The following is a 57,671-nucleotide window of genomic DNA, read 5'->3' as shown; positions in this document are numbered from 1 at the left end:
GAGGAGTTGAGCGAGTTCGGCGAGATCGTCGCGCCCCCCATCGCCAGTCGTTCGGCGTTCGTCCGCTCCTTTACAAGCGGTCAATCGGTCGCGAGCTTCATGCCCGGGGACGCGGCGGATCTGGAAATCCGGCAGCTTGCAGATGCCGTAGAAAGGGCTGTCGGAGAGAACTAACGCGATATCCGTGCACTGCGGCCAAAGTCGACGGTCGTGCGTGACATCCACGGAGAGCGTCCGCGAGAATATGCCGATCGGGAGCGCATGTTCGCAGTCAATCGCGCGTTCGGATCATCGCAAACATCCGACGCCCTCCCGGCGCCGGGATCGCAACAACGTTCGGCCACGCCGGCAAGCGCCCTTGCCGGCAGAATCCCAGCTCTCAACTTTGCGATTCTCACCCCTGAGCATGATCTGGAAAAGCTGGAACCGGATTTCCGAAAGGTCATGCACAAACGTTTCGTCCAGTCGGCATGATCAGGCCGACGACGCAGCTGCCCGCAATCGCGAAGACTCAACAATATTTGATCAGGCCTTGCGCGCCTGGGTAACGGGAAAGGTCTCAGCCGATGCTTCTTCGAGCCGCATCTTCTCCAGCAGGAGATCCGTGACGATCTTCCGCAGCCGCTGGTTTTCAAGCGAGAGTTCCTCGAGCACACGACGCATCTCATCCATCGTACGCGCGCTGGTTGGCACCTTTCCGTCCGCCGCAGGATCGGACGGAATGACCGCATCAGTCTTGCGCAGAGGCAGTTTCCGCCAACGATGAAGCGTCATGACGCTTACCCCGAGCGCCTTGCAGATCTCCACTTGGGAATTACCCGCCCGGGCAAGCTCGTCTGCTCGAACGAGCTTCAACAGGATCTCCTCGTGAGAGTGCTTCTTCATCTTCCCGCCTAAACGCGCTTGGACCGGCAGCTAGCCGCCGGATCCGCCACCCGACGCAGCCGAAGACTCGACCCGAGCAGCATCACAATTATCATAAATAGCTACAGTCAGAAACGAGAGGTGTGACACCGGAGGCATCTGGTAACAACCACGCTACAAATTGAGTGTTAGTTATCATCCGTGCAAGCTAGCCGTTCGTGTTAGATGCGGTGCAACCTGATTTTTCGGCATCAACCGCATATCAATCCAATCTCGTTCGCCGATCGTGTCGCGTTAGACCAATTTACCGCTACCGCGATGATCGCGACCCGAGCCCCGCTTCCCGATCATTGTTGACACCCTCGGCGCACCACGGCGGAGCATCGCAACAACGTTATTTTCGAGCGTATCGTCACCCGAAACAGTCGAACCGCTCATATCCGATTGCGCTGCGAGGTCAATTGAGCGAAGCGCACATTCAGGCGGTTTCTTCCGAAGGCACCGAACAAATGGTTTCTTCCGAAGGCGCCGAAGACCAGGATACCACTGCGACCTAGAAACTATCTCGGCCTACGACCCTGCATTGAATTTTCGGCTCACTTAATTCGTGAAGTATGAACTGCTTTAACGATACGACAACCTAGTCAGGGCAGAACCGCGGGTCAACCTCGAATGGATTTTCAACTGAAAATAAAGACTACCCGCGAGCAGGCCTCCTCGCATTTTACCTCTAGCACTCCCCTATCGTCGGCCCGAACACCGCTACGTGATGGCCTCGTTAATAGAGATCCAAGCCTTCCTTGACTTGCTGGGCCGAGCGAGACGCAGGCCTGACGGCATTCACGTGCGCTTAAACCGGCCTTCTCTTGTTCCAATCTTAAGATCGACTCCCAGTGCACAGGTGATGCTTAGCCGGTGCTCTAACCGTCCGCATAGATTGCGCCCTCGCTCCACCATCACGGAAACGGAAAAACGATCGTCGCCCGTCGTGCCAGTCGCCGCGTAGCCTGCAGCAGATCGATCGGTGCGCTATCGCAAACATTGGCGCGCTCAACCGTCACCATGCAGTAAGCATCATCACAAACAATCTTGAGCGCTCGCACACAGCGCAACTTCGATCGCAAGCCCGCGGCGGGTGGCATGATAAATATTTAATTATCTTCTTTTAAATCACGGACGGGCTAAATATATTTAATTCACTTTAGCCCACGAGCAGGTCTGCCCGGGGCGCGGCTACTGAATTAAGGAGGTTCCGATCTGAAAGACAGTGCAACGCGGCTTGGTGTCGCAGGAGGTACAATAACTCAGCGTAGCATCTCCGGTCTGCGTAATGGCGTTAAAGCCTGGACGGAGATGATGCCGCCGAGTTCGATAGAACCTCCAAAGCTTCTGCGCGATCGCACGACGACCGGATCCGTCGGCGAAGGCGAGAAGATTCCACCTCTCTCTGGGCCAGATCCCGGCCCGTCCGGCTTCGACTGGCCGCATGACTAGGGCGGCAGAAACAACCGCTCCTCTGCCTCACCGGACGCGCGAGGCGGATTTACATATTGAATCCCTGCACTGCTTGAATCTCTGTACTGCGCGCCTGTCGATTTCAGCGCAACCGCGACACTGAGGAAATGGCTTTCAATTGGAAATCTCTTGCTCGAAGGGTCTCTGGACACATGCATCCGGCGTTTTTGGCCAAGCCCGTGTACCAGCGCCATCTCTATGAAATAAATGCTGAACCGCAAACGCAACTTGTGACGGCCGTATTGTCTGCCGAACAGATCATCGAAATCGCACGCCTCCGGGATTTTCTCTAAGAGCCAATGTCCCCCATGCCTCAGAAACTCGTCGCGGTCGCCGCTTGGGCGCTCCTGTGCTTTCTTGCCTATGCATCGGTGTCGCCAATCGGAGCGAGGCCAACACTCCCCACCTCAACCAGCCTGGAGCATATTGCCGCATTCGCGACGGTCGGCTTCCTCCTCCATTTGGCCTATCCGCGCCACGTCATGTATGTGTGGTTCGTCATCATAGGCAGCGCCGCACTCTTTGAGCTCATGCAACTCGTGACCATAGATCGCCACGCCCGATTGGTGGACGCCTTCGAAAAAATGGCCGGCGGCAGCTTGGGTATATTTGTTGCCCGCGCGGCGCTCTATTTCGAGCAAACGCTGCGTCGTCGCCAGATTTAGTCGGCTCCGCCGGCAGAAGCGCGAGGGGACGGCCCAATGTCGTGATCGCAGCCGGCGTCCCCGGAGCGCGCTTCCTCGGCCATGCGCGTACGTGCCGGGGTTCCGAATACTTTGGCACCCGCCGGAACGTCCCGATTGACCAGAGAATTCGCGCCAACGATTGCTTTGTCGCCAACCGTCACGCCCATCTGAACGATGGCATTCGGTCCGATATAGACGCCATTTCCAATCTTCGTTGGCGCGTAGTCGACCGGCTTCTCTCCGAGCGAGATGGAGCGATTGACGGTGTGATGCGTGTAGATCTGAACGCCTGCGGATATCGAGCACCAGTCGCCGATTTGCAGACCTCCCCCTGAACCGTCCAGAATGCAGCCGGGTCCGATCCATGTATGCCGGCCGACTCGGACGTCTCCGAGCACGAGCACGTTGTCGTACATCGTGGTGCCCTCGCCGAAGCCGTAGGCGGCCGCGTTATCCCCTCGCTCCGTGAGGAGATCACCGATCGACACCCTTCGATTGAACTGAAGTTTCTTGCGCGCAGCGAGAACCTGCAGGAAACGCCTGATAAGCCCGAGCCATTCGTCGACGCGCTGTTCGGACATTCCGGAGTTGAAGTCTGGCGACATCTGAAAGCCCCCCTTGCTCAGCTGAACCCTGGGCGGGCTACATTGTATCACCACCATGCGTCGAACGAGACGCAACGGGAACCGCCGCGCGAGGCCTGCTGCTGAGCTCGCGTTCTCCATCACCCGCAACCGCCGGAGAGGCGCAGGCAAACGGCTGGGTATCCCTACGACAGCAGCGGGATTTAATCAACCGTTTTAAATATTTAAATATGCGCGCCCGTTAACGCTCCTTGAATGCACGGCCGGCCTGGTCCCGCAACGGCTTGATCAGATACGACAGCGCGGTTCGCGACGGCGTCTTGATGAAGACATCGACCGGCATGCCCGGCACCACCTTGGCCGATCCAAGTTTTGCAAGCTCGTCCGCCTTGAGCAGGATGCGCGCCGTATAATAGCTCGTGCCGGTCCGCTGATCCTGCGTCAGGTCCGCCGATACCATGCTGACCTCTCCGTCGACCTCGGGCGTCGTCTTCTGATTGAACGCCGCGAATTGCATGGCCGCGGTCTGGCCGACATACACCTGATCGATATCTCGCGGCGTGATCTTGACTTCAACCGCAAGGGCGTCCGCATCCGGCACGATGAGCATGATCTGCTCGCCGGGGGCGATCACACCTCCCACGGTGTGGACGGAAAGCTGATGAACGCGGCCGGACTGCGGCGCACGAATATCGATGCGATTGAGCTGATCCACCGCCGCGGTCTTCCGCTCGGTGAGTTCGGAAAGCTTGGAGCGCGTTTCGATGAGATCCTTACCTACCTCGGTTCGCAGGTCCTGATCGATCTGGATGATCTGAAGCTCGATCTCAGCGATCTTTCCCTTTGACTGCGCCATCATGCCGCTCAACTGGCTGCGCTCACCTTCCAGCCGCGCGCTGTCGCGCTCGAGCGCGGTCAGGCGTGTGATCGGCACGAGGTTCTTTTGGAAGAGCGTCCGGACGCCTTCGAGCTCCTGGCGGATGTAGTCGACCTCCTTCTGCTTGGCTTCGGCCTGTCCGGCATAACCCTTGATTTCATCCTGAAGCTGAGCCTTGCGCTCCTTGAGCTGCGACTTCTGGCCGTTCCGGGACTGTCGGCGCAGATCGAACAAGGTGCGCTCCGCCGAGATCGCGCGCCCCGCCTCCAGATTGCTGTCTCTCGCCCGTTCGAGCAGAGCCAAGGGAAATACGATCTGATCGGCGCCGTCGCGTTCAGCCTCGAGGCGCGCCTGGCGCGCGAGCAGTTCGTCGAAGCTCTTGGTCACGATCGTCGCATTCGCAAGCGTCTGCGTCTCGTCGAGCCGGATCAGAATATCTCCCGCTTTCACGCGGTCACCGTCGCGGACGCGCAGTTCGCCGACAATGCCGCCGGTGGCGTGCTGAACCTTCTTCACGCTGGAATCCACCACGATGACACCCTGGCCGATCACGGCGCCCGACAATTGCGACGTTGCCGCCCAGCCGCCGATGCCGAAGGTGACGAAGCCGACCATGAACATGCCGACGATCATATAGCGCTGGATGGACTGCAGCGCCGGCGTTGCTGCTTGTTGGCGATCCGTCGCTATCTGGCGATCCATCGTCCGCCTCCCTGCCCGTCTGCCACCACCCTGAGCGGGGCTGCCGGTCGCAGCACCTTATTGAGCACCTCCTCTTTCGACCCGAAGGACTGAAGCCTCCCCTCGCCGATCACCAGGACATGGTCGACCGCTTCGAGCGCCTTCGGCCGGTGCGCAACCACGGCGACGATGCCGCCGCGGTTGCGGACATGCAGGATCGCTTCCGTGAGCGCGTCTTCGCCCTCTGAATCGACATTCGATGTCGGCTCGTCGAGCACCACCAGGAAAGGATTGCCGTAGAGCGCCCGGGCAAGCCCGATGCGTTGCCGCTGACCCGCGGACAGAGCCATTCCACCCTCGCCGACCTTGGTGGCATAGCCATCGGGGAGCGAAAGGATAAGGTCATGCGCGCCGGCTGCCTGTGCGGCCTGCAGCACCCCCTGGGACGTGGCTTGAGGATCGAACCGCGCGATGTTGACGGCAATGCTGCCCTCGAACAGTTCGACGTCCTGCGGCAGATAGCCGATATGCTTGCCAAGCGCGTCAGGTGGCCACTGTTCCAGCGTCGCGTTGTCAAGCTTGATCTTGCCGCGCAGCCGCGGCCAGACGCCGACCAACGCACGAACCAGCGTCGACTTACCGGATCCGCTGGGACCGATAATTCCGACCGCTTCGCCGCCTTTCAACTGAAACGAGACCTCGGAGAGGATCAGCTTCTCCGACTCCGGAGCCGCAACATAAAGCTGCTCCACCACGAGCGCGTCTTTGGGAGCGGGCAGTCCGAGACGCGTAGCCTCCTCGGGCAGGAGCTTCAGCAATCGATCCAGTCGATGTGCCGACTGTCGGGCGCCAATGAATCCCTTCCAGTTCGCGATCGCCACCTCCACTGGGGCGAGCGCCCTCGCCGTCAGGATCGATCCGGCGATGATGATGCCGGCGGTCGATTCCTGGTTGATGACAAGAGCTGCTCCGACCGCAAGAACAAGCGACTGCAGAAACGAACGAAAGAACTTCGAAAGCCCGCCGAGCCCGCTCGCAACGTCGCTCGCCTGCTCATGCGCCGAGAGGTACTTGCTGTTGACATCCTGCCAGCGTAGCGCGGCCTGCCGCCTCATCCCCATCGCCTGCAGGACCTCCGCGTTTCGCCGCCCCTCGGCGGCGAGTGCGCTGCGCGCGACGCCGAGGCGCGAGTAGGCCTTCGCCGGACCGCGCGTTTGAGTCTCGGTCAGGATTGTGATTCCGACCAGCGCCAGCGCTCCCAAGAGCGCGGTCATGCCGATCCAGAAATGAAACAGGAAGCAGATCCCGAGATAGATCGGCATCCAGGGCAGATCGAACAGCGCGGTCGGCCCGCCCCCGGACAGGAAGCTGCGGACCTGATCAAGATCGCGCAATGGCTGCAGGCCGTCGCCGTCGCCGCGCGTCTTCAACGGCAGGCGCACGACCGAATCGAACACACGAATCCCGAGCCTTTCGTCGAAGTATCGCCCGATCCGAACGCTGATCCGGCCTCGGACCAAGTCGAGGCCGCTCTGGAACAGATAAAGCACCATCGCCAGCACCAACAACGCAATTAGCGTCGGGATGCTGCGACCGGGCAGCACCCGGTCATAAACCTGAAGCATGAAGAACGAGCCGGTGAGCATCAGGAGATTGCTCAGGCCGCTGAAGGCCGCAAGGCTCCAGAATATCCGACGGCACGAACTCAGGAATGCCGATATCTCGGATTGCGGCTCATCATAGACGTCGTCGTGACGAGGCGGACGGGCAAACAGCCGTGCTCGCACGACCTCGACCGAACGCTCTGCTAACCTGGTCAGCTCTCGCGACGATGATCGCGCGCGCTCTGTCAGAAGGCCTAAGGCGGCAATTAAAATCGCCCATCTCGATACTTCTATCTCATCAATATTTACCGGCGGGGAGACATCCCCCCGCCGTCCCAGATTATTCATGGCACGCGTCCCCTAGCATGCGCCGTGGAGATTAAACTCCACGGCGCTGAATGTTCTTCGCCTTATTGCGCCCCTTCGCTTACGCGAAATGGAAGTCGTGACTCTGCAGTGCACTAATCTTGGTGTTCTTCAATGTGAGCGAGTCATCTCCTGTGGAAATGACGACGTCCTGTCCGACCTGCGAAGCGTGGTTGAGAACGCTGGCAAAGTCACTGAACGCACTCTTGCTGAACTGGATCGTATCGTGCGAGGGCCCGGAAGCAGCGAAGTCCTTGATGACGTCCTTACCGAAATTCGCAGCGAATACGAACGTGTCTGGATGACCCTTGCCGACGAACAAGTCGTTGCCCGATGTGCTCGTCAGCGTATTGCTGCCTGTCGAGCCAAGGATCGCGCTACCCGAACTGGCCGTTGTGTGACCGGCACTGTCGACCCCTACCGCTTTGAACGAGTGCACGGTGTTGGATACGGCAGACGAACTCGTAAAGCTCCAGGTACCGTCGGCATCCGCAGTCGTCGTCCCCATATACGCCTTGCCGTCGTACATTTTGACCTGGCTGAATGCGTCAGCAGTGCCTTTCATCGTAACTACATTGCTCGAGCTCGTGGTGAGCGAACTGAAATTCACCGCTGAAGCTGGAGTGGTTGGGGTTGTCGGGGTTGTGCCCGGAACGCCGATGGTGTGATCCCCGTTGAGATCCTGATGGAAAATGTTCTCATACGATTGGACCGTTGCGCCGTTGGCATCAAGAGCAACGCCGTGGGTCGGGTAGAACTTGAAGTTGCCCTGACTATCCGTAGTCCAGAAGGTGAACTGTCCGCTTGAGTCTTTCCACGCAACATCGTAGCCGCCGCCATCCAGCTTGACTGAGGCGATTGGAATCCAGTCCTCGAATTGGCCGGCTGTCACAGCGGCACCGTGATATTTCAGCTCGGGGCCGGTACCTCCGAGGAAATAATTGTCGCCGACCTGGACAAGGCCTGTCAATCCAGACGGTGGGGTCGATCCACCACCAATCACCGAATGGAAGGGCTGCGACGCAACACTGACATTGCCCGCAACGTCCGTTGCGTTCGCGGTGAGGTCGTGAGTCCCGTTCGACAGGCCGCCGGTGGTGATGCTCCAGCTGCCGTTCGCACCAGCCGTACCGGTGCCGACGACAGTCGACCCGTCATAGACCTTGACGGTGCTGCCTGCCTCGGCCGTCCCGGACACGAGCACGTGGTTGGTATCGACAACGGAGTTCGCCTTCAACGCAGGCGCGGTCGGCGCCTTGGTGTCGATGGTAACGGCAAGCGCTGTGGACGTCGTGCCGGCGGCTTTTACCGTCGTGCCGGTGCTCTCGACCGTGGCCGTGAAACTATGAGCACCATCCTGCAACGCCGAGGTGGTCAGGCTCCAGTTGCCATTGGCGTCGGCCTTGACGGATCCGAGCTGGGTGTTGCCATCGAGCACCTTCACGGTCGCGTTGGCCTGGGCCGTGCCCTTGAGCGTCAGCGTGTTGTCGTTGGTAATGTTGTCACCGGCCTTCCCGCTATCGTTCGAGAAGGAGACGATCTTCGGCGTCCCCGAAGGCTGCGTCGGCGGTGGCGTCGTCGGCCCACCGATCACCGGATCGACCGCCGGCGAGGCGGCACTGACATTGCCAGCAGCATCCGTGGCCGTAGTCGTCAGGTTATGAGATCCGGTCGACAGGGCATTGGTGGTGACGCTCCAGGTACCATTCGCCGCCACCGTGCCGGTACCGACCACGCTGGTCCCCTCATAAACCTTGATCGTGCTGCCCGCCTCGGCGGTGCCGGACAACAGCACCCTATTGGTATTGACGACCGAATCGCTCTGCACAACCGGGACGGTCGGCGCGACGGTATCGACTGTGACCGTAAGAAGCGCAGATGCGGCGCTGGTCTGACCGCTCGAGTTGGTTGCGGTTGCCTTCAGCACGTGCTGGGCGTTGGTCAGCACCGACGTGATGTATTCCCAGCTCCCGCTCGCATTTGCAGTTGCCGTGCCGATCTGGTTCGCGCCATCGTAGATCTTGATGGTGCTATTTGCCGCAGCCGTACCCTTCAGCTGAAGCGTGTTGTCGCTGGTGATGCCGTCGCCGGCGGTCCCGGTGTCGTTGGAGAATGACGCGATCACCGGCGCGCCAGGCGCAGTCGGCGTCGACGGCCCGGAAGGTGGGGTCGGCACCGAGCTCGGGTAAGGAATCGCCTGGGTCTTGTTGTCCCATTCGATGTTGCCCGAGATGGTCGGGCTCGCATTTTGCGTCGAGTAGTAGAACCAGTTGCCCTTTTCGACGTAGTTGTTCGTGATGGAAACGTTCGTCGTGTTCGGACCATACACGTAGATCGTGGCAGCCGGATCGCCGCGGTCCGCATCCCCGTACAGAAGGTTATTCCTGACTATGACGTCGTTGATCGGGCCGAAGTCGTTCTTGATAAAGATGCAGGAGGTGTCCCAGCTCTCGACGGTGTTGTGCTCGATCAGGACGTGATTCTGACCACCTTGAACGCTGATGCCGTCGACGTGCGCATCGCTAGAAATGCTTCGCAGATCGTGAATGTAATTGTCCCGCACCACACTCGCGCCGCCGGTGAGGACGATCCCGTTCGTGCTGTTGCTGATGTCATTGCCGATGAACGTGCCCGATCCCAGGATGGCGGCGTTGGTGTCCTGGGTGGAGCTCGCGGTGAAGTCGCAGTTCTGCACGGTTATGTTGGCCGCGCCCTCGGCGTCGATGCCCCACGCCCCGTAATTCTTAATGATGCAATTCTTGATCGTGACATTCGCGGCATCGATCTTCAGCGTCCCGTCGATGATCATGCCCTCGATCACCGTCCCATCCTTGGTGATCGTCGTCGGTCCCGTATAAGCGCTCAGGGTGGTGCCAGCCGGCACGCCCGCTGTCGTCGCGTCAGGCATACCGAAACGGGCAGGATCAATGCTTCCAGTCATATGATTTCTCGCGTGTTGATTGATACAAGTCGCGCCGCTGTGCTCGTGATGTATGCGTCACCCGGAAGGGCTTTTTTGGGACCACATGTGGGCGTGGCCGCGATCATTCGATGTTCGCGTTGAACCAGCCCACAAATTTCGATTCTGGTCCAGTGCCCCCAGACTACTATGGACGTCTTTAAATTTGATTGTCGCGACAACTCTTGTTTTATTGATTGCCTTTCACTCCGCGATTTAAACGCGGACATCACGCCGGCTTTTCCCTAATTGGTTTACACGACAACCTTTCGTCGATCGCAGGCGAAGTCTCGCGCTGGCCGGCAGCCTTGGTGAAGGAGGCCTCACCCGCCCCGCGATTTTAATAATTAAATATTTTGTCTGGATTTAATTGTTGCGCCTATTATTTTCTTCTGGTATTAAATAATTGAATTCAAAATTTGGCGTAATTGTTTTCTAGGCCGGCGCGGGAGCCATCGTGTCCAACAAAGTACTCGTTGTAGCGTCCGGAGGCGGGCACTGGATCCAAATGCGTCGCCTGCAGCCGGCATTCGATGGGTTGGACGTCGCGTTTGCAAGTGTTCATGCTGCGTATGCCGAAGAGGTCCCGCGTCATCGCTTCTATGCCATCCGCGACGTGACGCGCTGGGATCGAATTGGGTTGGCGATATTGGTCGCTCAACTGACGTTTATCCTGCTGCGCGAGCGTCCGCGTGTCGTCGTGACCACGGGATCGGCTCCTGGCATGATCGCCCTGGCACTTGCAAAATACCTGCTGCGAGCCAGAACGATGTGGATCGACAGCATCGCCAATTGTGAACAAATATCCGGATCAGGAGCGCGAGCGAGGCGTTTCAGCGATGTGTGGCTCACCCAGTGGCCGCACTTGCAGCGAACGGGCGGCCCCGATTGTTGGGGAGCGGTCCTATGATCTTTGTGACTGTTGGCTCGATGATGGCGTTCGATCGCCTGATCCTTTGCATGGACAAATGGGCGCTGGCGCACGCCGATTGTGAGGTTCTGGCCCAAATTGGCGGCGGCATCTATCAGCCAAGCCACATGCGCAGCACGCGGATGCTTTCGCCGAGCAAGTTTCAGGAAGCCGTCCGCGATGCGGCGGTTGTGGTCGCCCATGCCGGAATGGGGAGCTACTTCGTTGCCGCCGAACTGCAGAAGCCGATCGTGATGCTGCCGCGGCTCGCAGCCAATCGGGAGCACACGACTGACCATCAGCTCCACACCATCAAGTGGCTTCGCGACAGGCCAGGCGTTTTTGCTGCCATGTCGGATGACGAGCTCGACTCTGCGATCGACAAGGCGATGACAGGCGCAGCTGCTGCCGGCGCCAATTTCACGGATTTTGCACCGGAGCCGTTTCTGGCGCGGGTGCGACATTTTTTGGTTAATTGAGAGCCGCTCTCTGTATTGAGGAGACCTCCATGGTCAACGTTGGGCTGATCGGGCTGGGCAAAATGGGACTCTCCCATCTTGCGATTGTCAACACGCATCCTGCGGTTAAGCTGATCGGAGTTTGCGACACCGCCAGCTATCTGTGCAGCGTCCTGCACAAATATACAGGCATCGAGGTCTTTTCCGACTATCGGGAATTGCTCGACCAGAAGTCGCTCGATGCCGTTATTGTTGCGACGCCCTCCCGATTTCATGGCGAAATAGTCCGTGAGGCTCTCAGCAGAAATCTGCATGTGTTCTGCGAAAAGCCGTTCTGCCTCGATGCGGCCGAAGGACTCGAGCTGGCCGAACTGGCTGAGCGGAAAGGCGTCGTCAATCAAGTCGGATATCACTACAGGTTCGTCGGATCGTTCAACGAAGCCAAGCGTCTACTCGACGCGCAGGTGCTCGGCCGACTTCATCACGTCAGGGTCGAAGCCTATGGCCCGGTGGTGCTGCGGCCCAAAGGGGCGACGTGGCGGACGAAAGGCAACGAGGGCGGGGGCTGCCTCTATGACTACGCGTGCCACGCAATCGATATTGTGAATTATCTCGTTGGCACGCCCAACGCCGTGAGCGGAACTGTGCTCAACAGAGTCTTCTCCCGGGATGTGGACGACGAAGTCTACGCGACGATGCATTTTGCCGATGGCCTGACCGGCATGATTGCCGCCAACTGGAGCGATGACAGCCTTCGCAGAATGTCAACGCAGGTCACGCTCTGGGGCACGAATGGCCGTATGATCGTCGACCGTCAGGAAGTGAAGACATTTCTTCGAGCCACGGCTGGGAGCGCAGTTGTGGCAAAAGAGGGTTGGGACGTTCGTTACACAACCGATTTTAATAGTGATGTTTGGTATTACCTGCGGGGCGAGGAGTACTCTGCGCAGCTCGACTACTTCTTCCGATGCATCGTGGACGGTCGCCGGGAGAATATCTCGTCCTTCGCATCTGCGGCGCAAACGGACTGTGTCGTCTCAGCCATGCTGCAGAATGCCGGAGATGCGAAGCGGCGAGTGGATTCCGGGATCACGATCCCCGCTCAAAGCAGGAGCCGCCCCAGAGGCTTCCTTTCCTCAGTCAAGGGCGCACTGACGTAAAATTGCCTCCCGGCAAAAGGGACGGAGGACCCAATGGATCGAATACTATTTGGCGACAATCAGTTCTTCGGCATCAATCACATGTCCGAGGAAAAAGCGCGGGCGCAGGCCATGCGCTTTGCCGATATCCAGGAAATCATTGATTTGCTGGACGCCGCTTATGATAGCGGAATCCGCGTCTTCATGTGCACGACGCATGATCGCATCAGTGAGATCTGCGCGCACGTCCGTTTGCACCCGGAGCGATATTCTAATCTCGAGTTCTATCCGTGCATGCCGTACGCCCACAAGTACGCAAATGCCGTGACCGAGCACGGGACGATCGAGGCATTGAAGCGCTTTTTGCCCTCTGAGGGCACCTTTGCCGCACTGGTGAGGGGTGGCGTATCGGTGGCGACGCGAGACGTGGAGGGCATGGCGCGGCTCCTGATCGATGCCGAGATGAAAATGTTCAGCGGCCTGAAAACGCCGGTTATCTTCCTCCAGAACGTGGTCACCGACCTGTTGCTCGGGATGGGGATCAAGGACGCATTCCGCATCTTTGCCGACCACGTGCGCGAGCGCTACAACGCGGAGCCAGGCTTCATAACGATGAATTTGCCGCATCTCCTTGATGTTCTCGAGGAAGTCGGCATACCGAATCCAATTGTGTGCGCCAACATAAACAAGATCGGTTTTCGTATGTGCGGAGGCATCCAGCTTTACGAAGACGCAATCGCGTCGCGCAAATTCAGGCCAGTGGCAATGTCGGTTATGGCTTCCGGTGCGATCACGCCGCGCGAAGCCATCGAGTATGTTTGCCGACAGAGAAAAATCCAGTCCATTGTCTTCGGTGCTTCGAGCAAACAGCACATCAAGGAGATCAAGCAGCACATTGACGCCTTTGATAGCGAGGCTCAGAATCCGGTCATACCACTTCCATCGATCCACAAGACGCATCAAACAGCGTAGGCCGCCATCACTAACAGCGCGCAGACGCTGTTGGAATTCTTCGCGCTCGCGGATGGGCTTTCCGGCCCATCCTATCTAGGAACCAATTCTGCAGGGTGCCGCGCTTCACCATGCCCTATGTCCAACTGCCATGATTTCGATCGTCGTCCCAGCGCATAACGAGAGCGCCGTGATCGCACGGACCTTGCGACCGTGGGTCGAAGGCCCGGGCTCGGAGGACATCAGCGTCGTCGTTGTTTGCAACGGGTGTACCGACGACACGGCGGGCGTCGCGCGCCGCTTCGGCTCACCCGTCCGCGTGATCGAGTCCGAGATTGCAAGCAAAACCCACGCCTTGAACCTTGGCGATCAGAATTCCGACAGTTTCCCTCGCATCTACATTGACGCTGATATCCTCATTTCTCTCGACGCGATCCGCGCACTGGCACGCCGCCTTGAGCGGGGTGATGTACTGGCGGTGGCACCCACGCCTGAAATCGATTTGAGTGGCTGCTCCTGGATGGTACGCCAGTATTTTTCCGTGCGATCCCGCCTGCCCTCAGCCGGCCAGGGAATTGGCGGGTCAGGCGTGTACGCTTTGTCCGAGGCCGGGCGCAGACGTTTCACTCAGTTTCCCGACGTAATTGCCGATGACACCTATGTTCGCATTCAATTCAAGCCAGAAGAACGCGAGACGCTGACTTCCGTCAAATCGACAGTATTTCCTGCCCGCACGATCCGGCAGCTTATCGCTGTGAGAAGTCGCGCCCATGCCGGGACTTTCGAGCTCGCTCGCCGTTTTCCCGAACTCTCAGCGAACAAGGGTAAGACCAACAATCGGACGCTCATCGGACTGTTGAAGGACCCCCGCCTGTGGCCGGGACTAGCGATCTATTTCGGTGTCAATATTCTCGCACGATGGAGAGCCGCAGCCCGTTCTCGCGCTAAAGCTCCCAGGTGGCAACGGGATGATACTTCCCGTAGCGCGCTATCCCCCCATTCCCCCTCATGAACCCGCACCGTCCAGTCCCTGGTTGGATGGGTTCTTCGCAGCCGTTACAGGCTCGAAGGGCGCCCCGATCGAACCCTGCCGCCTCCCCGGCATGCTATTTATTTTATTTTCTATATTTACCGTTTTAATATTTACTTCGACACATTATTTGTATTTAAATGACGCTTGATTATAATAAGCACGCGCTCGTATCGCGGATAGAGATGTCGTAGGCGGAGGTGCGTGACGTGGAAGCGTTGAGTCATGGATGGTCCGCTCCGCTCGTGGAGCGCGACAAACGAAGCCAGCGACGAACCTTTCCGGCAGCGCGCACGAGCGAATTGGACGTCTCCATTGTCGTTGTGAGCTGGAATACTCGTGACATATTGCGAGGCTGCCTGCGGTCTGTCTTCGAACAGACGCGAAAGGTTTCCTTCGAGGTGATCGTTATCGACAACAACAGCCACGATGGCTCGGCGGAGATGGTCCGTGCCGAATTTCCGGTTGTGACGCTCATCGCGAACGCAGAAAATCGGGGCTTTGCCGCCGCCTGCAACCAGGGCATGCAGGTAGCCTCGGCCCGATACACCCTTCTGCTGAACCCGGATACTGTCGTACTCGACGACGCCATCTCCCGGTGCGTTGGTTACGCCGATGTCCGCCCCGACGTCGGCGTCGTCGGATGTCAGGTGCTCGAGGACGAAAGCCGAATCACGCCGACTGGCTTTTCATTCCCGAGTCCCTTGAACGTTTTCCTGGCTCTCTCGGGATTGTCACGAGCCTTCCCCCGCTCGCGGCTATTCGGCCGACCGGAGCTCAGTTGGTGGGACCGCCACAGCGAGCGAGACGTCGACGTCGTGACGGGCATGTTCATGCTGGTACGCCGCGAGGCGATCGCGCAGGTCGGACTGATGGACGAAGCCTACTTCGTCTATTCGGAAGAGGCCGACTGGTGCTACCGCTTTGCACAAGCGGGATGGCGACGCGTATTCACGCCATGCGCCCGCATTGTGCACCTGGACGGAGGTGCCAAGAGCACCAAGCAAGCCAGCAAGAAGATGTTCGTCCAGCTGCAGAAGAGCACCATGATTTATCACCGCAAGAACCGCGGGCTGGCGTCCTGGTGGCTGCTCAAGCTGATCTATATCGGATCGAATTTCGTTCGGATGATTGCATGGTTTGTGCTGTCCGTGGTCAAGCTGGATAGCCGAGATTGGCACAGGTCGGCGGCGGCGAGAGCCGCCCTCGTCTATCACTTTACCGGAAGCGAGCCGAAATGATTGCAGAGGTTGAGCCGGACAGGCCGGAAACTCCGCGCGTTAATGTGTTTCAACTCAATAGATAGTATGGGGTTTGAGATGATTGGAATCGGCATTGTCGGATATGGATACTGGGGTCCGAACCTCGTCAGGAATTTTGCGAGCAGCGAGTCGTCGCGGGTTGTCAGCGTGAGCGATCTGGATGCGGCCAAGCTGGCCACCTGCGCGCGCCGTCATCCGGAAATTACAACGACATCGGATTTCAGGGAGCTTCTGCGCAACCCGCAGGTCGACGCCATTGCAATCGCAACGCCTGTCCATACTCACTATGAGCTGGCTCTTGCGGCACTCAATGCCGGAAAGCATGTGCTGGTAGAGAAGCCGCTTGCCCAGACGTCCGATCAGGTGCGTCACCTGGTTGAGGAAGCCGACCGACGCCGGCTGACGCTGATGGTGGATCACACCTTCCTCTATACGCCCGCGGTGCAGAAGATCCGCGAACTTATGCTGCAGGACCAACTCGGAGAGGTCTACTATTACGACAGCACGCGCTCGAGCCTCGGTCTGTTCCAGAGCGACGTAAACGTGATCTGGGATCTGGCGGTCCACGACCTCTCGATCATCCAGTATCTCCTTGACGAGGATCCGATTGCGGTTTCGGCGACGGGCTCGTGCCATGTGGCCGGCTCGCCGGAGAACATGGCGCACATCACGCTGTTCTTCGAAAGCAAATGCGTCGCGCATGTCAGCGTCAATTGGCTCTCCCCGATCAAGGTGCGCCAGACCTTCGTCGGCGGCAGCAAGAAGATGATCGTCTATGACGACCTCGAGCCGACCGAAAAGATCAAGGTCTACGACAAGGGCATCACCCTGAATGCGCAAGCCGAAAACGCCCATCAGTTCCGGATCGGATATCGGGCCGGCGACATGTGGGCACCCAATATCTCCACGAAGGAGGCATTGCTCACTGAGGTCGAGCACTTCGTCGAATGCGTGACCACCGGCGCATCGCCGGTCTCCAATGGCTTGTCCGGCCTGCGGGTTATCGAGGTGCTGGAGGCGGCATCGCGTTCGATTGCCGATCACGGCAAGCCGGTTCGGCTGAAGCAGCCGCGCAGGGTTACGGAGCGCGTCAGGGCGATTGCCTGAGCCGTTTGCGGCCTCGGAATGTAATGATCTAGCAAGAGCTGCGACGGGCTCGCGATGAACTCTGTGCAACGTTCGATCTTCTTTTCAGCACTCGAGCGCTACGCGAGCCTGCTGCTGTTCTTTGTCTCGATCGGTATCCTGTCGAGATTGCTGACCCCGAACGAGTTCGGCGTCTATGCCGTCGTCCTCGCGATCACATCGGTGTTTTCGGCTTCGTCTCAGGAATTCGGTGGCGCCAATTATCTCATTCAGAAGGCGTCGCTTTCGGAGGGCAACGTCAGGACCGCCTTCACCATTACATTCGGCTTGTCCATCGCGATCGGGTTTCTCCTCTATCTGCTAGGAGGTGTTCTCGGATCGACGCTCGGCGCGGACGGACTCGAGACAGGTATCGCCGTCGCCGTTCTCAATTTCGCCGTCGCACCGTTCTCGGTAACGATTATCGCACTGTATCGACGCGACATGCAGTTCGGTGTCGTCGCGGCCAGCAATCTTGCCTGTAATTTCACGATGGTCGCCGTGTCGATCGTGCTTGCAAAAATGGGCTATAGCTACCTTGCGCCGATCTGGGGAATGCTCGCCGGGAGCATCGTCCAAACAGCCTATCTGGTGGCAACGCGACGGGATTTGCGGATCTTCCGGCCGTCGCTCGAGGGCTACTCAGAGATCGTCAGGTTTGGCCTCTATTCAAGCGGCGTAGTCCTCATCAACGCGTTCTATACTTCAGCACCCCAGTTGTTCCTCGCGCGCATGCTGGATTTCACGGCTGTTGGCCTTTACAGTCGCGCCGGTACCCTCACCCAGGTCTTCGACAGGCTCGTGATCCAAGTCATCAGCCCGGTGATCATGCCGGCCATCTTTGCCCAGAGGAGCGCCGGCGCGGACCTCAAGCGCATATATCTCCACGCGATCTCGCTCCTTACAGTTCTGCATTGGCCGTTCCTGATCTTCATGGCGGTGATGGCGAAGCCGATCATTCTGGTCTGGCTCGGTCCATCCTGGCTCGAGGTGGTTCCGTTGATCCGCCTGCTATGCATCGCGCAACTCTCGCTGTTCGCGGCCTGCCTCACCTACCCGGTCCTGGTTGCCGCAGGCAGCGTGCGCGACACGCTGTTTTCGTCGCTGATCTCGCTGCCGCCGTCGCTGCTGATCATCTTTGCCGCATCTTTCTTCGGCGTCGAAGCCGTGGCGGCATCCGCATTGCTGACGTTGCCATTCCAGGCCGCCGTGGCGATCTACTACGTCAGCCGACATCTCGATCTCCGGTTCGCCGACTTCGTTCAGGCGACGCAAAAGAGCGGCATGGTCGCGCTCTCCAGCTGTGCGACCATCGCCATCTGTGCGGCGCTGGTCGAACAGGGTCTGATCGGACCAGTCGTCGGCATTTTCATCGCCTGCGGGACCGCCGCAGCAGCCTGGCTCGCCGCTCTGTTCGCGGTGCAGCATCCGCTGCTGCCGGAACTAAAGGCTCCCATTTCTCGTGTACTATCCGCCGCCGGACGCTTCTCGGGCCGCGTCCCGGTTCCGGCGGTGCGGGCAGACCGCGATATTCGCTGAGAATTTCTTGTAACGTTGGGAGAAGGTGCGATGCCAATCGCAAAAGATGTGCAGCTCGGTCGTGACGTGCGGATCCTCCATCCGGATCTCGTCAATCTCTACGGCTGCTCGATTGGGGACGAGACGAGGCTCGGCACCTTCGTCGAGGTCCAGGCCGGAGCCACAATCGGCGCCCGCTGCAAGATCTCATCGCACAGCTTCATCTGCGAAGGCGTGAACATCGAGGACGAGGTGTTCATCGGGCACGGCGTCATGTTCACCAACGACAAATATCCGAGGGCGACCACGGCGGATGGCCGGCCCCAGGGCGCTGCCGACTGGACCGTGGAGCCAACCCGTGTCGGCAAAGGAGCGTCGATCGGCTCCAACGCGACCATCCTGTGCGGCATCACCATTGGCGCTGGCGCCATTGTCGGTGCCGGTGCCGTGGTGACAAAGGATGTTCCACCCCACGCGATCGTGGCTGGAGTACCTGCGCGTCTCATGCCCGCTTCCGAGGCAGGCGCCCCCATCGAGGCCGCCCGCGCGACCGCCTGACTGGAGCGCGCCGGCCGTTTACCAATTAAATCGGCCCCGCGCAGATAATCATTTTCATTTGTTTATTAATGTGATTTGATTTAATTCGACTGGACGATTTAAATATAGATAATCGGCAGCGCCCGGATCGGACGCCCGACAGGCAAGGGATCAAGACATTGATACCGTTTTTGGATTTGAAAGCTCAATACAGCCAGATCAAGCCGGAAGTCGATGCCGCGGTCGCGCGTGCCATCGAGAGCACGCAGTTCGTGCTGGGGCCGGAAGTCGCTGCTTTTGAAAAGCGTTTTGCCAGCTATTGCAATACCAGCCATTGCAGTGCGGTCAGCAGCGGCACCTCGGCGCTGCATCTGGCCCTGCTCGCGGCCGGCGTCGGCCCTGGCGATGAAGTCATTACGGTGTCGATGACCTTCGTCGCGACGACCGCGGCGGTGTTGTACAGCGGCGCAAAGCCAGTCTTTGTCGACGTCGACCCGGTCACCTGGACGATGAATCCGGCCCTGATCGAGGCCGCGATCACGCCGCGGACCAAGGCGATCCTGCCGGTCCATCTGCACGGCCTGATGGCCGACATGGATCCGATCATGGAGATCGCCCGGCGACGCGGGCTCATCGTGATCGAGGACGCAGCCCAGGCTCACGGCGCCGAATACAAAGGACGCCGCGCAGGATCGATCGGCGATTTCGGCTGTTTCAGCTTCTATCCAGGCAAGAATCTCGGAGCGTACGGCGAAGGCGGCGCGGTCGTGACCAGTCAGCCGGAGCTCGCCCGCAAGGTTGCCCTGCTTCGCGATTGGGGACAGGAAGCCAAATACAATCACGTCGTCGCCGGCTACAATTATCGCATGGACGGCATCCAGGGCGCGGTGCTGAACGTGAAGATGAACTATATCGAGGCCTGGACCGAGGCGCGCCGGTCGGTGGCCGCGCAGTACGATCGTCTTCTCGCGAAGCTTCCATTTGCAAGGCCGCAGCCGCCCGCGCACAGCCGGCACGTCTATCACGTCTATGCGCTTTGCCTGCCCCGTCGCGACGACGTGTTGAGCGCGCTGCAGGAAGCCGGCATAGGCGTGGGCATTCATTATCCGGTGCCCGTCCATCTGCAGAAGGCCTACGCCGGTCTTGGCTATCGCGCCGGCGATTTCCCGATCACCGAAAGCTTGGCCAATCAATTCCTCTCGCTTCCGATCTATCCGGAGCTGCGCTCGGAACAGGTGAACGAGGTAGTCGCACAATTGGAGAGGGTCGGCTTCGTCGAGGCCGCCTAGGCGCTCGGCAAAGGACCGATTTCACCAAAGCCGTTTTCGGCATGGCTCAACAAGCTCAATAACGGGAGAGCGTCTTGGCTGATCTGAAGGGGAAGCGAATCCTGGTCACCGGCGGCGCCGGATTCATCGGCTCGCACATCGTCGACCTCCTATGCGACGAGAGCTGCATCGAGATCGTCGCTCTCGACAACATGATCAGAGGACGGCCGGAGAATCTCCAGCGATCGATGGGCCGCGGGCCGGTCCGCATGGTCCAGGGCGATATTCGCGACGGCAAGCTGATGGCATCGCTTGTCCAGGCCGCCGACATTGTCTTCCACCAGGCCGCCTTGCGCATCACCCATTGCGCCGCCGAGCCGCGCCTGGCCAAGGAAGTCATGGTGGACGCCACCTTTGATCTGCTCGAACTGTGCGTGAAGCACAATATCGAGAAGGTGATCGCCGCCTCCTCGGCATCCGTCTACGGCATGGCGGACGAGTTTCCGACGACGGAGCGGCAGAACCCCTACGACAACCGGACCCTCTATGGCGCCGCCAAGGCTTTCAACGAAGGGCTGCTCCGATCCTTCAACGACATGCATGGGCTCGACTATGTCGCGTACCGCTATTTCAACGTTTACGGCGATCGCATGGACATCCACGGCCGCTACACCGAAGTGTTGATCCGCTGGATGGAGCGGCTCGAAGCCGGATTGCCGCCGATCATCTTCGGTGACGGCCAGCAGACCATGGACTTCATCCATGTTCGCGACGTCGCGCGCGCCAATATCCTCGGGGCCCGGGCCCGGGTCAGCGACGAGGTCTTCAACGTCGCCAGCGGAACCGAAACCAGCCTGGTGCAACTGGCGGAGGCGCTTGCGTCGGTCATGGGTCATCGCGACCTGACGCCTGAGTTCGCGCCGGAGCGCTCGATCAATCCGGTGCCGCGCCGGCTGGCGTCGACTGCGAATGCGGAGCGAAAGCTCGGCTTCCGTGCCACCGTGCCGCTCGAGCAAGGCCTTGCCGATCTCGTGAAGTGGTGGCGGGCCGAACGCGGATCGATTCCTGCAACCCGCCAGCAAGAGGCTGTCGCCTCGTGATCCCGATCGCACTGCCACTCCTCTCCGACGAAGAGGCTGAAGCCGCTCGCGAGGCCGTGCTTTCCGGCTGGGTTTCGCAAGGCCCCCAAGTGGCGGCCTTCGAGCGCGATTTTGCGACACTGGTCGGCGCGCCCCATGCGTGCGCCGTTTCCAACTGCACGACCGCCCTGCATCTTGCCCTGGTCGCACTGGACATCGGCCCCGGCGACGAGGTGATCACGGTCAGCCATTCGTTTATCGCGACGGCCAATTGCGTCAGATATTGTGGCGCCACCCCCGTCTTTGTCGACATCGATCCGGACACGTACAACATCGATCCGGAGCGCGTGACCGAAGCGATCACCTCCCGCACCCGCGCGATCATCGCGGTCCACCAGATGGGGATGCCCTGCGACCTCGCCGCGCTCGTTGCGATCGCCGATCGTCACGGCCTCACCTTGATCGAGGACGCCGCCTGTGCCGCCGGCAGCCAGATCCGCATGAACGGCGGCTGGGATCGGATCGGGAAACCGCACGGCCGGATCGCATGCTTCTCCTTCCATCCCCGCAAGGTGATCACGACTGGCGAAGGCGGCATGCTCACCACCTCGGACCCGGAACTCGACCGCAAATTCCGGCTGCTGCGCCAGCACGGCATGAGCGTCCCGGACACCGTGCGGCACGGGTCTCCCCAGGTGATTTTCGAGGATTATCTCGCCGTCGGCTTCAATTACCGAATGACCGATATCCAGGCCGCAGTCGGTCGCAAGCAGCTGACGAAGCTGTCCGACATCGTGGCTCGCCGTCGGACCCTGGCGGCACGCTACGCGGAATTGCTCGGCAACGTCGAGGGGCTGAGCCTGCCATTCGAGCCGGAGTGGGCCCGCTCCAACTGGCAGAGCTATTGCGTGCGTCTGCCGAGCAAAGTGGACCAGCGGGCGGTGATGCAGAAATTGCTCGACAAGGGCATCGCGACACGCCGCGGCATCATGTGTTCGCATCGGGAGGCGCCTTATTCGAACGACAAGCAACGCCATGATTTGCGCCAGTCTGAACTCGCGCAAGATCAGGCAATCCTGTTGCCGATTTACGCGCAAATGAAAGACGAGGACCTTGAGCTGGTGGCTGGCACGCTCCGCGCCGAGGTCAACCGATGACAACGGAGACATCTCTCAGCGTTGTAGTCCTTTAGGCGCGCGTGGTCTCGGAGAGCACCGGGGATTGCAATGGCGCCGACGCCTGGCGACGCGGTGGCCGCCGAATCCGCAACCGATTTTGCCTGCCGGCCATATGCACTGGGTGAAGCACAAGATGTTTTGGCGACGTCTTCGCTTGCGCGGCAAGTAGGAGTCGCCCGCACTGGCCATCCGCGCCGGGAGCCGGCGCTGCGCGATGTCGGGGGCTTCGCGCCAGCCCCAGTAGCTACGATCGCCTAACCGGCCGACCCAACAGGGTCACCACTACTTCCGGAACAAGCGCGGAAGCTGCCAGACAATTGGCGGAACAAAGGGCTTCATCATATCGAGGACACGTCGCCGACGGACCTCGTTCGGACGCATCTTGAATATCGTCGTATGATCCGCCGATCTCTCCTCCTCGGGACGACCATTCGTATAGTAATACAAGGCAATAGACCGCCGGTACTTTCCTTTTGGACTTGTCAGCGGATCTGGATGGCCGTGATACGCCGTGTCGGTCGTCGTAAAGACGACGATGCGATTCGCGATGGGCAGATACGCCTTCTCTTTTGTCTTGACGTCCTTGTCCCAGAGTTCGAGGGCCCCGCCCCACTCCTCCTGCCAATCGTGGTTCAGGTACACCAACAGATTGAGTCGGCGGTCGAGTCTGAGCTCCCTATGGGTATTGAAATCCGCATGGATGGCGAGACGGCCCCCTCGCGGGATCATGTGCAGGCCGCCACCTGACAGATACGGATCGGGTATCAGACCCTGGATACCCGTAAGCTTCTCCAAGAACTCCACGAACACCCGCGAATTCAGCGCATTGACGAATTGCTGAATGTAAGGCGGAAAGTCCTCAAGACGAGCCAGGCCGAGCTTTTGCTCTTCGTAAGTTCCGGCATCGAGAAACCTGCGATCCCACGATGCATCATATTCGCCGGGGTAGTTCGCAACCACCGTCCTGATAATATCGTCGTCAAAAAAATCATCGATCCCGATATGCGGGAAAGGCCGATTGTCGCGATATTGCTGGGCCCATTGGTCGCCGTGCTGCGCCATTTTTTTGATGGGAAGAAACGACTTGACGCCGAACGGCTCCGCCTCGACCGACACCGCACGCTGGAGAGAGCTAACCATGGCCTTGCTCCGCTAATGACCCTGGGCGCCTATTAAACGCGATTATTTTATATGATCAAGATTTAATTTCTGATATTATTCTATAATGCAGTTAATTGGATCGACGCGGCCAACAACTTCCGATAAACCATTGCCAGGAATAGCAAAATTTCCGCATATAATCCGAAATAACCGCAATTGACGTCAGTCCGCCGATTTTGAGAGAGGCCGCTTGGTATTTAGAATGGGGTTCACCGAGAAGTCGAGGCGACTCCCCGGGAAACCAGTGATTGAACCTGAAGCAAGGGAACCTCGCTGCAATGTGCCGCCATCACGAAGCTAGCGTCTCACAAGAGATCCATTCAGGCAAAACTATTGAGCAAGACGGCAAGAACATTCAAGCGACCCCATGCGAACTCTGTATCGAGCGTGGTGAGCTCGCCGGGGCTGGCTGCGGGCGCAGGCTTCAGAAGCGTGGGATCGGAGAGCGATCAGCAGAGTAGCCCATTGTAATGCGGCCAGCGCGCTCAGCTGGATATGGTCCTGGAAATTCGCACCGATTGATCGTTGGTCTTCAGATGGCAGGTACAGCAAGCTTTGCAATAAGATCCCAGCGCTCATTGCTGTCTGGGGCAGACGGGGCGCTTGCACGACGCGATTTCTCTTTGCAGACAAATCAACCGGTGGGGAAAGCTACCTGGAACAGACCACATTGGATGGTTACTTGTTTCCTGATCGGATTGACCATCCCGTGGATCATTCCTTTAGGGCCACTGAACCTGTCGGTCTATCGTCTCGTTCTGCTGGCAGCCCTACTGCCCTGTCTTTTGAGTTGGGTGCGCGGCGAGCTGGGTTTCAAGCTTCAGGACGTTGCACTTTTTCTCTACTCCATCTGGGCCGCAGTTGCCCTGTTTGCGGCGCATGATAGCTCGGCTGCCACTCAAACTTCCGGCATATTTTTCATAGAAACGATGGGAGCCTACCTCCTCGCGCGCCGCTATATTCGTAACGCGGCTGACTTCAGAGGAATGATCTTCGTGGTGACGATGGTCGTTTTGGCCCTGTCGCCCTTCGCTATCTATGAATGGATCACGGGACACAAGCCGATCTTGTCGACGTTAAGAATGATTTTCCCGACAGTCGACGTTACAATGATGACTCCCCGGTGGGGCTTCTGGCGGGTTCAGGGGCCGTTCAGTCATTCAATCGAATTCGGCCTCTTCTGTACCAGCATCTTGGCTCTGACCCACCTCGCTTGGGGACATGGCTGCAACTCTGCCTCGCGATGGCTTTTGACCGCGGGAGTGGCGGGCACCGCCTTTCTGTCGATGTCGTCAGCGCCCATTTCGTGCCTTTTTCTCCAAGTCGTGCTGATGGCTTACACTGCGATTCTCTGGCGCAATAACAGCAAGTGGATGATATTGTGGAGTATCATCCTCGTGGGATTCTTGGCCGCCCAACTCGGATCAAATCAAGGCGCCGTCAAGTTCTTCATTTCGCACTTCACGTTCGACCCCCAGACGGGGTGGTACCGCGTCGCGATCTGGGATTTCGGAAGTGAGTCGGTGGTCAATCATCCATGGCTTGGAATAGGCCTCGCCGATTGGCAGCGACCTCGGTGGATGCCATCTGACAGCGTGGACAATTTTTGGCTTTTGACCGCCATGAGGTACGGAATTCCCGCTCTGGTCCCGCTCATGGGCTCCTTCATTTTGACAATAGTTGCGGTCACTTGCGCGAAGAGCGCAGACAGAACAGTCGAGATTTGTCGCGTGGCATACGTGATTTGTATGGTCACGTTCTTGTTCGTGGGCACGACCGTTCATTTCGCGCACGCAATTTACTCGTGGTTCATATTCGCATGGGGCAGTGGTGTATGGTTGATGGACACCGAGCTACCCAAGTTGGCGAGGACCGCCGAAAGCAATCTGCCTACAAGAGATCGCCTATTGCCGCGCGGCAATGCCCGCCAGCAGTCCCGCGCCTGGAACTGAATTGCTCGACGTCGAGGACTCGCCGCGCAGCGCACAAAAGCACAGGCTCGGAAAACATGATCCGGTCGCCAGAGCTGTAGATGCAGGTCTCCAAACCAGGTTCACAAGCCAAATTAGACCGAGGGTTTTATGGGTCGTTTACATTGGGCACTATGGCTCTTCGCTTCACTTGCGAGCATAGCGTGCGGCAATGGTTCTCAGGGACAAGTAGCTCCTTCAGCTCCGGCTCCTGGCCCATCTCCCAGCGGCGGCCCGTGTAACCTCCATGCCACTCCGTCCAATTTCGCAAGCCAAATTTCCGCGGCATCCGCGGGACAAGTAATCTGTCTTGCTTCAGGTGACTACGGCACTTGGGATGGCGTTGACAAAGCCATCACCATCAAAGCCGAGGCTGCTGCAACTCCAAACATGCAGGTCAATTTCAACTCAAGCGTTGGCGGCTTCATTCTTGATGGAATGAACGGCATGGGCGGCACCGCAGTTAACGCAAAGAACTTCACGATCAGAAATTCAGTGTTTGCTGCTACGATCGATATTGAGGCCACTGACGGGAATATCTTGCTGGAGCACAACACGCACGATTGGCATGCTGTCTACCGCAAGGGATCCCCTAATGGAAAGGTTCGTGTCGAAAACAATACCGCAGCTTTTTCGGGTGTGACGATCCAGAACTCCACGTTTAGAAACGGCGATCTGGATGGAATCCATCTCGGCGCAGGTATCAACATTCTGAACAACATCTTTGATAACCTCTGCGACGTCGGAACCAATCACACGGACAACATCCAATTCGAAGGCGGAACCGGCGGCCGTATTGCGGGCAACTACGTCCATGCTTCACTCGACTGCGAAACCCAAGGCATTACCTCATACGACGGCGGTACGGTCGGCGTGATCATTGAGGACAACGTGGTCGATATTTCCCGAAAGTGGGGAATTGAACTTTACGCCGACAAGAATTCGATTATTCGCCACAACACTGTGCTTTATCGCCCGCGTGGTTGCGCAGGCGGGGAATGCGGCTATATCGACATCAATCGCAAATTGACCGATCCCGCGGGCGTGGGCACGCAAATTTACGACAATATTGCAATGATCACGTTCGGCAACGGATCCACAGGAACTTCGACAAACAATATGTTTGTCCGGGGGGCGACCAAATCGAACTTCCGCGGAATGCCCGTCTATGTCGGCGGGGCCCTGCCAACCTCGTATGCCGGATTCAAGCTCGCTCCAGAGTCACCTGGAAAAGGCAAGGCATCCGACGGTACGGATGTGGGAGCACGGATTCCTTAAACGTCCGTGGCGTTGCAGCTGTGATGGAGCGATACCATAACCACGCATTGGTCGGTAGCCTAACCCCAGCCGGAAGCTCGGTCATTCCGGCGAGATCGGCCTAACGTCTTCCCTTAGGTCAAACTGCGAGCGAAACCAATGACGTCGCGAGGCCAGGCTGTCTTTTCCATCCCGGTGCGCCGCCAATGCCGCCATTCCATCCGATGACTCACGGCCCTGTCGGCATAGGCCAGCAGCCGACCGACCGCGCTGTGGCGGCCGGCCAGGCGACGGCTCAGTGCGCGGCCTAGGCCTGAGTCCATCATTGCTGGATCGAGCTCGCGGATGAAGGTCACGTAAGGCTCGACCGGCCAGTCCGGCGGAGTCGAGCTGTCGAACTGGTCAAGCAGAAACAGCGTGGCCGTCCGCGCGAGAGCGCGCTCCGCCAGCTTCAGAAGCGCTGGCGCATCCCTCACCATCGACCCAGCGCCAAGCACCGAGCGAAATGCGTCGCGCCGTCCGGCGAGGTCGGCCAGCACGCTCGAGTAGACCGTGCGCTGCATGCTCTGCGCATGGACCCGGTAATAGGCCTGATCGGCCCCGTTGACCCTGCCGACATCGGACATCGACGCGGCCTTGAGCCACATCTCCATGTCGCCGGAATGCGGCAGCGCCGGCGAATAGCCGCCGATGCGCTTTTGGATGCTGGACCGCATCACCACCTCCGGAGACATGATGACGTTGCGCCCCGTGCCGCAAAGGCGCTCGATCCAGTCGCGGCCGCGCCAGATCGACGGCTCGCGCTCGGCGAGACGCGGTTGCGGCACATCGCCACGGAGCGTGATCGGATGGCCGTAAACGAAGCCGACGTTCGGATTCTTCTCCATGACCGAGACGGCTCGACCGAGCGCGCCCGGCGTCAGCAGGTCATCGGCCGACAAAAGGACAAAATAGTCCTCGCGGATAAGGTCTATCCCCTCATTGTACGTGGCGATATGCCCCTTGTTCTTCTCGTGGCGGATAAACTCGACCCGCGGCTCTCCAGTAGCGAGCCTGGCACAGACCTCCGGTGTTTCATCCTTGGAGCAATCGTCGATGATGAGGATGCGAACGTCCACGTGCGGCTGGGCGAGAATGGTGCGGGTGCAATGTTCCAGATATCGAGCGTAGTTGTAGCACGGCACCAAGACCCGCACCGTGGGGAGGCGGTTTCCGATGGTCCGTGCCGTCGTCTGGGTGTCGGGTGCTGTCATTGGATCAATGAGCTGTAAATCTGGGTGACGTCGCGCTTCTCGCGCTCGATCGAATATTCCGTTCGCACAAATCTGGAGGCTTCGAGTCCGCGGACCCGGCACCATTCAGGGTCTATCGCATCCGCCTCCAAAGCGGCCTCGACAGCTTTCGCGAAATTGAGCACATCGCCCGGAGCGATAGCGGAAGAGAACGAGGGCTGGAAAAACTCGCTGCCTCCGTAGCCGTGCACGCCGATGACGTAGTTGCCGCAAGCCATGGCCTCTGCGGCTGGCAATCCGAAGCCCTCTTGACAGGTAAAGGCTAGGAAGATGCGGGACTTGCGAAGATGCTCGCCCACCTCGTCGTGGCTGATGCCGTCAATGGCGACGAGCTCCCAATCGCGCAGCGCGCCGCGCGACCGCAGCATTGCCAATACTTGGTGGGCGTCGTCCGCGCCGCGGCGCGGCATATAGGTGATCTTCTTCTCGGCGGCGACGTCGGGCGGGTGGAACAGCTTCCCATCAAGGCTCAGATTCACCCTGAATGTTGTCACGCGCGGAAAGGCAAAGTTGATCATGTCCTGGTTATGCTTCGACACGACGATGACCGCCTTCACGTTCGCGGCATCGTAGATGGCGCTCGAATTGGGCCGCTTCCAGGTGAGATGCGAGTTTTGGTTGAAGACGACGACGCGAATGTTGCTGTCCAACCGTCCGATAAGATCGACGTCTGTCTCCGGCACCACCAGCAGGTCTTTCGACGACAGAGCAGTCTCAGCAACCGATTGAATTCTAGTGGTGTTCGCAAACCAAGAATAGCGGAAGCCCCGCCGCTGGTGCACGACCACGCTGCTGACGCCGGCCGCGTTGAGAATATCGACATGCTGATAGATGACCCGATTGCCACCAGCTGGTTTGTCATAATCTGGAGCAAGGAAGTATACGGTCTGCTTCTTCGCCCCTGCTGGAGCGTACTGCGGCGTGCGCAATCTACTGCGCTCGAGGCTATGGTATAGATCTCGTATCTTTTTGTATTTTCTCATGTAATTCATCTTTTCTGCAGGCAGCGCGACCCAGCCGAAAAAAAACCGGTGGGTCGCCCCGGGAGGACGACGCGCTCGTGCCTGCCGATCCAGAGCTCATAGGAATCATCCGCGCTGCTCGGCAAGCCGCACCGGAGCAATCCGACCGGCACCGTGATCCCGATTAACGTGTTCCAGCTCGAGCCCACCGCATCCAGCAGTTTCCTCCGGCAAAAACCTCATTGAGCCCGACCTCTGTCTCCGTGCAAACGCCATTGCGGCGCAATATAAATCCAAACTCGCGGTATTATGGTAAATATACATATTAAAATTTAACCCGCTGGATTTAATTTATTTATTTTGATATAGTCTTGCAAGTCAATTGAGACATAGAGCGGGTGACCGGCGTGTTGACGAGCTTTCTGCCAGGCGGCTGGACCGGCCCGATCGTGCTGCGCGGCCGAGGTATCGGTTTTGCTGAGAGGTCGCGATCGGCGCACGTTGAAGCGCCACCCGCTGTGTCCCGTCGGAAACCGCCACAAGTCGGGGGTGAAATCTCGGTCGGGTCAACCGCCAAGCGCACAGTCAAGCTGACCATCAGCCTGCTCTATTATCTCGGGCGAGGACTGTTGCGATCGGCACTGCGACTGGCAGGGGGTTCGCCCGCCCCCAGGCTGGTCATCCTCTACTATCATGGCGTACCCGACGCATATCGATCGAATTTCGTGCGCCAGTTGGAGTCGATCCGACGAAAAGCCCGGGTCGTGCCGGCATCGCACCGTGGAAGCTTGCCTCCCGGCAGGCCCAACGTCGCGATTACGTTTGACGACGCGTATGTCAGTGTCGCCAAGAATGCCTTGCCCGCGCTTACCGCCCGCGGCTTTCACTCGACGATCTTCGTCCCAACCCGGACATTGGGGGGGCCGCCGACCTGGTCGATGAAAGCCGGCAGCCCCGACTCTATCGAGATAGTGATGTCGGCCGAGCAGATCGCGAGGCTGCCGTCCGCGCTTATCACGGTGGGGGCGCATTCCCGCACGCACCCTCGCCTCTCGCGTCTCGCGCCCAGCGACGCTCGGGACGAGATCGAGGGCTCGCGCCTCGATCTTGAAGGTCTGACGACACAAGAAATTCGCCTATTCGCGCTTCCATATGGCGACCACGATTCCTCGACAATCGAACTCTGCCGAATGGCCGGCTATGAAGCCGTCTTCAGCACCACACCCACCCCTGTCGACACGACGGGCTCTGGCCTGGTCAGGGGCCGCGTGAAGGTTGATCCATTCGATGGGCGTCTTGAATTTTTCCTCAAATACAACGGCGCTTATGCCTGGGCGCCATTCGTCTCCTCACTGAAGAGGAAGCTGAGAAACTACAAATCATTTCCGGCGGATCAAAAATTATCGCCCGGGCAATTAGCGTCTTACAAGCAGCCAAAGCAGTCATGAAGCCACCGATCCGTTCGTCGACGACCAGCGCCCGTTCACCCCATGTTTTCAAACGTACGCTCCGCAATCGTTCAACACCCTGCCACGCTGCAGCACCGTTCCAAAGTGCCGCATCCGCTGAATAGGTTGACGTTGAACAAGCTGGCGGGCGCGGTAGAGCTTCATCCCATCACCTCCGCAGATGTGCCCGCGGTGGCGCGGTTTCTGCACGCTGAACTGAATACCCGCATCGCAAGCGCCGAGTGGGAGGCCGCAATCACTCCGCCATGGGTCTGCAGCCAGCCGAACCACGGTTTCCTGCTGCAGGCAGGCGAACGGATCGTCGGCGTTTACTTGGCGTTCTATTCCGAGCGGAAGATAGATGGCCAAACGGAGCGCTTCTGCAATCTGGCCGCCTGGTGCGTGCTTGACGAATACCGTGCGCGCAGCGTCTTGTTGCTCAACGCATTACTTTCCCAGAAGGGTTACCACTTCACCGATCTCTCACCGAGCGGAAACGTGATACCGCTCAATGTCCGGCTAAAGTTCTCCCACCTGGACGTGGCGACCGCCCTCGTCCCAAATCTACCCTGGCCGCTCTTGTCATCGCGCGTGCGCATTATCTCCGAGCCGCAGGAAATCGAGCGTACCTTGCGCGGTCGCGACCTGGAGATCTATCGCGATCACGCGCGGACGGCGGCGGCGCACCATATTGTGGCCGTTGAAGGCGACGCGAGCTGTTACGTCATATTCCGCAGGGCCCGACGGAAGAACCTTCCGCTGTTTGCCTCGATTTTGTACGTCGGAAACCGGAAGCTGTTCCATAAGGCTGCCAAGCACGTCTTCCGTCATCTGCTGCTTCGCCATGGAATTCCGGCGACACTGGCAGAGCTGCGCGTGGTGGGCGACCGCCCGAAGCGGTCGATCATGCTGAAATCGCCGAGACCGAAGATGTATCGGAGCACGACCTTGCGCCCCGATCAGATCGACGACCTCTACAGTGAACTTACCTGCGTAGCCTGGTGAAAGGGGCAGACAGGTTGGAGATGGGCCAGACGATGACAAGGACGAGCTTGCACCACCTGCTCCAGCATCGCGCCGCCTCGCATCCGGAGGCGCGGGCGCTGACCTACAAGAACACGACGTTGAGCTATGCCGAGTTGTGGCGGCAGGTTTGCGTGGTGGCTGGGAAGCTCGCCAGCCTCGGTCTTGAGCGAGAGCAGCGCGTCGCGGTGTTTCTGGAAAAGCGCATCGAGACAGTCGCGGCGATCTTCGGCACGTCCGCAGCCGGCGCAACCTTCGTGCCGATCAATCCCCTGCTGCGGGGTCACCAGGTTGCACACATCCTCACCGACTGCGAAGCGCGCGTGCTGGTCACCTCGTCGGAACGACTGGAGTTGCTTGGCGACGTCCTTGGTGCCTGCCCCAGTGTCGAGCACATCCTGCTGGTTGACGCCGGATCGGAGCCTGCGTCGCGGAAGACGGACGCCGCGATCCACCGCTGGCCGTCTGAACCCGGAGATCGCGCCCCGATCCGAGGCGCCGCCATCGATCTCGACATGGCTGCGATCCTCTACACATCGGGCAGCACCGGCAAACCCAAAGGCGTTGTGCTTAGTCACCGAAACCTGATCGTTGGCGCGGAGAGTGTGAGCCAATATCTGGCAAACACGGCTGACGACGTGATCCTGGCCGCTCTGCCGCTGAGTTTCGACGCCGGCTTCAGCCAACTCACCACCGCCTTCAGCGTCGGCGCGCATGTGGTGCTCATGAACTACCTTCTGCCCGGCGACGTCGTGCAGCTCTGCGCCCGGCATGGAGTCACCGGGCTGACCTGCGTGCCGCCACTGTGGATCCAGATCGCCGAGCAGACGTGGTCCCCTGAGGCGGCACGCTCGTTGCGATACTTCGCCAACACCGGCGGGAAGATGCCCAAGCCGATCCTTGACAAGCTGCGAGCCCATTTCCCGCAGGCCAAGCCGTATCTCATGTACGGCCTGACCGAAGCATTCCGCTCCACCTATCTCGATCCCGCCGAAATCGACCGCCGGCCTGGTTCCATCGGCAAGGCGATTCCGAATGCCGAGATCCTCGTGGTCCGGCCCGACGGCACCAGGTGCAATCCAGGCGAGGAAGGCGAATTGGTCCACCGCGGCGCATTGGTTGCGATGGGCTACTGGAACGACGCGGAGCGTACGGCAGCGCGATTCCGGCCGGCGCCGGGACGGGACGCCTCATGGCGAACGCCCGAGATTGCAGTCTGGTCCGGCGATGCCGTGGTGACTGACGAGGAAGGCTTCCTGTACTTCGTCGGACGCAAGGACGAGATGATCAAGACCTCGGGCTACAGAATAAGCCCGACCGAAATCGAGGATGAGGCCTACGCGACCGGGCTGGTTCGAGATGCAGTGGCGCTTGGGGTGGAAGATGGCAATCTCGGTCAGCGCATCCTGCTTGTCGCGAGCCCGGCCGGAATGAATGGCGCCGACCATACGACCGCCATTATCGCCGCGATGAAGCGCAGATTGCCGCTCTACATGGTGCCGTCGGCGGTCATCATTCGAGATGAAATCCCGCGGTCGCCAAACGGCAAGTTCGACCGCGCTATGCTGAGGAAGGAGTTCGCCTCTTGGCCTTGCGACCAACCATAGCCGCGTTTGGCCAGATCGATGGTCAGCTCGCCGTCGGCGGCATCCCGCTCCAGCGGCTGGCCGACCGGGTCGGCTCCACGCCGTTCTTCGCCTATGACCGCGCGTTGCTCACCGACCGGGTCAAGCTGCTCAGATCGACCCTGCCGCGGGGCATCAAGTTGAGCTACGCGATCAAAGCCAATCCGATGCCGGCGGTGGTGCAACACCTTGCGACGCTGGTGGACGCCTTCGACGTCGCGTCGGCGGGCGAGATGCGCACGGCTCTGGACACGCCAATGCGCCCAGCCAATGTGAGCTTTGCCGGCCCCGGCAAGAACGAGGCAAGCATCACGCAGGCCGTTGCCTCAGGGGTGACCATTGAAATCGAGTCGGCCACCGAGGTTGCGCGAGTCATCCAGGCCGGCAACCGACTGGGGCTGCGCCCACGGGTCGCCGTCCGGGTGAACCCGGACTTTGAGGTCAAAGGCGCAGGTATGCGCATGGGCGGCGGGCCGCAGCAGTTTGGCGTCGACGCAGAGAAGGTCCCGTCCCTGCTCGCCGACCTCGCGGCCGCCGATGTCGAGTTTCTCGGATTCCATGTCTTCGCCGGATCCCAGAACCTGAGCGCGGACCTCATTTGCTTGGCCCAGCGCCGGACCGTGGATCTCATTCTGGGGCTCGCCCGCAACTCTCCGCCAATCCGCTACGTGAATCTCGGCGGCGGGTTCGGCATTCCCTATTTCGACAAGGATCAGCCGCTCGAACTCTCCGCTATCGCCGCCAACCTCACGGAGTTGATCGAGACCGCTATCGAGCCGAACTTGCCTGAGGCACGCGTGGTGATCGAGCTCGGCCGCTACATTGTTGGCGAGTGCGGCGTCTACGTCACCCGCGTCGTCGATCGCAAGGAGTCGCGGGGACGCCACTATCTGGTGGTCGACGGCGGATTGCACCACCAACTCGCCGCTTCCGGCAATTTCGGACAGGTGATCCGGCGAAACTATCCGATCGCGGTCGGCAACCGCCTTGGCGAAGGGGCCGACGAGGTCGTGAACGTCGTCGGCTGCCTGTGCACGCCCCTGGACCTGCTGGGGGACAATGTCAGCTTGCCGCGAGCCGAAATCGGAGATCTGATCGTGCTGTTTCAGGCTGGCGCCTACGGACTCACCGCCAGCCCCACTGCTTTCCTGGGACACCCGCCGCCGGTTGAGGTCCTCGTATAGACTCGAGCAATTGGAGATAAAATGAATATCGACGATCGTACGTTTGAAACCGTCAAAGCCACTATCGTGAAAACGCTCGGCATCGAAGATCGGGCCAGCACGCTCAACGCCTCGACGCCTCTGTTCGGCAGCATGCCCGAACTCGATTCCTTTGCGGTGGTCCAACTGCTCGCCGCGCTTGAGGAAGAGTTCGGCTTCGAAGTCGACGGCAGCGAGTTTAGCGGTGAGATCTTTGAGACCGTCGGCTCCCTTGCAGAGTTCGTCAGGACGAAAACGCCGCTGCCGGCCCACTGAGGCCGGCCTTTTTCGTTCCTGCACTGGCCGCTAGCGCCACATCGCCGACCGATTGTAACCATCCCTTCAAGAAAGATCTACTTGAGGCGACGGCTTCTGCTGCAGCAGGCCGTTCCTAGAGTGCTTTCGAGCAAAGTGGACGCCGGTTCGCGTGAAGAAAACGCGGTAAAGCAAGAATCGAGAGCCGCGGTTCTGATTCAATCAGAACCGAAATGCTCTAGGGTTCGCGGATCGATTCATCCAGGCCGCGAAGCAGCGGATAGAGGAAATAGGACATCACGCTGCGCCGGCCGACTTTCATCTCGGCCGTCACCGCCATGCCCGGGATAAACTGAGCGCGCTCTTCCGGCAGCCGAAGGTGCGTGTCGGACAGGTCGACCAATACGCGATAATAGGGAGCGGTCGGACGGTGCGCACCTTCGGCTTTCGGATCCGGCGGGAACGAGTCCTGGCTGATGACGCGTACCTCGCCTTTGGCTGTCCCATATTTCTGGAACGGAAACGCATCGAACTTGATCCGCACGGACTGGCCGACCGAAACCTGACCGACGTCCTTGCCCTCGACATTGACCTCGGCCCGCAGCGGCACATCGCGTGGAACAAGTACAAACATCGGCTCGGCCTCACGTGCGACCGAACCGACAGTTCGGTTGGCGATATCGAGCACGATCGCATCGTCCGGCGCCTTCAGCACGATCAGCTTCCGGCGTAGCTCAGCCTTCTTGAGGTCTTCGGCCGCGCTATCCCGCTTCGCCAGCGTCTCCACGAGATCCTGATAGGCCGTCTTGCGAAAATCCTCGGCGTAGACCTTCTCGTCCGCCTGGGCTTTGTCGAGGCGATGCGCATAATCGGCGATATTGCCGCGGACGCGCGCCAGATTGCTTTCCACGTCGAGGCGAGCGTCGCGCGAGAGCAGCAAATTCAGCTTCGAGCCGACTTCCTTGTCCATCAGCGTCGCGCGCATGACCTCGATTGACTTCATCGTCTCGAGCCGCTGAAGCAGCACCGTCTCTTCGTTCTGCGCAGTCGACAGGTTGGCGCGCGCGGATGCGATCTGCGCTTCGTAGTTCTCGATCTGAGCATCGTAGGCCGCCTTGCGCTGCAGAAACATCTTGCGCTGCAGGACCTCGTCGGCGTTCGCGGATTCGTTGACGAGATATTCCGCGCCATTCAATTCGGCCTTGAGACGGTCAATCGCGGCATTGAACACGCCAACCTTGCTGCTCAACTGGTCGAGATCCGCCTGCGAGAATGTCGGATCGAGCGTCGCCAGCAGGTCGCCGCGACTGACCCGGTCGCCCGGCTTCACATGTATCTCGCGGATGACGGAGGTCTCGAGCGGCTGGACCACAATATTGGGCCGTGTCGTAACCAGCTTGCCCTGCGCCGTCACGATCATGTCGATCTGCGACCCCGACGCCCAGCCGATCGCGGTGAGTATCAAGGCCAGAGCGCAATAGAGCGTCACGCGGGCGACGCGCGGCGGCGCCCGATTCTCGACCTCGATCGCATCGGACTGGAACTCCGTCACCACCGGCGGCCGGTGCTTGGTCGGCCTGAACAGGCCGCGCCGCCGCCGTTCGGTCGTCCGCACCGGAGCGTTTGCATCGCCCTGGGATTTCTCAGGCTTGGTCATGCGATCTGCTTCGTCTGCTGGTTCCAGAGATGCCGGTAAATCATGCACTTCGACAGCAACCGGTCGTGATGATCCACGTCGACGATCCGGCCGCGGTCGATCACGAGGATCTGGTTCGCGTCCGAGAGCATCGACAGCCGGTGCGAGACGATGATGACGGTCCGCCCCTCGGCGATACGGCGCAGGTTGCGACGGATGATCATCTCGCTTTCGGAGTCGAGCGCGCTCGTTGCCTCGTCCAAAATCAGGATGCGCGGGTTGACGATCAGCGCCCTGGCGATCGCGAGACGCTGCTTCTGGCCTCCCGACAGGTTCGAGGCATCCTCCTCGAGCATGGTGTCGAAGCCGCGCGGGAGCCGTTCGATGAACTCATCGGCGCCCGCAAGCTGGGCCGCGCGGACGACCTCCGCAAAGGTCGCATCGCGTTTCACGCAGGCGATATTGTCGCGAACCGTGCCACGAAACAGGAAATTGTCCTGCAAGACCAACCCGAGATTTTGGCGCAGATGGGCCAGATCGAGCTCCCTCGAATCGTATCCATCAACGCGCAGCAGGCCCTGCTGCACCGGATACATCCCGGAAATGAGCCGCGTTAGCGTGGTCTTGCCGGAGCCGCTTCGGCCGACGATCCCGAATATCGCCCCCGGAGCAATGGAGAACGAGACGTCGTCCAGCGCCGGCGCGCCTTCCGATCCGTAGCGGAACGAGACATTCTCGAACTCGATCTTGCCGGCGAAGTCGGGCCGCAGCCCTTCGCGATTGCCGTCGCGCTCGGGCTTCTGGTTCATGACCTCGCCGAGCATCTTCACCGCCAGAGCGACTTCCTGATACTCGTGAACCATGGTCACCAACTGGACCAGCGGCCCCGATACCCGGCCTGCCAGCATGTTGAAGGCGACCAGCGCGCCGATAGTCATCTCACCGCTGAAGACGTCGAGCGCACCAAGCGCGATGATGCCGAGCGACATCATTTTCTCAAGAAATCCGGTGATTGACTGCGCAGCGGCAGAGATCTTCTCGACGCCGAACCGCATCGTCACCGACTGTGCGCAGCGATCGTCCCAGACCCTGCTCTGCAGCGGCTCCATCGCCAGCGACTTCACCGTACGCATGCCGTGCACGGTCTCGACCAACAGAGCCTGACGCGCACCTTCCGCCTGGTAGAGGTTATAGAGACGGCGCCGGAACGGTCCCATCAGCAGCGCGACCACCAGGCCGCTGGCTGCCGTGAACGCCAGCACCATGCATGTCAATTTGAGGCTGTAGAGCGCCAGCACCGGGAGGAAGACGAACAGCGACAGCGCATCGAGCGTGGTCAGGAACAGGCGGCCGGTCAGGAACTCGCGAATTCGCGCCGCCTGCTGCATATGCTTTACCAGGACGCCGGCCGAAATGTGCTCGAAGAAGGTCACGGGCAGGCCGAGGAGATGACCGAACGTCTTGGTTGCCACCCGGATGTCGACCTTGTTGGTCGCATAGAGCAAGAGATAGCGTCGCAGAAAACCAAATATCGCGTCGAATGCCAGCGCGGCGGTCGCACCGGCCGCCAGCACGTAGAGCGTGGTGAAGCTCTCGTGCACCAGAACCTTGTCGATGACGAGCTGGAAGAAGATCGGTATCGCGAGCCCCAGTGCATAGAGCATAATGGCGGCGACCGCGACGTCGATGAACAGGCGCCACTGACGGGCCAGTTCGGGGATGAACCAGCGCAGCCCGAACGTCGGCCGATGGTCCGACGCGAGGCGCTCGCGCTTGATCAGGATGGCCTCACCGCTCCATCGGGCGCAGAACGCATCCCTGTCGACGATCAGAGGCTCGTCCCGGCGCTCGGCGAGCGGATCGAACACGCTAACCGCTTCCGCGCCATCGGCTCCCTGCCCCGCCGCGAGAACGACGATCCAGTTGCCGTTCGAGAGCCGGAGCAGAGCCGGATAGGCCTCTCCCAACCGAAACAGCGCACCCCAGTCGATGTGCGTGCGCGTTGCGCGGAGGCCCGCATCCTTCGCCATGCGCAGCAGTCGAGTTGACGAGACAGCAGTCCCGTCAATGGCATAGCTGTGCTTGAGGCGTTCAACCGGCAGATCGACGCCGTGATAGGCGGCGATCCTTGCCAGACATTCAAGTTCCGTCCGCACAGCCGGGCTAACCGGCTCGTCGGCGTCTACAGGCGGCGCTTCCGCGACCGCGAGGTCGGCTTCAACGGAAATTGCTTGAGACATTGGGGGACCGTGGGCTGTTGGGCGGATCGCGTTCCGTCGAAGTCGTCTGGGCCTGTTCGCCCGACCCTCTCGGCGGGTTGCGCCGCACCGCGCCGGCGTCGACCAATCCCTGCAACGCGTTCTGCATCACCTCGACCGAATTCGCGAACGACTCCACAGAAAAGATCAGCCTTTGCCGGAACACCTTCTTCGGCGCATTGTTGGCGTCGCGTTCGGTCGGCGAAAGACTGACCAGATCGACACGGACGATCGATCCGCCAATGGTGATCTCGTCCACTCCGTCAGTATAGAGTTCGTCGTGCATCAAAGCCTCCATGCTGCTAGCTTCAGCCTGAATCTTGCGTCGACCTGCAGCCAGGGATCGACGCCGACGATATTCACTGACCTGGGTGGCCGCTCGATCGAGAACCCGGCTGTTGTTGCGATATCCGTGAGGCCCCCAGAGAAATGACAGGAGGCCGGAAGCCTGGGCATCGGATTCGATCAAACAAACCGCCTGGTTCCTGTCTCAGCAATCTCCAACGCTCGAAATGGCCAACCGGTATTCCGATAATAAATAAAGATCGCGACCAATTAAATGTCAATTGATTATGTCGCAAATCACCCAATATATTATCTCAGCATTATCCCTGATGGATCGGGTTCCCCGGAACCGTCCCGCAGTTCCATCAACCCACTCACGAACCAGCCTGAATTCCGATCGGGTAAAAATTAAGCATCAAACTGCAATTCGCTCACGGACGCAGTTCCAAACCTCCGGGTGATTTTGCAGGAGCGCCCTCACAATATGCTCCGGCGCCTCGCTGCAGGAGCCTGGATCAGGCCACCACCCAACCATTCGCATATTAACTATCGTACATTTAATTTGAACAAACGACATTTTCCGGTATATTTATTTTTAAATGCGGGGCGGCACACCGCCCGGCATTCGGCGGCCATGCCAAACTTACGCTGGCGGCGGCCCGGCGAGATTCACAGGCGGCAAAGGCGACAACCGAATGCTCCAGAGCAACATGCTGCAGACCGACAGGCTCCGCGCACCTGTTTACGATCATGAGCCGGAAAGCGGCGGGATCGGTGAACTCATCAATACTGCCCTTGCATTCCTGCGGCGTCAGTACGTGGTGCTCATTCTTGCAACCTCACTCGGATTGACCGCTTGCCTGATCTATCTGCGGATCACACCGCCGACCTATACCGCCCAGGTCCAGGTCATGCTTGAGAACGCCAAGACACAATTTATCCAGCAACAATCGATCCTGGCCGAACCGGCTTTCGATCTCGGTCTCTTCGAAACTCAAGTCCAGGTCCTCAAATCGAGAGGACTGGCCGTCCAGATCATCAATCAGTTCAAGCTCGCCGACGACCCCGATTTCAGGCCATCGCCCACGTCTCTATTCTCTGTGTTGCACCGGCTTCGTGGCCTGTTGGTGTCATCGCCGCCGAACGATCCGCAACCGCTTCCGTCGAAAGATCCGCCGGAGGGTCTCATCGTTGCGTTTCAGAGCCGCGTCGTAGTGGACCGGATCGGCTACAGCAACCTTATCGAGATCAACTTCAGTTCGAGCAACCCGGTACGAGCCGCCGAGATCGCTAACGCAATCGCGAGCGTCTATCTTGCCGAACAGGAGAAAGCGAAGCTGGAGACAAGTCGCCGGGCAAGGGATTGGATGCAGGAACGGCTGCGCGAGCTCGGAGAGCAGGCGCTCGCGGCTGATCGCGCGGTTAGTGCTTACAAGTCCAAGAACAACCTTGTTTCTGCCGGAGGAAGGCCGATCGACGAGCAGCAGGTCACTGAGCTCAACAGCCGATTGGTCGCTTCTCGCGCGCAGACCTCCGACGCCTTGGCAAAGCTGAATCGCTACGAGGCGATTCTGGAAGCCAACCCGGCGAACTCGTCCTCGATCGGCAATCTGGACGCAGCGGGCACCGATGCACTTAACAGCCCCATCATCACCAACCTGCGCCAACAATATCTTGAACTGGAACGGCGCGTCGCCGAGTGGGCGCCACGTTTTGGCCGCGACCACTCAGCAGTCGTGAACTTACGAAATCGGATGCGCGAGCTTCGCGCGTCGATCCTCGACGAGGTCAAGAGATATGCTGAGACGAGCCGGAGCGAACTCGAGGTCGCCAAGCAGCGGCAGCAGGAGATTGAGAAGCGGATGTCCGAGGCCGTGGAACAGTCGCGTTCGACAAACATGGCGGAGATCACGATACGGGAATTGGAGAGCAAGGCGAAGAGCTTGCGCAGCCTGCATGATACATTCCTGCAGCGCTATGTGAGCGCAGCGCAGCAAGAAAGCTTTCCGATCGCGGAAGGACGGGTGATGTATCCGGCGGTGCCGCCGCAGAGCAAGAGCAAGCCGAAGACCCCGCTGATCCTGGCCCTGGGCCTGGTCGGCGGACTCGGGTTGGGCATCGGACTGGGCTTGTTCAGAGAAATGATGGATCGTGTCTTCCGCACGTCCGCACAGATCGAATCGACGCTGGGATTACCATGTTTGTCCCTGGTGCCGGCGCTGCGGACTGAAAAAGCATCGACTTCAAAGGCAGCATCATGGAACGCTGACCAGGACACGCGGCAACGAAGCATATCCACCAGATCGACATTTCACAGGACCGTTGTCGGCAAGCCATTATCTCGATACGCCGAGTCAATCCGGGCAATCAAACTCGCTATAGACCTCAATCCCGGCAAAGCCTCCAATCAGGTAATTGGCATCACCTCCGCCCTGCCGAATGAGGGCAAGACGACGATCGCAGCCTCGCTCGCCCAGCTAATCGCTCACGGCGGCAAGAGCGTCATTGTCGTCGATTGCGACCTCCGAAACCCGTCACTTTCCGCCAGCCTCGCCGTAAACGCGACCGCAGGCATTGTCGATGTCATCAGCAACGGCAGGCATATCGACGAGACGATCTGGCGGGATCCGAAAACAAATCTGGCATTTCTTCCCGCCGTCAGCCAAACACCTGTGCTCCATACGAGCGAGATGCTGGCAGCGGATTCAATGCGCAAACTCTTCGATCAGCTGCGATCGACCTATGATTATGTCATCGTCGATCTTCCGCCGTTGACACCCCTGGTCGATGTTCGTTCGACGACGGCCTTCATCGACTGCTACGTACTGGTGGTGGAATGGGGACAGACGAAAGTCGACGTCGTCAAGCATGCGCTGCACACCGCTCCCAATATCCACGAATGTCTGATCGGGGCGGTTCTCAACAAGACCGACATCAAAGCCATGTCGCGCTACGACACGCACCGCAGCGATTACTATCGCGATGATCACTACATCCGGTATGGGCTGACCGCCTCCAACTAAAGCGAAAGACCCGGTGCCTTTTCTGTCAAGGGATACTGCGGCTTGCCGAAGACAAACGAGCACGAGATGCAGGCCCGAAACTGGCGGCAAACCGCGCAGGTCGGGGATGCTCGTGACCCTTCCGACAATGCACCGGTGACCTATCGCGATAGTTCACCTGGGACCCACCAGAACCCGGACGTAGTCGATCATTCGTACGGTGACGTGGCCGCTCACGCAAAATCGGGCGCGTCCGAACTCTCTCGTCGGACGGTTTCACAGAGCAGGCATTTCAAATCAGAGGATAGGGACCTTCTTGCTTGTGCCCAGCGTCCGAATCTTCCGGCCCTGACTTCATTGCGTTTCTTTGCAGCGCTGTTTGTGGTGATCTTTCACTACCGACACAAGGAGGCGATCTTTCCCTTTGGGATATCCCACTTTGGGTATGAGGCCGTTACGTTCTTTTTTATTCTTTCCGGCTTCATTCTGACCTACACGCACGCAAGACCCAAAGGTCTCAATGTGTCGCTGCGAGCCTTTCTCACGATGCGAATCGCGCGTATCGCACCCGCCTACTACCTTGCACTCGTGGTGGCGCTTCCATCCCTCCTGAAATCGCCGTGGTTCGCTGCGCCCTTTGTCGTCTTGATGGTGCAGGCGTGGATTCCACCGTTAGCTTTGGCATGGAATCTACCGGCATGGTCGCTTTCCAACGAAATGTTTTTCTATCTTTGCTACCCAGCTTTTTATTGGCTGGCACTGCGCATCGGCGCCATACCATTCTTTTGTGTTGCGGCAACCGTACTTATAGCCACCACGATCTATAGGGATACCTATCTCGTCGGCGAAGAATGGCACCATTTCAGCGCCTACTTTCCGTTGCTCAACCTTCCTCAGTTCATGTGGGGGCTGGCACTCGGCAACCTTTTCCTTCGCGGCTTGTTCACGCATTGGACAATGTTGGTTGCGGGCCTTCTATCCCTCCTCGGGATACTGATCGGATTGGAAGCACACACGTGGCTAACAAACACGTCGCTATTGAGTGTGGTGTTCAGTTTCATCGTGCTCGGGGCGGCCCAAGAGTATATTCCGATCCTGAGCAGTCGGCCTTTGTTCATTCTGGGAGATGCCAGCTACTCGATCTATATCCTTCACTTCCCGATAGGCGGTTGGTGGAACAAGATCACCGCTGTACTCTTCAAGCTTGAGCTGCATCCTACGTTAGATTTCAGCCTCTACCTTGTAGGTGTCTTGGGACTGTCCGTCGCGGCACTGTACTGGGTTGAGAAGCCGGGACGGCGAGCTATTCAACGATGGATGACGGCTCAAGGGAGCCGAGATCGACCGTTAGAGCCGTCGAGATCCGTCTAAGCCTGTAGAAGACAGCCTCAGGCGGGGTTAAGGGCTTATTTTCGGTAGACAATCCAACAACGGTGTGGGGCTTGATCCGCTTCCGGAGTTCGGCGGCGGTTGCGCAGTCTTGGGATGGCTTGATGTTCTTGCGCATCGCCGCAATGGGCGAGGTGATGCCAACGCCCTGAATCTTCCACAACAGTACGGCTTCCACGGCGGACCCGCTGAGGATTCGAGCCTTATCCGGGATCGGGGCACCCGGTCCCCCCTCATCATGTTGCATATCGGCAACAAGCACCGGTTGCATTTCAGGTTAACGCGATGATTCGCTGGCCTGAATCGCGCATTAATGTACCTTACCCCGCGTACTGGGACGACTTGGGGTAATCATCATTATTGCGTTGCAAACATGCGGGAGGATCGTTGCTGGTCTCCTGGCACTGTCTTGTGCCGGGTGCATCATTACGCCTGGATCCGGTCCCCTGGCGACAGACGTCCGATCGGCGTCGGAGGGATTTGAGCCTGCCAGCCTCCCCTACGCCCTGGTCAAGCTGACGCCGGAGGTTGCCGAAGTTCTCGGCCGCCATACGCCAAGGCTGTCCTCCGCCTTTGCCGACAGGACGCCGGCGAAGGCGTTCCGTTTCGGCGTGGGTGACACGGTCAGCATCACCATATTTGAATCTGCAGCCGGCGGCCTGTTCACATCGGACGCCGGCGTCCGCGCCGGCAACTTCGTCACGGTTCCAAACCAGGCAGTGGACGAGAAGGGCTACATCGCCGTTCCGTACGCCGGCACGATCCGGGCGCTGGGCCGCACCCCCTCCGAGATTCGTGACGAGGTCACGGACAAGCTCAAGGGCCGGGCCCTCGAGCCGCAGGTCGTCGTGGCCCTGGCAGAGCAGAACACGTCCCTGATCAGCGTCCTTGGCGACGTGCGCGCCGCCGGCCGCTTCCGTGCAAGCCCGTCCGCCGAGCGCATCATCGACTCGATCGCGCGCGCTGGCGGGCCTGGCTCGCAAGGCTATGACATGTGGGTATCGCTCGAGCGCAAGGGACACCGCGCGAGCGTCCCGTTCGGCGCATTGATGTACGAGCCTTCCAACAACATCTACGTGTTGCCGAACGACGTCATCTATCTTTACAGCCAGCCGCAGACCTTCGTCGCGTTCGGTGCGTCCGGCCTTCAGGGACAATTCAAGTTCGATGCGTGGCGCATCTCGCTGGCCGAGGCGATAGGCAAGCAGGGCGGCATGAACGATGCGTTGGCGGATCCATCGTCAGTCTTCCTGTATCGGGGCGAGACGCGCGAAGTCGCCAAGGAAATGGGCGTCGATTGCAGACCCTTTAAGGGCCCGATCATTCCCATAATCTATCTGATCAATTTGCGCGATCCTTCGGGTTATTTCCTCACTCAAACCTTTGAGATGCGGAACAAGGACGTCATCTATACGTCGAATTCGACTACGGTCGAGACCACCAAATTCCTGAATTTCCTGCGAACGGTCCTGGCCACGGCAAACGACCCGATCATCTACGCGACCAACGGCTACGCACTCAAGGCCGCTACCCACGGCGGATCAACCACCGTCATCACGACACCCCAGCCAATTACGGGGGTCACTCAGTAGTCAGTTGTGCTTGGTCGGCGCGCTGCTGGCGCGCGTGATCTCCAGCGAGGAGATCACGCGTCGATTGATCGGGAGACCGCGACCCCGGCGATGCAGAGCAAGGGAGCGCCTGCTTCCAACTGATTGCGTGCGGGGCCTGCTGTTTGATTCTGGACAATCGGAATCGGTGAGCTGAACGTGCATCGTTCACCGCGGCGCCGCGCCGCTCGTCCGATACTCCATCGCCTGGCCTCACTGCACCTGGATGAAGCGCGCCGTGGACGCACAAGCCGCTCCAGGCGAGCGTCAAGGGCACACATTTAATTTATTTAATTCCGCAATTAATCGTTGCCCTATTTAATAGATTATTATACATTAAATAATGGTTAAGACAGACCCACTTGATCATTTCAGACAGCCATGAATTTCATAACCCGCAATATTGCAGCGGACGTCCACGGCGAATTTGCCGCTCGTAGCTTCAGTCCACCGCTGAGGTCCGAACGAAAATGGCCGATCCGCTATCGCTCCATCGAGCTGCTCGCGAGCTGCAGCGACGTCGCGATCATCGTGATCGCCAGCATTGTTTCGACACTGCTTTATCGGCTCTATGTGGACTGGACCACGGCCGATGTCGGTAAGGCCATAGGTTCCGCGATCGTCGTGTCGGCACTCTGCGTATCACTGCTGAAGATGCGAGGCATGTACAGGCCGCCTGAGCTTCTTGCGCTTCGCCGTCAAGTCCAAGCCGTTTGCCTCTCCTGGTTGTTCGTGTTCGCTCTGCTCGGCAGCGCTGTCGGTGCCCTCAACATTGGCGCCGAAATCTCCCGCGGCGCCGGCGCGGCCTTCGCTGTCGTCGGCCTGGCGATGCTGATCGGACATCGGGTCATCATGAGAGCCCTGCTCTTGAAGGGCCTCAGCGACCGGAAATTTTCCGGCGGCAATGTGGTGCTGATCACGGACCAGGCGCAATCGCACGACACCGGGCTGGCGCAGGCGCTCACAGCAGTGGGGCTTCGCTTGGCGGGACATTTCAGCCTGCCTCGGCCAGGTGCCAAGGCAAGCTACCGCAAGCGGCTTAGCGCCCTTGTAGTCCAGCACGCACGCGGCTTCGACATCGAAGAGATCATTGTCGAAGCGGATCCGAACCGATGGCGCGAATTGCGTGAATTCGTTGCCGAGCTGAAAGTCTTGCCGTTTCCGGTGGTCTTCGTTCCGGTCGGGGCTGCATCGGAGATGTTCGCACAACCGACCCGAGACCTTGGAAGCGCCATAGGCGTTGAGGTCCAGCGCGGGCCTCTTACCCCGATTCAGCGCGCCGCCAAGCGATGCGTTGATCTGATCGGCGCCGGAACTTGCCTAATCATGTTGGCGCCGCTGCTGGCGGCAGTCGCCGCCGTCATCAAGCTGGACTCGCGAGGTCCCGTCCTTTTCAGACAGCAGCGCTGCGGCTTCAACGGCCGGAGCTTTGCGATCTACAAGTTTCGCACCATGTCCGTCCTCGAGAATGGACCCTCGGTCACGCAAGCCAAAGCCGTTGACAGCCGCGTGACGCGGATTGGCAAGTGGCTCCGCAGGACGAGCATAGACGAGCTGCCGCAGCTCCTGAATGTGCTGGAGGGCAGCATGTCCTTGATTGGACCACGGCCGCATGCGATGGCGCACGACAGTCAATTCGACAAGGCGGTCCAGCAATACGCCTTCCGGCGACGGGTCAAGCCGGGGCTGACCGGTTGGGCGCAAATCCATGGTTGCCGAGGTCCGACGCCCACAACGGCCCTGATCGAGCAACGCGTCGAATACGACGTGTGGTACATCGATAACTGGAGTCTACGATTGGATCTCGCAATTCTCCTTCGGACCCCGTTGGAGGTATTGCGGGCGCGTAACGCCTTCTAGCGCACGATCCAGCCGCTTCCGGCAATGGTTGCCGCGGATGACCGCAAAATGAATAAAGCCCGCAGGCATGCGCCGCATGCCTCTCGGCGAGCTACCGTCCGCTCCGACCAGATATTGAGGGATTTCTGATGCAGACCGTCGTCCGGGATCAGGCGCGCTGCCGGCCTTTGGAGCCGCTCTCGCTGATCCGGAACTCCTCGATCTTCTTTCCCGACTTCATCGCGGCGACAAGCCACCGAGGTAGCTTTCCACGGCCCGACCAAGTTTCGGAGGTCTTCGGATTGCGGTATTTCGGCAGCACTCTCGGATACTTCCGCCGCGGCTTCCCGCCCTGGAGCGCGCGCGCATCGTCCGACTCACGGGTGGCACCCACGCCCCGGCTGAGAACCGCCAGCCGCTTCTCAAGTTCGCGCTTTTCCGCTTCGATCCGGGCCGACAATATCGCGCTGATCTCTTCATGAAGTGACCAGAGATCATCTAAAGACATGGACTTTAGTTCGATTTCTTTCGCCGACATGGTCGTCCCGCGGTTCCGTCTTAATAATCGGGTGTCTTATGGCCTCGTACATTATTAATCAAGGGGAATACCAAAAAGTTCCAAGGCAAGCTCTGGATAAATCGGCTGTACACACATTTATGCGTGCACAGCCTATTCCAGAAGCTGCAACAAGCGACGGCAACTCGCAATAAGATATGTTACGGATTTAAGGGGAGGCTACACGGCGCACGATTCGCGCAGGGCTCTGGCGCGGAATGCCGGCGCCTGCCGCACTCGTCTCCCACCCCTCTTACGCAGGCTCGGGACAAGCCGCTTGCTTCTACGGCGCATCAGCGGCCGCAGCCGGCAGCGAATTACCTCAATATCCCTCAGGGCGAGACGTCGAAGTTCAATCTGGGCCTGCAGGGCCCGAATATCCCGCAGGGCGGCGGAAGGGACGACAAAGCGACTGACAGTCTCATGAAGATGGCAGAGGGGAAGCTCAATACGGTCCATTTCTCAAACCCTTACAATACCAACTTAAACCACATTTCCGCGCAATTATTTATTGATTTAAACTCCGCAGATCGTCTGAAATTCCGCTATAGCTTGCCAATAAAAAACGATTTATCAAGCATTAAATAAATCATTGGAATAATATTTATGTCACATATAATGTCTTCCATTCAGGTCAGGGCTCAGCGCTTTTTATCGCCTGAGAAGAGAGTGTGTTTTGTAGAAAAATTGCCCCCGCTCAGGCTCAAATTGGTCACGAGAGCACGATGCGTAAATCCGATTTAGACACTATGACTTTCGACGAGCTCTGGCTTCTCCACGAAGAGATTACAAAGATTTTGTCGGAGAGGATCACTGCGGAAAAGCTCGAGCTGGAGAAGCGTCTGGCTCAACTTAATCCGCCTGAGCCGATGCAGGATAGCGCAGGTTCCGAGCCTGGCGCCGAACGGCCACGCCGCAGATATCCAAGGGTGCCGCCGAAATACTGCAACCCAATGGAGCCGAGCGAAACCTGGTCCGGTCGCGGCAAGCAGCCCCGATGGCTTGTCGCCGCGCTGCAATCCGGTCGCAAGCTGGAAGAGTTCAGGATCGAGGACAGCGAGAAGACGACGGACGACAACGCTCAGCACTCCTGAGCGTGTCATTTCGCCGGGCTATCTCAGCTGTGCAACTGAACGGGCGCCGTTCCGCGCGTGTACTCGAGGTGTCTGGCGAGACTGGTACGGATACCCGAGATCTCGCCCAGAAGGACGTCGCAGAGCTGAATTCGTGAAGCAATGACGGTTGGGTTGGCCCCCTCACCATTCAAAAGGTGAAGCTGGATCTGCGCCTGCTTGATCGCGTTAAGGGAATCCCAAAGGACGCAATCACCCGACTTATAAATGTTCCTCATTATTGACCCCCGCTTACCCAAACGACAATGACTGGTGGTAAGGCAATAATTCTTTACGTTAGTCGGCGATCATCGATGGTGGTTCATCTCACCTGCGACAATTCCACGCACGAAGATTTGTCGCATCTCTTGCCCGCCGTTCAATGGCATCCGACAGCCTGGCGAGGCATGGCAACATCCATTTAAATAGTTTAAAGCGCGCCAAAAAACGAAGCAACTTAAATCGGCTCGAACGCGTAGCTTATTTGTCTTTTCTCAAATCAAACTAAATACTTCCCGCATATGCGAGCGAGATCTTTGTGTGACCGGCTTGCAATAGTCGACCCTCGCTTGCGGGCGAAAATATAGCGCCAATGCTGCAATGCGTAGCTGCGGATTTGTTCGGGCTCGCAGATACCCGAGAACAGCATCCGAAAGCGACTGCTTTCGTCTTTGCTGTGCGCCTACCGCGTCGAAGCGACGAATTTTGCCATCAGAGTGTTGCGTCGAGGGCACGCTTACTGCTCATGCGCCGGCGAGCTGGACGACGTTTGACGGCCGGCCGGAACCGCTCCTCGGACGGCAGCGACAGGAAATACTTATCCCGTCTCCTATCGCAGGTCACCGCCTCCAAGCGCGTCAGGGGCACGCCTCGCAGGCAAGAACGCTTCGTCCAGGTCGAACTTGAGCGAGTCACGTTTGCTGGCAAGGCGTCGAAGGTTACCCAATGTGCCCCGGGGCGCATCGCAGTGGCCGCACCGTATCGGGGTCGAGGACGGCGCCCCCTCGGCAAGGTCAATCCGAATACTTAATGAGTTGCAATTGTCGCACACCAGCTTGAATTCGGCGTGATGGTCCATCACTGGGGCTCCCGGTCTTAAATCGCTCTGAAATCGGATCGGCAAAAATTCAACAGATGGAACGCGACTCGGAAACTGCGTTCGCGTGACGCGCCTCCGAAGGGCTCCAGGCCAATCCCGTTATTATATTATTTATTTCTCGACGTCGAATTTATTATTTACTATTTAATTTCCGGTTCAGCATCACAACCACCTATTTTCGATGATACTGATCCACCCGGATTTGAATCGGCCCCAAAAATGGATGCAAATAACGCATTTGTGTATTTCATGCGCGCCGCCCAGGTTGAAGATATGCGGTTATGCACGTTGATTTAATTTGGTTTTCCGCGAAAAATTTATTTCTCGACTAACTGGTAAAATAATATTAAATACCTTATTTAATTCATAGCCGGCCTATCGCGTTGCGGTAGCTGAAAGGTGCCATGGTCGCGGCAACAATTGCAATAACGAGCCTGCGGTCATGGCCCGGTGCCTTGTCGGGATGCAAGGGTTCCCGGCCCGACATGCGCCCTGCCCCGATCTCGCGATCTCCGTCGGCACGGCCGTCCGGTCACGCGATGGCGCTCGCTCACCCGACATTGAAGCTGCCGCATCGGGGCCTGTCCGGTCTCGACGGCTGCGCCCCCGATCCATTTTTTCAGGCTTATCCCCCCTCTCTCGCTAGGACACAGATATGACGAAGTCCTTTCAAGAAGATTCTGGTTGGAGCCGTCTGGCTCTCGGATTGCAGAATTGGCAACGCGCTTTCCAGCGCGGGAAGAAATCCGAGAGCGAAGCATCCATTGCGGGAGACGAAAACTGGTTCTTGTCTTTGGCCGCACTGCGGTCACGGGAGACGTCGGCGAACGCCTATTCGCTCGCAGCGCCGCTGGCCTCTGGAGCGGTGAAAGCCGGACTTGCTGCATCGACGCCAGAAAGCCCCACCCCTGTCTCCATGACGACCGAGGCCACAACGTCAAATCCGGTCGTGATCCTCGGCGGCACCCCTTCACCGGCCGTTGCTGCAGGCATCACCGGATCCATGCTCCCCACAACATCTGCAGTGGCCACCCCGGCCAGTGCACCGCTTTGTTGCGGTTCGTGCGGCTACATCAATTGCCCGACCCAGGCGATGAGTCAGGGCCAGGCCAACGGGACGCAGTTGGCTGGCCAAATGGTGCACAGCGGTGGGTCCGGAGCTGATTATGTGCCGACCAACAAGGCCGGGCTCATCGGCAGTTCCACAAGCGCGACCATGTCGACGCAGGATGTGGCACCGGTAGCGAACTGGAACACGCAGTTGCCCGGCGGCGGAGAGACCGCCAGCGGCACTACGATGAGCGGCCAGATCGGGATCATGGGCGGCTCGGTTACGACCGCCATGCCGCCAGTTGCGCCGGCGCCATCCCCCCTCCTCCGAGCCGCCGCGATAACGGCCACCGCGGCTGCTGCGACAACGAACGCCACGGCCGCTGCGACGATGGATGCCACCGCTGCGGCGACATCGACCAACCCGATCGTCCTGGAAAATCAAAAGCAAGGAAATCCCGAAAGCGAGTGGGGCATCGATGGCGCGGGCGACTCGAACATTGAGGGCTTCGCGACGGACATCAGCGTCAATCACGGCACGACGGTCAGCTTCAAGATCGACACCGATTCGACGCACTACAGGATCGATATCTACCGCCTCGGATATTACGGAGGCATGGGCGCCCGAAAGGTCGCGACGATAGACCATACCGGCCTGCAGAATCAGCCGGCGCCGTTGCGGGATGCGTCGACCGGCCTGGTCGACGCCGGCAACTGGTCCGTCTCGGCAAGTTGGGACGTTCCGGCGGATGCCGTGTCAGGCGTCTACATCGCAAAGCTCACGCGTCTGGATGGAACGGCCGGCGAGAATCAAATCCCCTTCATCGTGCGGGACGACAGCAGCCAGAGTGACGTCGTATTTCAAACGTCCGATGAAACCTGGCAGGCCTACAATGGATGGGGCGGTGCCAATTTCTACGGCGGCAACGGGCCGGCGACCGGCCAGGGCGCCGGCCGCGCTTACGCGGTCAGCTATAATCGCCCCATCGATACACGGGGCGGCGTGGGGACGTTTGCCGGCCCGCAGGATTATCTGTTCGGCGCCGAATACGCAGGCATCTACTGGCTGGAGCAGAACGGTTACGATGTCTCGTACATGGCGGGAGTTGACGTCGACCGTTACGGCAGCCTGCTGCTCAATCACAAGGTCTATGTCGATGCCGGCCATGACGAATACTGGTCAGGTCAGCAGCGCACCAATGTCGAGGCCGCGCGCGATGCCGGCGTCAACCTGATGTTCTGGAGCGGCAACGAAGTTTATTGGCGCACCCGCTGGGGCAATAGCATCAGCAGCGACGCAACCGCTTATCGCACGCTGATATCCTACAAAGAGACATGGGCGAATTCCTCGATCGATCCCACCGACCAATGGACCGGCACGTTCCGCGACCCGCGTTTCAGCCCGCCTGCGACCGGCGGCGGCAATCCGGAGAACTCGCTTACCGGACAGCTCTTCGACGTCGATGACGTCGGCACCAAGCTCGAATCGATCGATATCCCGTACGACGACGCCAATTTGCGTTTTTGGCGCAACACCAGTATCGCAAATCTGCAGCCTGGTCAGACCGCGTCGCTGGTCCAGAATTATCTCGGCTACGAGTGGGACGACGCGGTCGACAACGGGTTTGATCCCGCGGGCCTGGTCCGCCTCTCCTCGACCACCCTGCCCGTGAGCACCTATCTGCTTGATTACGGCAACACGACGGGCAGTGGCATCTCGACGCACAGCCTGACGCTCTATCGTGCTGCGAGCGGCGCGCTGGTCTTCGGTGCCGGGACCGTCTTTTGGCCCTGGGCCTTGAGCGACAACCACGACCTGCAGTCGACGCCGACCGATCCGCGTGCACAACAGGCAATGGTCAACACGTTCGCCGACATGGGCGTTCAGCCTGGCACGCTGCAATCGGGGCTCGTCGCCGCCACCGCATCGACAGACCACACCCCGCCGACCTCCACGATCAACCCGATCGGACTCGTTAATGCAGGAGCCGTTGTCACGATCTCCGGCACGGCCGCGGACCTTGGCGGCGGCGTGGTCGCCGGCGTCGAAGTCTCGACTGACAATGGCGCGACCTGGCATCCGGCCATCGGCGACGAGAACTGGACCTATTCCTGGTCGCCGCAGGCCGGCGGCACCTACACCATCCTCTCGCGCGCGGTCGACGACAGCATCAATCTCGAAACGCATTCGGCCGGTCAGACCGTGACCGTCACGGCACCGAATTTCGTCTCGCTGTTCTCACCGAGCGCAACCCCTGCGGTCGTGAACACCACGGATGAAAGCGCGGTCGAGCTCGGGGTGAGGTTTCAGACCTCCGTGGCTGGCACCGCAACCGGCGTGCGGTTCTACAAGAGCAGCCAGGACACGGGCACCCACACCGGCGAACTCTGGTCAAGCACCGGCGTACAGCTTGCAACCGTCACCTTCACCAACGAGACAGCGAGCGGCTGGCAGAGTGCGACCTTCTCCACGCCGGTCACGTTGACGCCCGGGCAAATCTACACGGTCTCCTATCACACCGAGACCGGCCACTACTCCAACACGAATAACTTCTTCACCTCCGACCTGATCAGCGGTCCGCTGACCGCGCCCGCCAATGGCAACGGCGTCTTTGCGTACGGCAGCAGCAGCCTGTTCCCGACGAATACGTTCCAGGCGACGAACTTCTGGGTTGACGTCATGTTCAACCCCTCCAGCGGCACGACCAACCTGCCGCCGACGGCGGCGGACGACGTCGGGCCGACGGTGACGCAAAACATCGCGGCCACGATCACCGCAGCGTCCCTGATCAGCAATGACAGCGATCCCAATGGTGATCCCCTGACCATCACCGCAGTGAGCGGGGCCAGCCACGGCACCGTCACGCTCAACGTGCAGAGCGATCCGCAAAACAACACCATCACCTTCACGCCCGACGCCGGTTTTACCGGCAACGCGAGCTTCACCTATACGGTCTCGGACGGGCACGGCGGGACGGCTACCGCCAATGTCAATCTTACCGTGGTGGCGCCAGGACAAACTCCGGTGAGCCTGTTCAGCGCGTCGAGCACACCCGCCGGCAGCTTCCAGGACGGCACGCCGCTAGAAGTCGGCATGAAGTTCACCACCTCCGTGGCTGGTCAGATCACCGCGCTCAAATTCTACCGCAGTGCCACCGATACCGGTCCTGACGTTCTCGACCTCTGGAGTTCGACCGGCGTCAATCTGGCAACGGTCACCTTCACCAACACCACGGCCAGCGGCTGGCAGACGGTCGCACTGTCGACGCCCATCACCCTCACAGCCAACACGACCTACGTCGCCTCCTATCACACCACCGGCGCCTATGTTGCGACCAACAACTTCTTCACAAGCGCCGTCACCAACGGGCCGCTGACGGCGACCGCCACCGCCAACGGCGTCTATTCCTATGGCGGCACCAACACCACCGGCATCTTCCCGACGAGCACCTTCAGCGCCGCCAATTACTGGGCCGATGTCGTGTTCATCCCGTCTGCGTCGGGCGGTACGACGAACACCGCGCCGACGGCTGTCGCCGACGTCGCCGACGCGACCGAGAAAGGCGGCATCGCCAATGGCTCAGGCGGCTCGCCCGCCACCGGCAATGTGCTCACCAACGACACCGATCCCGACACCGGCGACACCAAGACCGTCACCGCCGTCAGCTTTGGTGCGACGTCGGGCACGCTCGGCACCGCGCTCGCCGGTGCGCACGGCAGCCTCGTGCTCGGCGCCGACGGTGCCTTCACCTACACCATCAACGAAAATGATTCTGCCGTGCAGGCGTTGCGGACGTCAACGAACACGTTGACGGAAACCTTCAACTACACCATGCGCGACACCGCCGGACTCACCTCGAGCACCACGCTCACCATCACCATTCACGGCGCTGACGACGCACCGGTGCTCGCGACCCAGACCGCCAACCAGAACGCGACCGTCGGCTCGGCCTTCTCGCTGGTGCTGCCCGCCAACACCTTCACCGACGTCGATGCCGGCGACACCTTGGCGTACACGGCCACGTCCGCCGACGGCACTGCCTTGCCCGCCTGGCTCTCGTTCAACGCGTCTACACGCACATTCAGCGGCACGCCGGCGGCCGCCGATGTCGGTACGGCGAGCATCAAGGTCTCGGCCGCTGACCTTGCGGGCGCTAGCACCAGCGAGACCTTCAATATCGCCGTGTCCACCACGCCTCCGCCTGCGCCGGTCAGCCTGTTCAGCGCATCCAGCACACCTGCGGGCAGTTTCAATGACGGCTCGCCGCTTGAAGTCGGCGTGAAGTTCAGCTCCTCGGTCGCCGGGCAGATCACTGCGCTCAAATTCTATCGCAGTGCCAGCGACACCGGTCCCGACGTCCTCGATCTCTGGAGCGCGACCGGCGTCAACCTGGCGAGCGTCACCTTCAACAATACGACGGCCAGCGGCTGGCAGACGGTGCAGCTGCCGACGCCGATCTCGATCAATGCCAACACGACTTACGTCGCCTCTTATCACACCACCGGCGCCTATGTGGCGAACGGCGGTTTCTTCGGCTCTGCCGTTACCAGCGGACCTCTGACAGCGCCCTCGAGCGCGGCCGCCGGTGGCAACGGCGTCTATGGCTATGGCGGCAACGGCACGACCGGGCTGTTCCCGACCAACACGTTCAACTCCGCCAATTACTGGGCGGACGTTGTGTTCCAGCCACAGCTGGTCGGCTAGGATTGGATGAGAGCGGACGGGAAAGATCTGCTGCCTGTGACCGTGCTGAGCGGATTCCTCGGCGCGGGCAAGACAACGCTGCTCGACCATCTGTTGATGAACCGCGACGGTCTGCGGGTCGCGGTCATCGTCAACGACATGAGTCAGCTGAACATAGACGCAAGCCTGATCCGCAATGGCGGGGCCGACCTGTCCCACACCACAGAGAGCCTCGTCGAGCTCAGCAATGGCTGCATATGCTGCACGCTTCGCGATGACCTGCTGCGGGAGGTCAGGCGCCTGGCCGAACAGCGGCGCTTCGATTATCTGCTGATCGAAGGAACCGGAATCGCCGAACCGCTTCCTATCGCTGCAACGTTCTACTTTCGCGACGAGAGCGGCGTCTCTCTTTCCGACGTCGCACGCCTCGACACGATGGCTACGGTCGTGGATGCGACGAGCATGCTCGCCGACTATGGCAGCAGCCAACTGCTCCGCGAGCGCGGTGAGATGCGCGACAGAAACGACCAGCGCACGCTCATCGATCTCCTGGTTGAGCAGATCGAATTTTCCGACGTCGTGGTGATCAACAAGATTTCCGAAGTGGCGGAGACGACACGCGCATCGCTCCGGAAGATCATCGCTGCACTAAACCCAGACGCGCGCCAGATCGAAGCCGATTTCGGCAAGATTCCTCCCAAGGCGCTCCTCGGCACCGGTCTCTTCAATGAAGCGAAAGCCGCGAGCCATCCGCTCTGGCACAAGGAGCTGTACAACCCTGACTCCCATGTGCCGGAGACTGAGGAGTATGGAATATCAAGCTTCGTGTACAAAGCGAGGCGCCCGTTCGATCCCGCCAGATTCCGGTCTTTTCTCGACCAACCCTGGCCAGGCGTCATTCGCGCCAAGGGCCACTTCTGGCTCGCCACCCGTCCGGACTGGGTAGGTCTGCTGTCCGTCGCCGGGATTCAGCGTCGGTGCGAACCGATGGGCCACTGGTGGGCAACGGTACCGCAGCCGGCATGGCCCAGCCATCGGCAATTTCAGGAGCAGATCAAGAGCCATTGGGACGACGAGTGGGGCGACCGCCGCCAGGAACTTGTCTTCATCGGCTCAGGCATGGACGAGGCACAGATCCGCGCCTCTCTCGATGCCTGCCTTACTCCCTGCGAAAATGGGTTTGAGCCGGACGGCTGGCGCAGCCTCGATGACCCCTTTCCTCCCTGGAGTGCTCCTCAACATGAGGCGCACGCGGGTGCGGCGGCTCGATAGAGCATTTCCATGCATCGCTGCCGCGGCGATGGACGCGCCAGCAAGTCAAGCACGAAATTGCGCGCCACCCACTCGACTTTCCACTTGCGAGCACGCAAGTTCCGATTGGGAACGGACGGTTCTCGCAAGCTGAAGAGCACAGGGTTTGGTCATGCGCCGCATCGTCGTTACGGGAATGGGATTGGTATCGCCGCTCGGTTGCGGCGTCGACCTCGCATGGTCGCGGCTGACAGCCGGACGATCAGGGCTTCGCGCCTTGCCGGCATGGGCGGCCGCGCTTCCGGCGCGCGTCGCCGGTATCGTGCCCACCAAGACCGATGATGTCGAAGGCGGCTTCGATCCCGATCTTGGCGCGCCACCCAAGGACCAGCGCAAGATGGACCGGTTCATCCTGTTCGCGCTGGTCGCAGCGGCCGAAGCGATTACGCAGGCCGCATGGACGCCCGCAGACGCCCATGCGATGGAGCGGACGGCAACGGTCATCGCATCGGGGATCGGCGGATTTCCGGCGATCGTCGAAGCGGTGCGCACCACCGACCAGCGCGGCGTGCGCCGCTTGTCGCCGTTCACCGTGCCATCGTTCCTCGCCAATCTCGCGGCCGGCCACGTCTCGATCCGCCATGGCTTCAAGGGCCCGATCGGTGCGCCCGTCACCGCCTGCGCCGCCAGCGTGCAGGCGATCGGCGATGCCGCGCGCCTGATCAGGTCGGGTGAAGCAGATGTCGCCGTATGCGGCGGCGCGGAAGCCTGCATCGACCTCGTGAGCCTCGGCGGCTTTGCCGCTGCGCGGGCGCTGTCGACCGATTTTAACGAAACGCCCGAGCGCGCATCCCGCCCCTTCGACCGCGATCGCGACGGCTTCGTGATGGGCGAAGGCGCGGGCATGCTCGTCATCGAGGAACTCGATCATGCGCTTCAGCGCGGCGCCAAGCCCGTTGCGGAAATCATTGGCTATGGCACGACCGCAGATGCCCATCACATCACCTCGGGCCCCGAAGACGGCGACGGCGCCCGCCGCGCGATGGAACTCGCCCTGCGTCAGGCGGGCCTTGAGCCGGGCCAGGTCCAGCACCTCAACGCGCACTCGACCTCC

Annotated in this window: 42 protein-coding genes (2 of these 42 cut by a window edge); 30 read left to right on the top strand and 12 right to left on the bottom strand. The window is 59.7% G+C overall.

All coding sequences use genetic code 11. The features are described 5' to 3' along the window. Window positions 1-174 carry the final stretch of a ParA family protein gene (locus K288_RS0100800; RefSeq protein ID WP_043159032.1) on the top strand. It extends 486 nt beyond the left edge of the window, so 174 of the gene's 660 nt are visible here — the last part of the coding sequence; the start codon falls outside the window, past its left edge; its stop codon occupies window positions 172-174. Window positions 175-261: 87 nt separating this feature from the next. Next, window positions 262-474, top strand: coding sequence for a hypothetical protein (locus K288_RS0100795; RefSeq protein ID WP_027577866.1), 213 nt, complete (start codon window positions 262-264; stop codon window positions 472-474). A gap of 51 nt (window positions 475-525) precedes the next feature. Here K288_RS0100795 and K288_RS44230 read toward each other — a convergent pair whose 3' ends face one another. After that, window positions 526-885: a helix-turn-helix domain-containing protein gene (locus tag K288_RS44230; RefSeq protein WP_043159029.1), complete on the bottom strand. Its 360-nt coding sequence runs from the start codon at window positions 883-885 to the stop codon at window positions 526-528. 1,802 nt (window positions 886-2,687) lie between these two features. On the opposite strand from K288_RS44230, the gene K288_RS44225 reads away from it, so the two are divergent. Next, window positions 2,688-3,044: a VanZ family protein gene (locus K288_RS44225; RefSeq protein ID WP_064737285.1), complete on the top strand. Its 357-nt coding sequence runs from the start codon at window positions 2,688-2,690 to the stop codon at window positions 3,042-3,044. On the opposite strand, the gene K288_RS44220 is transcribed toward K288_RS44225, so the two are convergent. The 4 genes from K288_RS44220 to K288_RS49350 all read right to left on the bottom strand — a co-directional run bounded on the left by K288_RS44220 (window position 3,041) and on the right by K288_RS49350 (window position 10,118). Further along, entirely contained in the window at window positions 3,041-3,790 is a 750-nt protein-coding gene (locus K288_RS44220) for an acyltransferase (RefSeq protein ID WP_244443019.1), read from the bottom strand. The two genes, K288_RS44225 and K288_RS44220, sit on opposite strands and share 4 nt — an antisense overlap. A gap of 100 nt (window positions 3,791-3,890) precedes the next feature. After that, entirely contained in the window at window positions 3,891-5,228 is a 1,338-nt protein-coding gene (locus tag K288_RS0100765; protein ID WP_051334259.1) for an HlyD family type I secretion periplasmic adaptor subunit, read from the bottom strand. Further along, a complete protein-coding gene (locus K288_RS0100760; RefSeq protein ID WP_027577864.1) occupies window positions 5,213-7,159 on the bottom strand; it encodes a type I secretion system permease/ATPase in 1,947 nt (648 codons plus the stop codon). Before K288_RS0100760 ends, K288_RS0100765 begins: the two co-directional genes overlap by 16 nt. Window positions 7,160-7,238: 79 nt before the next feature. Further along, the gene (locus K288_RS49350; RefSeq protein ID WP_084799424.1) at window positions 7,239-10,118 is read right to left on the bottom strand and encodes an Ig-like domain-containing protein; all 2,880 of its coding nucleotides are present in this window, start codon (window positions 10,116-10,118) and stop codon (window positions 7,239-7,241) included. A gap of 475 nt (window positions 10,119-10,593) precedes the next feature. Here K288_RS49350 and K288_RS0100750 point away from each other — a divergent pair, with 475 nt between their 5' ends. The 12 genes from K288_RS0100750 (at window position 10,594) to K288_RS0100695 (ending at window position 22,570) form a co-directional block, all read left to right on the top strand. Further along, entirely contained in the window at window positions 10,594-11,046 is a 453-nt protein-coding gene (locus K288_RS0100750; protein ID WP_201449626.1) for a UDP-N-acetylglucosamine--LPS N-acetylglucosamine transferase, read from the top strand. After that, window positions 11,043-11,525 (top strand): glycosyltransferase, encoded by a 483-nt coding sequence (locus K288_RS44210; protein WP_051334257.1) that lies wholly within the window; start codon window positions 11,043-11,045, stop codon window positions 11,523-11,525. The genes K288_RS0100750 and K288_RS44210 overlap by 4 nt, the downstream gene beginning before the upstream one ends. Before the next feature lie 29 nt (window positions 11,526-11,554). Continuing rightward, window positions 11,555-12,664, top strand: a complete 1,110-nt coding sequence (locus K288_RS0100740; protein WP_027577862.1) for a Gfo/Idh/MocA family oxidoreductase — start codon at window positions 11,555-11,557, stop codon at window positions 12,662-12,664. Window positions 12,665-12,697: 33 nt separating this feature from the next. After that, window positions 12,698-13,615, top strand: coding sequence for a hypothetical protein (locus tag K288_RS44205; RefSeq protein ID WP_051334256.1), 918 nt, complete (start codon window positions 12,698-12,700; stop codon window positions 13,613-13,615). 130 nt (window positions 13,616-13,745) lie between these two features. Then, window positions 13,746-14,606 (top strand): glycosyltransferase, encoded by an 861-nt coding sequence (locus tag K288_RS0100730; protein WP_027577861.1) that lies wholly within the window; start codon window positions 13,746-13,748, stop codon window positions 14,604-14,606. A gap of 218 nt (window positions 14,607-14,824) precedes the next feature. Beyond that, window positions 14,825-15,865, top strand: coding sequence for a glycosyltransferase family 2 protein (locus K288_RS44200; RefSeq protein WP_084799423.1), 1,041 nt, complete (start codon window positions 14,825-14,827; stop codon window positions 15,863-15,865). A 78-nt stretch (window positions 15,866-15,943) separates the two neighbouring features. Further along, on the top strand, window positions 15,944-16,993 hold the full coding sequence (locus K288_RS0100720) for a Gfo/Idh/MocA family oxidoreductase (protein WP_027577860.1): 1,050 nt from the start codon (window positions 15,944-15,946) through the stop codon (window positions 16,991-16,993). A 54-nt stretch (window positions 16,994-17,047) separates the two neighbouring features. Beyond that, window positions 17,048-18,550 carry an oligosaccharide flippase family protein gene (locus K288_RS0100715; protein ID WP_027577859.1) on the top strand — a complete coding sequence of 501 codons (1,503 nt, stop codon included), beginning with the start codon at window positions 17,048-17,050 and terminating at the stop codon, window positions 18,548-18,550. A gap of 30 nt (window positions 18,551-18,580) precedes the next feature. After that, window positions 18,581-19,087, top strand: coding sequence for an acyltransferase (locus K288_RS44195; RefSeq protein WP_043159027.1), 507 nt, complete (start codon window positions 18,581-18,583; stop codon window positions 19,085-19,087). Between the two features lie 158 nt (window positions 19,088-19,245). After that, the gene (locus tag K288_RS0100705) at window positions 19,246-20,355 is read left to right on the top strand and encodes a DegT/DnrJ/EryC1/StrS family aminotransferase (RefSeq protein WP_027577858.1); all 1,110 of its coding nucleotides are present in this window, start codon (window positions 19,246-19,248) and stop codon (window positions 20,353-20,355) included. A gap of 83 nt (window positions 20,356-20,438) precedes the next feature. Further along, on the top strand, window positions 20,439-21,434 hold the full coding sequence (locus tag K288_RS0100700) for an NAD-dependent epimerase/dehydratase family protein (protein ID WP_051334278.1): 996 nt from the start codon (window positions 20,439-20,441) through the stop codon (window positions 21,432-21,434). Continuing rightward, a complete protein-coding gene (locus tag K288_RS0100695; RefSeq protein WP_027577856.1) occupies window positions 21,431-22,570 on the top strand; it encodes a DegT/DnrJ/EryC1/StrS family aminotransferase in 1,140 nt (379 codons plus the stop codon). The genes K288_RS0100700 and K288_RS0100695 overlap by 4 nt, the downstream gene beginning before the upstream one ends. 303 nt (window positions 22,571-22,873) lie before the next feature. Here the strand turns inward: K288_RS0100695 and K288_RS0100690 are convergent, their stop codons facing one another. Further along, window positions 22,874-23,731, bottom strand: coding sequence for a 2OG-Fe(II) oxygenase (locus K288_RS0100690; RefSeq protein ID WP_152535329.1), 858 nt, complete (start codon window positions 23,729-23,731; stop codon window positions 22,874-22,876). Window positions 23,732-24,270: 539 nt separating this feature from the next. On the opposite strand from K288_RS0100690, the gene K288_RS44190 reads away from it, so the two are divergent. Both K288_RS44190 and K288_RS44185 read left to right on the top strand, forming a co-directional pair. Beyond that, window positions 24,271-25,704: an O-antigen ligase family protein gene (locus K288_RS44190; RefSeq protein ID WP_160168906.1), complete on the top strand. Its 1,434-nt coding sequence runs from the start codon at window positions 24,271-24,273 to the stop codon at window positions 25,702-25,704. Between the two features lie 129 nt (window positions 25,705-25,833). Next, window positions 25,834-27,000: a right-handed parallel beta-helix repeat-containing protein gene (locus K288_RS44185; protein WP_152535328.1), complete on the top strand. Its 1,167-nt coding sequence runs from the start codon at window positions 25,834-25,836 to the stop codon at window positions 26,998-27,000. Window positions 27,001-27,113: 113 nt separating this feature from the next. Here the strand turns inward: K288_RS44185 and K288_RS44180 are convergent, their stop codons facing one another. Further along, entirely contained in the window at window positions 27,114-28,232 is a 1,119-nt protein-coding gene (locus K288_RS44180; RefSeq protein WP_051334252.1) for a glycosyltransferase family 2 protein, read from the bottom strand. Continuing rightward, a complete protein-coding gene (locus K288_RS44175) occupies window positions 28,229-29,200 on the bottom strand; it encodes a glycosyltransferase (protein ID WP_051334251.1) in 972 nt (323 codons plus the stop codon). Before K288_RS44175 ends, K288_RS44180 begins: the two co-directional genes overlap by 4 nt. A 431-nt stretch (window positions 29,201-29,631) precedes the next feature. On the opposite strand from K288_RS44175, the gene K288_RS49345 reads away from it, so the two are divergent. The 5 genes from K288_RS49345 to K288_RS0100645 all read left to right on the top strand — a co-directional run bounded on the left by K288_RS49345 (window position 29,632) and on the right by K288_RS0100645 (window position 34,807). Continuing rightward, window positions 29,632-30,681, top strand: a complete 1,050-nt coding sequence (locus tag K288_RS49345) for a polysaccharide deacetylase family protein (RefSeq protein ID WP_051334250.1) — start codon at window positions 29,632-29,634, stop codon at window positions 30,679-30,681. Window positions 30,682-30,813: 132 nt separating this feature from the next. Further along, complete coding sequence (locus K288_RS44165) at window positions 30,814-31,686, top strand: hypothetical protein (protein ID WP_027577854.1); 873 nt, start codon at window positions 30,814-30,816, stop codon at window positions 31,684-31,686. Window positions 31,687-31,718: 32 nt separating this feature from the next. Next, window positions 31,719-33,311, top strand: a complete 1,593-nt coding sequence (locus tag K288_RS0100655; protein WP_152535327.1) for an acyl-CoA ligase (AMP-forming), exosortase A system-associated — start codon at window positions 31,719-31,721, stop codon at window positions 33,309-33,311. Next, window positions 33,290-34,513: a pyridoxal-dependent decarboxylase, exosortase A system-associated gene (locus K288_RS0100650; RefSeq protein WP_043159022.1), complete on the top strand. Its 1,224-nt coding sequence runs from the start codon at window positions 33,290-33,292 to the stop codon at window positions 34,511-34,513. The genes K288_RS0100655 and K288_RS0100650 overlap by 22 nt, the downstream gene beginning before the upstream one ends. A gap of 21 nt (window positions 34,514-34,534) precedes the next feature. Then, window positions 34,535-34,807 (top strand): acyl carrier protein, encoded by a 273-nt coding sequence (locus K288_RS0100645; RefSeq protein ID WP_027577851.1) that lies wholly within the window; start codon window positions 34,535-34,537, stop codon window positions 34,805-34,807. A 217-nt stretch (window positions 34,808-35,024) separates the two neighbouring features. Here the strand turns inward: K288_RS0100645 and K288_RS0100640 are convergent, their stop codons facing one another. The 3 genes from K288_RS0100640 to K288_RS0100630 are packed head-to-tail and all read right to left on the bottom strand — an operon-like array spanning window position 35,025 to window position 38,966. Continuing rightward, on the bottom strand, window positions 35,025-36,443 hold the full coding sequence (locus K288_RS0100640; protein ID WP_244442999.1) for an HlyD family type I secretion periplasmic adaptor subunit: 1,419 nt from the start codon (window positions 36,441-36,443) through the stop codon (window positions 35,025-35,027). Continuing rightward, window positions 36,440-38,662 carry a peptidase domain-containing ABC transporter gene (locus K288_RS0100635; protein WP_084799419.1) on the bottom strand — a complete coding sequence of 741 codons (2,223 nt, stop codon included), beginning with the start codon at window positions 38,660-38,662 and terminating at the stop codon, window positions 36,440-36,442. Before K288_RS0100635 ends, K288_RS0100640 begins: the two co-directional genes overlap by 4 nt. Beyond that, the gene (locus K288_RS0100630; protein ID WP_027577848.1) at window positions 38,640-38,966 is read right to left on the bottom strand and encodes a hypothetical protein; all 327 of its coding nucleotides are present in this window, start codon (window positions 38,964-38,966) and stop codon (window positions 38,640-38,642) included. The genes K288_RS0100635 and K288_RS0100630 overlap by 23 nt, the downstream gene beginning before the upstream one ends. A 694-nt stretch (window positions 38,967-39,660) precedes the next feature. Between K288_RS0100630 and K288_RS0100625 the strand changes: the two genes are divergently transcribed. The 4 genes from K288_RS0100625 to K288_RS0100610 all read left to right on the top strand — a co-directional run bounded on the left by K288_RS0100625 (window position 39,661) and on the right by K288_RS0100610 (window position 46,826). After that, on the top strand, window positions 39,661-41,988 hold the full coding sequence (locus tag K288_RS0100625; protein WP_027577847.1) for an AAA family ATPase: 2,328 nt from the start codon (window positions 39,661-39,663) through the stop codon (window positions 41,986-41,988). 42 nt (window positions 41,989-42,030) lie between these two features. Further along, complete coding sequence (locus K288_RS0100620) at window positions 42,031-43,338, top strand: acyltransferase (protein WP_152535326.1); 1,308 nt, start codon at window positions 42,031-42,033, stop codon at window positions 43,336-43,338. A 383-nt stretch (window positions 43,339-43,721) separates the two neighbouring features. Further along, the gene (locus K288_RS0100615) at window positions 43,722-44,948 is read left to right on the top strand and encodes a polysaccharide biosynthesis/export family protein (protein WP_256378808.1); all 1,227 of its coding nucleotides are present in this window, start codon (window positions 43,722-43,724) and stop codon (window positions 44,946-44,948) included. Window positions 44,949-45,347: 399 nt separating this feature from the next. Further along, the gene (locus tag K288_RS0100610) at window positions 45,348-46,826 is read left to right on the top strand and encodes an undecaprenyl-phosphate glucose phosphotransferase (RefSeq protein ID WP_027577844.1); all 1,479 of its coding nucleotides are present in this window, start codon (window positions 45,348-45,350) and stop codon (window positions 46,824-46,826) included. Between the two features lie 148 nt (window positions 46,827-46,974). On the opposite strand, the gene K288_RS0100605 is transcribed toward K288_RS0100610, so the two are convergent. Continuing rightward, a complete protein-coding gene (locus K288_RS0100605) occupies window positions 46,975-47,343 on the bottom strand; it encodes an H-NS histone family protein (protein WP_027577843.1) in 369 nt (122 codons plus the stop codon). A gap of 743 nt (window positions 47,344-48,086) precedes the next feature. Here K288_RS0100605 and K288_RS0100595 point away from each other — a divergent pair. The 4 genes from K288_RS0100595 to fabF form a co-directional block, all read left to right on the top strand. Next, complete coding sequence (locus K288_RS0100595) at window positions 48,087-48,455, top strand: H-NS histone family protein (RefSeq protein ID WP_027577841.1); 369 nt, start codon at window positions 48,087-48,089, stop codon at window positions 48,453-48,455. Window positions 48,456-51,013: 2,558 nt separating this feature from the next. Next, entirely contained in the window at window positions 51,014-55,327 is a 4,314-nt protein-coding gene (locus K288_RS44160) for a DUF4082 domain-containing protein (protein WP_043159086.1), read from the top strand. Between the two features lie 6 nt (window positions 55,328-55,333). Continuing rightward, window positions 55,334-56,578, top strand: coding sequence for a GTP-binding protein (locus K288_RS44155; RefSeq protein WP_051334249.1), 1,245 nt, complete (start codon window positions 55,334-55,336; stop codon window positions 56,576-56,578). 151 nt (window positions 56,579-56,729) lie between these two features. Further along, window positions 56,730-57,671, top strand: partial view of a beta-ketoacyl-ACP synthase II gene (gene fabF / locus K288_RS0100570; protein WP_027577838.1) — the 5' portion only. 321 nt of this gene lie beyond the right edge of the window; 942 of the gene's 1,263 nt are visible here — the first part of the coding sequence; it begins with the start codon at window positions 56,730-56,732; its stop codon lies off the right edge, out of view.

It is taken from the genome of Bradyrhizobium sp. Ai1a-2, from assembly GCF_000426245.1.
Taxonomy (GTDB): Bacteria; Pseudomonadota; Alphaproteobacteria; order Rhizobiales; family Xanthobacteraceae; genus Bradyrhizobium.
The sequence above is the reverse complement of the archived record's forward strand: the minus strand, read 5'-3'. Positions and strand labels throughout refer to the sequence as shown.

What these genes read in the sequence shown, in the direction of transcription:
- K288_RS44230 (WP_043159029.1), bottom strand. Translation starts at nt 885, where the DNA reads ATGAAGAAGCACTCTCACGAGGAGATCCTGTTGAAGCTCGTTCGAGCA.
- K288_RS0100645 (WP_027577851.1), top strand. Translation starts at nt 34,535, where the DNA reads ATGAATATCGACGATCGTACGTTTGAAACCGTCAAAGCCACTATCGTG.
- K288_RS44160 (WP_043159086.1), top strand. Translation starts at nt 51,014, where the DNA reads ATGGATGCCACCGCTGCGGCGACATCGACCAACCCGATCGTCCTGGAA.
- K288_RS44195 (WP_043159027.1), top strand. Translation starts at nt 18,581, where the DNA reads ATGCCAATCGCAAAAGATGTGCAGCTCGGTCGTGACGTGCGGATCCTC.
- K288_RS0100640 (WP_244442999.1), bottom strand. Translation starts at nt 36,443, where the DNA reads ATGACCAAGCCTGAGAAATCCCAGGGCGATGCAAACGCTCCGGTGCGG.
- K288_RS0100625 (WP_027577847.1), top strand. Translation starts at nt 39,661, where the DNA reads ATGCTCCAGAGCAACATGCTGCAGACCGACAGGCTCCGCGCACCTGTT.
- K288_RS0100610 (WP_027577844.1), top strand. Translation starts at nt 45,348, where the DNA reads ATGAATTTCATAACCCGCAATATTGCAGCGGACGTCCACGGCGAATTT.
- K288_RS44220 (WP_244443019.1), bottom strand. Translation starts at nt 3,790, where the DNA reads ATGGAGAACGCGAGCTCAGCAGCAGGCCTCGCGCGGCGGTTCCCGTTG.
- K288_RS0100635 (WP_084799419.1), bottom strand. Translation starts at nt 38,662, where the DNA reads ATGTCTCAAGCAATTTCCGTTGAAGCCGACCTCGCGGTCGCGGAAGCG.
- K288_RS0100760 (WP_027577864.1), bottom strand. Translation starts at nt 7,159, where the DNA reads ATGAATAATCTGGGACGGCGGGGGGATGTCTCCCCGCCGGTAAATATT.
- K288_RS0100730 (WP_027577861.1), top strand. Translation starts at nt 13,746, where the DNA reads ATGATTTCGATCGTCGTCCCAGCGCATAACGAGAGCGCCGTGATCGCA.
- K288_RS44225 (WP_064737285.1), top strand. Translation starts at nt 2,688, where the DNA reads ATGCCTCAGAAACTCGTCGCGGTCGCCGCTTGGGCGCTCCTGTGCTTT.
- K288_RS44205 (WP_051334256.1), top strand. Translation starts at nt 12,698, where the DNA reads ATGGATCGAATACTATTTGGCGACAATCAGTTCTTCGGCATCAATCAC.
- K288_RS0100740 (WP_027577862.1), top strand. Translation starts at nt 11,555, where the DNA reads ATGGTCAACGTTGGGCTGATCGGGCTGGGCAAAATGGGACTCTCCCAT.
- K288_RS0100765 (WP_051334259.1), bottom strand. Translation starts at nt 5,228, where the DNA reads ATGGATCGCCAGATAGCGACGGATCGCCAACAAGCAGCAACGCCGGCG.
- K288_RS0100720 (WP_027577860.1), top strand. Translation starts at nt 15,944, where the DNA reads ATGATTGGAATCGGCATTGTCGGATATGGATACTGGGGTCCGAACCTC.
- K288_RS44210 (WP_051334257.1), top strand. Translation starts at nt 11,043, where the DNA reads ATGATCTTTGTGACTGTTGGCTCGATGATGGCGTTCGATCGCCTGATC.
- K288_RS44155 (WP_051334249.1), top strand. Translation starts at nt 55,334, where the DNA reads ATGAGAGCGGACGGGAAAGATCTGCTGCCTGTGACCGTGCTGAGCGGA.
- K288_RS0100795 (WP_027577866.1), top strand. Translation starts at nt 262, where the DNA reads ATGTTCGCAGTCAATCGCGCGTTCGGATCATCGCAAACATCCGACGCC.
- K288_RS0100605 (WP_027577843.1), bottom strand. Translation starts at nt 47,343, where the DNA reads ATGTCGGCGAAAGAAATCGAACTAAAGTCCATGTCTTTAGATGATCTC.
- K288_RS0100595 (WP_027577841.1), top strand. Translation starts at nt 48,087, where the DNA reads ATGCGTAAATCCGATTTAGACACTATGACTTTCGACGAGCTCTGGCTT.
- K288_RS44180 (WP_051334252.1), bottom strand. Translation starts at nt 28,232, where the DNA reads ATGACAGCACCCGACACCCAGACGACGGCACGGACCATCGGAAACCGC.
- K288_RS0100630 (WP_027577848.1), bottom strand. Translation starts at nt 38,966, where the DNA reads ATGCACGACGAACTCTATACTGACGGAGTGGACGAGATCACCATTGGC.
- K288_RS0100655 (WP_152535327.1), top strand. Translation starts at nt 31,719, where the DNA reads ATGACAAGGACGAGCTTGCACCACCTGCTCCAGCATCGCGCCGCCTCG.
- K288_RS0100715 (WP_027577859.1), top strand. Translation starts at nt 17,048, where the DNA reads ATGAACTCTGTGCAACGTTCGATCTTCTTTTCAGCACTCGAGCGCTAC.
- K288_RS44185 (WP_152535328.1), top strand. Translation starts at nt 25,834, where the DNA reads ATGGGTCGTTTACATTGGGCACTATGGCTCTTCGCTTCACTTGCGAGC.
- K288_RS0100690 (WP_152535329.1), bottom strand. Translation starts at nt 23,731, where the DNA reads ATGGTTAGCTCTCTCCAGCGTGCGGTGTCGGTCGAGGCGGAGCCGTTC.
- K288_RS49350 (WP_084799424.1), bottom strand. Translation starts at nt 10,118, where the DNA reads ATGACTGGAAGCATTGATCCTGCCCGTTTCGGTATGCCTGACGCGACG.